The organism is Paenibacillus sp. FSL K6-2441 (genome assembly GCF_037964765.1).
GTDB classification, from domain to species: Bacteria; Bacillota; Bacilli; order Paenibacillales; family Paenibacillaceae; genus Fontibacillus; species Fontibacillus phoenicis.
In genome coordinates this window covers 1427416-1484432 of sequence record NZ_CP150174.1, presented here as the reverse complement: position 1 = coordinate 1484432, position 57017 = coordinate 1427416, and the positions used below count along the sequence as shown (strand labels likewise).

57 protein-coding genes and 2 tRNA genes (1 of these 59 running past the window's edge) are annotated in these 57017 nt (G+C 52.3%); 14 read left to right on the top strand and 45 right to left on the bottom strand.

The features are described from left to right. Nucleotides 1-282 precede the first annotated feature (282 nt). Complete coding sequence (locus tag NSQ80_RS06455; RefSeq protein ID WP_323076116.1) at nucleotides 283-1293, bottom strand: HRDC domain-containing protein; 1011 nt, start codon at nucleotides 1291-1293, stop codon at nucleotides 283-285. A 240-nt stretch (nucleotides 1294-1533) separates the two neighbouring features. Between NSQ80_RS06455 and NSQ80_RS06450 the strand changes: the two genes are divergently transcribed. Then, complete coding sequence (locus tag NSQ80_RS06450) at nucleotides 1534-1836, top strand: DUF3055 domain-containing protein (RefSeq protein ID WP_009226683.1); 303 nt, start codon at nucleotides 1534-1536, stop codon at nucleotides 1834-1836. Between the two features lie 116 nt (nucleotides 1837-1952). Here NSQ80_RS06450 and NSQ80_RS06445 read toward each other — a convergent pair whose 3' ends face one another. The 13 genes from NSQ80_RS06445 to NSQ80_RS06385 form a co-directional block, all read right to left on the bottom strand. Beyond that, entirely contained in the window at nucleotides 1953-2834 is an 882-nt protein-coding gene (locus tag NSQ80_RS06445) for a 5'-3' exonuclease H3TH domain-containing protein (RefSeq protein WP_260071066.1), read from the bottom strand. Nucleotides 2835-2871: 37 nt separating this feature from the next. Then, nucleotides 2872-3234, bottom strand: a complete 363-nt coding sequence (locus NSQ80_RS06440; RefSeq protein ID WP_009226685.1) for an arsenate reductase family protein — start codon at nucleotides 3232-3234, stop codon at nucleotides 2872-2874. Nucleotides 3235-3260: 26 nt separating this feature from the next. Beyond that, nucleotides 3261-4226: an RluA family pseudouridine synthase gene (locus tag NSQ80_RS06435; protein ID WP_339301837.1), complete on the bottom strand. Its 966-nt coding sequence runs from the start codon at nucleotides 4224-4226 to the stop codon at nucleotides 3261-3263. Beyond that, nucleotides 4223-4789, bottom strand: a complete 567-nt coding sequence (locus NSQ80_RS06430) for a cob(I)yrinic acid a,c-diamide adenosyltransferase (protein WP_009226687.1) — start codon at nucleotides 4787-4789, stop codon at nucleotides 4223-4225. The genes NSQ80_RS06435 and NSQ80_RS06430 overlap by 4 nt, the downstream gene beginning before the upstream one ends. Before the next feature lie 134 nt (nucleotides 4790-4923). Beyond that, nucleotides 4924-5142, bottom strand: coding sequence for an aspartyl-phosphate phosphatase Spo0E family protein (locus tag NSQ80_RS06425; RefSeq protein WP_260071065.1), 219 nt, complete (start codon nucleotides 5140-5142; stop codon nucleotides 4924-4926). 205 nt (nucleotides 5143-5347) lie between these two features. Beyond that, nucleotides 5348-6556, bottom strand: coding sequence for an aminotransferase class I/II-fold pyridoxal phosphate-dependent enzyme (locus NSQ80_RS06420; RefSeq protein ID WP_339301834.1), 1209 nt, complete (start codon nucleotides 6554-6556; stop codon nucleotides 5348-5350). A 13-nt stretch (nucleotides 6557-6569) separates the two neighbouring features. Further along, the gene (locus NSQ80_RS06415; RefSeq protein WP_009226690.1) at nucleotides 6570-7070 is read right to left on the bottom strand and encodes an Lrp/AsnC family transcriptional regulator; all 501 of its coding nucleotides are present in this window, start codon (nucleotides 7068-7070) and stop codon (nucleotides 6570-6572) included. Between the two features lie 143 nt (nucleotides 7071-7213). Further along, a complete protein-coding gene (locus NSQ80_RS06410; protein ID WP_009226691.1) occupies nucleotides 7214-7600 on the bottom strand; it encodes a spore coat protein in 387 nt (128 codons plus the stop codon). A gap of 26 nt (nucleotides 7601-7626) precedes the next feature. Next, nucleotides 7627-7863 (bottom strand): hypothetical protein, encoded by a 237-nt coding sequence (locus tag NSQ80_RS06405; RefSeq protein WP_339301832.1) that lies wholly within the window; start codon nucleotides 7861-7863, stop codon nucleotides 7627-7629. 256 nt (nucleotides 7864-8119) lie between these two features. Further along, nucleotides 8120-9325 (bottom strand): MFS transporter, encoded by a 1206-nt coding sequence (locus NSQ80_RS06400; protein ID WP_036646433.1) that lies wholly within the window; start codon nucleotides 9323-9325, stop codon nucleotides 8120-8122. Nucleotides 9326-9474: 149 nt separating this feature from the next. Then, on the bottom strand, nucleotides 9475-10056 hold the full coding sequence (locus tag NSQ80_RS06395; RefSeq protein ID WP_339301830.1) for a hypothetical protein: 582 nt from the start codon (nucleotides 10054-10056) through the stop codon (nucleotides 9475-9477). A gap of 136 nt (nucleotides 10057-10192) precedes the next feature. Continuing rightward, on the bottom strand, nucleotides 10193-10609 hold the full coding sequence (locus NSQ80_RS06390; RefSeq protein WP_009226695.1) for a DUF350 domain-containing protein: 417 nt from the start codon (nucleotides 10607-10609) through the stop codon (nucleotides 10193-10195). A 37-nt stretch (nucleotides 10610-10646) separates the two neighbouring features. After that, on the bottom strand, nucleotides 10647-13013 hold the full coding sequence (locus NSQ80_RS06385) for an endonuclease MutS2 (RefSeq protein ID WP_339301828.1): 2367 nt from the start codon (nucleotides 13011-13013) through the stop codon (nucleotides 10647-10649). Between the two features lie 154 nt (nucleotides 13014-13167). Between NSQ80_RS06385 and NSQ80_RS06380 the strand changes: the two genes are divergently transcribed. Both NSQ80_RS06380 and NSQ80_RS06375 read left to right on the top strand, forming a co-directional pair. Beyond that, nucleotides 13168-13530, top strand: coding sequence for a phage holin family protein (locus tag NSQ80_RS06380; protein WP_009226697.1), 363 nt, complete (start codon nucleotides 13168-13170; stop codon nucleotides 13528-13530). Between the two features lie 186 nt (nucleotides 13531-13716). Beyond that, complete coding sequence (locus NSQ80_RS06375; protein ID WP_009226698.1) at nucleotides 13717-14094, top strand: cytochrome c oxidase subunit II; 378 nt, start codon at nucleotides 13717-13719, stop codon at nucleotides 14092-14094. Between the two features lie 79 nt (nucleotides 14095-14173). On the opposite strand, the gene NSQ80_RS06370 is transcribed toward NSQ80_RS06375, so the two are convergent. From NSQ80_RS06370 to NSQ80_RS06355, 4 genes are all read right to left on the bottom strand, one after another. Then, the gene (locus tag NSQ80_RS06370) at nucleotides 14174-15709 is read right to left on the bottom strand and encodes a hypothetical protein (RefSeq protein WP_009226699.1); all 1536 of its coding nucleotides are present in this window, start codon (nucleotides 15707-15709) and stop codon (nucleotides 14174-14176) included. A 115-nt stretch (nucleotides 15710-15824) separates the two neighbouring features. Then, nucleotides 15825-18266: a phenylalanine--tRNA ligase subunit beta gene (pheT, locus tag NSQ80_RS06365; protein WP_339301826.1), complete on the bottom strand. Its 2442-nt coding sequence runs from the start codon at nucleotides 18264-18266 to the stop codon at nucleotides 15825-15827. Between the two features lie 29 nt (nucleotides 18267-18295). Next, nucleotides 18296-19330, bottom strand: a complete 1035-nt coding sequence (gene pheS / locus NSQ80_RS06360) for a phenylalanine--tRNA ligase subunit alpha (RefSeq protein WP_339301824.1) — start codon at nucleotides 19328-19330, stop codon at nucleotides 18296-18298. 374 nt (nucleotides 19331-19704) lie between these two features. Then, nucleotides 19705-19941: a hypothetical protein gene (locus tag NSQ80_RS06355; RefSeq protein ID WP_009226702.1), complete on the bottom strand. Its 237-nt coding sequence runs from the start codon at nucleotides 19939-19941 to the stop codon at nucleotides 19705-19707. 134 nt (nucleotides 19942-20075) lie between these two features. Between NSQ80_RS06355 and NSQ80_RS06350 the strand changes: the two genes are divergently transcribed. Further along, on the top strand, nucleotides 20076-20282 hold the full coding sequence (locus NSQ80_RS06350; RefSeq protein ID WP_260071048.1) for a YwbE family protein: 207 nt from the start codon (nucleotides 20076-20078) through the stop codon (nucleotides 20280-20282). A gap of 9 nt (nucleotides 20283-20291) precedes the next feature. Here the strand turns inward: NSQ80_RS06350 and NSQ80_RS06345 are convergent, their stop codons facing one another. From NSQ80_RS06345 to NSQ80_RS06300, 10 genes are all read right to left on the bottom strand, one after another. After that, the gene (locus NSQ80_RS06345) at nucleotides 20292-20531 is read right to left on the bottom strand and encodes a hypothetical protein (protein WP_339302162.1); all 240 of its coding nucleotides are present in this window, start codon (nucleotides 20529-20531) and stop codon (nucleotides 20292-20294) included. A gap of 227 nt (nucleotides 20532-20758) precedes the next feature. Further along, a complete protein-coding gene (locus NSQ80_RS06340) occupies nucleotides 20759-21298 on the bottom strand; it encodes a DoxX family protein (protein ID WP_009227132.1) in 540 nt (179 codons plus the stop codon). Between the two features lie 199 nt (nucleotides 21299-21497). Beyond that, a tRNA-Gly gene (locus tag NSQ80_RS06335) sits at nucleotides 21498-21571 on the bottom strand. Between the two features lie 10 nt (nucleotides 21572-21581). Beyond that, a tRNA-Pro gene (locus NSQ80_RS06330) sits at nucleotides 21582-21655 on the bottom strand. A 117-nt stretch (nucleotides 21656-21772) separates the two neighbouring features. Continuing rightward, nucleotides 21773-23122, bottom strand: a complete 1350-nt coding sequence (locus tag NSQ80_RS06325) for a hypothetical protein (protein WP_323076106.1) — start codon at nucleotides 23120-23122, stop codon at nucleotides 21773-21775. A gap of 47 nt (nucleotides 23123-23169) precedes the next feature. Continuing rightward, a complete protein-coding gene (locus tag NSQ80_RS06320) occupies nucleotides 23170-24243 on the bottom strand; it encodes an Atu2307/SP_0267 family LLM class monooxygenase (RefSeq protein WP_339301821.1) in 1074 nt (357 codons plus the stop codon). Between the two features lie 25 nt (nucleotides 24244-24268). Beyond that, entirely contained in the window at nucleotides 24269-25225 is a 957-nt protein-coding gene (locus NSQ80_RS06315; protein WP_009226708.1) for an aldo/keto reductase, read from the bottom strand. A 192-nt stretch (nucleotides 25226-25417) separates the two neighbouring features. Further along, a complete protein-coding gene (locus NSQ80_RS06310; protein ID WP_260071990.1) occupies nucleotides 25418-26029 on the bottom strand; it encodes a TetR/AcrR family transcriptional regulator in 612 nt (203 codons plus the stop codon). Nucleotides 26030-26625: 596 nt separating this feature from the next. Next, nucleotides 26626-28728, bottom strand: coding sequence for an EAL domain-containing protein (locus tag NSQ80_RS06305; RefSeq protein ID WP_260071739.1), 2103 nt, complete (start codon nucleotides 28726-28728; stop codon nucleotides 26626-26628). A 138-nt stretch (nucleotides 28729-28866) separates the two neighbouring features. Then, nucleotides 28867-29835 carry an aldolase catalytic domain-containing protein gene (locus NSQ80_RS06300; protein WP_009226711.1) on the bottom strand — a complete coding sequence of 323 codons (969 nt, stop codon included), beginning with the start codon at nucleotides 29833-29835 and terminating at the stop codon, nucleotides 28867-28869. Nucleotides 29836-30255: 420 nt separating this feature from the next. Here NSQ80_RS06300 and NSQ80_RS06295 point away from each other — a divergent pair, with 420 nt between their 5' ends. The 3 genes from NSQ80_RS06295 to NSQ80_RS06285 are packed head-to-tail and all read left to right on the top strand — an operon-like array spanning nucleotide 30256 to nucleotide 32741. Continuing rightward, nucleotides 30256-30498 (top strand): FeoA family protein, encoded by a 243-nt coding sequence (locus NSQ80_RS06295; RefSeq protein WP_157273532.1) that lies wholly within the window; start codon nucleotides 30256-30258, stop codon nucleotides 30496-30498. Beyond that, nucleotides 30495-32525, top strand: coding sequence for a ferrous iron transport protein B (gene feoB, locus NSQ80_RS06290; RefSeq protein WP_260071738.1), 2031 nt, complete (start codon nucleotides 30495-30497; stop codon nucleotides 32523-32525). The genes NSQ80_RS06295 and feoB overlap by 4 nt, the downstream gene beginning before the upstream one ends. A 33-nt stretch (nucleotides 32526-32558) precedes the next feature. Beyond that, nucleotides 32559-32741 (top strand): FeoB-associated Cys-rich membrane protein, encoded by a 183-nt coding sequence (locus tag NSQ80_RS06285; RefSeq protein ID WP_050769823.1) that lies wholly within the window; start codon nucleotides 32559-32561, stop codon nucleotides 32739-32741. A 1-nt stretch (nucleotide 32742) separates the two neighbouring features. Here NSQ80_RS06285 and NSQ80_RS06280 read toward each other — a convergent pair whose 3' ends face one another. From NSQ80_RS06280 to ilvB, 7 genes are all read right to left on the bottom strand, one after another. Continuing rightward, nucleotides 32743-33849, bottom strand: coding sequence for an ATP-binding protein (locus NSQ80_RS06280; protein WP_260071737.1), 1107 nt, complete (start codon nucleotides 33847-33849; stop codon nucleotides 32743-32745). A gap of 322 nt (nucleotides 33850-34171) precedes the next feature. Beyond that, on the bottom strand, nucleotides 34172-34582 hold the full coding sequence (locus tag NSQ80_RS06275; protein WP_009226715.1) for a hypothetical protein: 411 nt from the start codon (nucleotides 34580-34582) through the stop codon (nucleotides 34172-34174). Nucleotides 34583-34857: 275 nt separating this feature from the next. After that, nucleotides 34858-35937, bottom strand: a complete 1080-nt coding sequence (gene leuB, locus NSQ80_RS06270) for a 3-isopropylmalate dehydrogenase (protein ID WP_009226716.1) — start codon at nucleotides 35935-35937, stop codon at nucleotides 34858-34860. Nucleotides 35938-36106: 169 nt separating this feature from the next. Continuing rightward, on the bottom strand, nucleotides 36107-37639 hold the full coding sequence (locus tag NSQ80_RS06265; protein ID WP_016312982.1) for a 2-isopropylmalate synthase: 1533 nt from the start codon (nucleotides 37637-37639) through the stop codon (nucleotides 36107-36109). Nucleotides 37640-37749: 110 nt separating this feature from the next. After that, nucleotides 37750-38742, bottom strand: a complete 993-nt coding sequence (gene ilvC, locus NSQ80_RS06260; protein WP_323076097.1) for a ketol-acid reductoisomerase — start codon at nucleotides 38740-38742, stop codon at nucleotides 37750-37752. Between the two features lie 245 nt (nucleotides 38743-38987). Beyond that, on the bottom strand, nucleotides 38988-39476 hold the full coding sequence (gene ilvN, locus NSQ80_RS06255; protein ID WP_339301812.1) for an acetolactate synthase small subunit: 489 nt from the start codon (nucleotides 39474-39476) through the stop codon (nucleotides 38988-38990). Beyond that, entirely contained in the window at nucleotides 39473-41218 is a 1746-nt protein-coding gene (gene ilvB / locus NSQ80_RS06250; RefSeq protein WP_009226720.1) for a biosynthetic-type acetolactate synthase large subunit, read from the bottom strand. Before ilvB ends, ilvN begins: the two co-directional genes overlap by 4 nt. Before the next feature lie 555 nt (nucleotides 41219-41773). Here ilvB and NSQ80_RS06245 point away from each other — a divergent pair. Continuing rightward, complete coding sequence (locus tag NSQ80_RS06245) at nucleotides 41774-42229, top strand: GNAT family N-acetyltransferase (RefSeq protein ID WP_323076096.1); 456 nt, start codon at nucleotides 41774-41776, stop codon at nucleotides 42227-42229. A gap of 6 nt (nucleotides 42230-42235) precedes the next feature. Here the strand turns inward: NSQ80_RS06245 and NSQ80_RS06240 are convergent, their stop codons facing one another. From NSQ80_RS06240 to NSQ80_RS06200, 9 genes are all read right to left on the bottom strand, one after another. Next, nucleotides 42236-42532, bottom strand: a complete 297-nt coding sequence (locus tag NSQ80_RS06240) for a hypothetical protein (RefSeq protein ID WP_009226722.1) — start codon at nucleotides 42530-42532, stop codon at nucleotides 42236-42238. A 210-nt stretch (nucleotides 42533-42742) separates the two neighbouring features. Next, entirely contained in the window at nucleotides 42743-43702 is a 960-nt protein-coding gene (locus NSQ80_RS06235; RefSeq protein WP_339301809.1) for an ABC transporter permease, read from the bottom strand. 1 nt (nucleotide 43703) lies between these two features. After that, the gene (locus tag NSQ80_RS06230) at nucleotides 43704-44777 is read right to left on the bottom strand and encodes an ABC transporter permease (RefSeq protein ID WP_127576613.1); all 1074 of its coding nucleotides are present in this window, start codon (nucleotides 44775-44777) and stop codon (nucleotides 43704-43706) included. Next, nucleotides 44770-46308 (bottom strand): ABC transporter ATP-binding protein, encoded by a 1539-nt coding sequence (locus NSQ80_RS06225; protein WP_127576614.1) that lies wholly within the window; start codon nucleotides 46306-46308, stop codon nucleotides 44770-44772. The genes NSQ80_RS06230 and NSQ80_RS06225 overlap by 8 nt, the downstream gene beginning before the upstream one ends. A gap of 127 nt (nucleotides 46309-46435) precedes the next feature. Continuing rightward, nucleotides 46436-47521 (bottom strand): BMP family ABC transporter substrate-binding protein, encoded by a 1086-nt coding sequence (locus tag NSQ80_RS06220; protein ID WP_127576615.1) that lies wholly within the window; start codon nucleotides 47519-47521, stop codon nucleotides 46436-46438. A 543-nt stretch (nucleotides 47522-48064) separates the two neighbouring features. Next, nucleotides 48065-48424, bottom strand: a complete 360-nt coding sequence (gene rplT / locus NSQ80_RS06215; RefSeq protein ID WP_009226727.1) for a 50S ribosomal protein L20 — start codon at nucleotides 48422-48424, stop codon at nucleotides 48065-48067. A gap of 44 nt (nucleotides 48425-48468) precedes the next feature. Beyond that, the gene (gene rpmI, locus NSQ80_RS06210) at nucleotides 48469-48669 is read right to left on the bottom strand and encodes a 50S ribosomal protein L35 (RefSeq protein ID WP_127576616.1); all 201 of its coding nucleotides are present in this window, start codon (nucleotides 48667-48669) and stop codon (nucleotides 48469-48471) included. Nucleotides 48670-48755: 86 nt separating this feature from the next. Further along, nucleotides 48756-49250, bottom strand: a complete 495-nt coding sequence (gene infC, locus NSQ80_RS06205) for a translation initiation factor IF-3 (RefSeq protein ID WP_009226729.1) — start codon at nucleotides 49248-49250, stop codon at nucleotides 48756-48758. Between the two features lie 710 nt (nucleotides 49251-49960). Beyond that, nucleotides 49961-51202, bottom strand: a complete 1242-nt coding sequence (locus tag NSQ80_RS06200) for a glycosyltransferase family 2 protein (protein ID WP_323076090.1) — start codon at nucleotides 51200-51202, stop codon at nucleotides 49961-49963. Between the two features lie 621 nt (nucleotides 51203-51823). Between NSQ80_RS06200 and NSQ80_RS06195 the strand changes: the two genes are divergently transcribed. Then, on the top strand, nucleotides 51824-52351 hold the full coding sequence (locus tag NSQ80_RS06195; protein WP_036645980.1) for a phosphatase PAP2 family protein: 528 nt from the start codon (nucleotides 51824-51826) through the stop codon (nucleotides 52349-52351). Between the two features lie 50 nt (nucleotides 52352-52401). Further along, nucleotides 52402-53541: a glycosyltransferase gene (locus NSQ80_RS06190; protein WP_260069810.1), complete on the top strand. Its 1140-nt coding sequence runs from the start codon at nucleotides 52402-52404 to the stop codon at nucleotides 53539-53541. A 67-nt stretch (nucleotides 53542-53608) separates the two neighbouring features. Here the strand turns inward: NSQ80_RS06190 and trmB are convergent, their stop codons facing one another. Beyond that, complete coding sequence (gene trmB / locus NSQ80_RS06185) at nucleotides 53609-54319, bottom strand: tRNA (guanosine(46)-N7)-methyltransferase TrmB (protein WP_009226115.1); 711 nt, start codon at nucleotides 54317-54319, stop codon at nucleotides 53609-53611. A gap of 334 nt (nucleotides 54320-54653) precedes the next feature. Between trmB and NSQ80_RS06180 the strand changes: the two genes are divergently transcribed. The 4 genes in view from NSQ80_RS06180 to NSQ80_RS06165 are tightly spaced (at most 36 nt apart) and all read left to right on the top strand, a layout consistent with a single transcriptional unit that may run on beyond the window. Further along, nucleotides 54654-55607 (top strand): TIGR01212 family radical SAM protein, encoded by a 954-nt coding sequence (locus tag NSQ80_RS06180; protein WP_339301800.1) that lies wholly within the window; start codon nucleotides 54654-54656, stop codon nucleotides 55605-55607. Nucleotides 55608-55613: 6 nt separating this feature from the next. Next, entirely contained in the window at nucleotides 55614-56210 is a 597-nt protein-coding gene (locus NSQ80_RS06175) for a class I SAM-dependent methyltransferase (RefSeq protein WP_323076088.1), read from the top strand. Nucleotides 56211-56226: 16 nt separating this feature from the next. After that, nucleotides 56227-56625 (top strand): VOC family protein, encoded by a 399-nt coding sequence (locus tag NSQ80_RS06170; RefSeq protein WP_260069813.1) that lies wholly within the window; start codon nucleotides 56227-56229, stop codon nucleotides 56623-56625. Between the two features lie 36 nt (nucleotides 56626-56661). After that, nucleotides 56662-57017, top strand: partial view of an alpha/beta hydrolase gene (locus NSQ80_RS06165; protein WP_260069814.1) — the 5' portion only. It continues 595 nt past the right edge of the window; 356 of the gene's 951 nt are visible here — the first part of the coding sequence; its start codon is at nucleotides 56662-56664; its stop codon lies beyond the right edge, outside the window.

The window sequence follows — 57017 nt, the reverse complement described above, 5'->3', positions numbered from 1 at the left end:
TCCCGAAATGAACTGTACTTTTACAGTTAAAATGCATTTTGGCGGCATTTTCGGCCGGATCAACTGCACTTTTACAGTTCATCCGGCCGTCGGCGGTCAAACACTTCGAAATTCCCTCATTACCTGCTGCATTTGCGACTCTTGCGAGTAGCAACACGTACCACTCTTACGGCACCAACAGTCACTACCGCACTACTGCACTTACCACTCATCCCCCAACTTACTACCCTTACCGCACTACCACACTTACCGCCTTACTGCCCAAAAGCATCCCTTGCCGCCTCAACCCGCGTGCCGGGCGTTCTCGCGCTGGCGGCGGTACCGGATGCGGATCAGGCGCAGTCGCTCGTACAGCGTATCGAGGTTGCCGCTGCCGCCTTCACTGGCTTCGGGCCCGTACACCTTTTGCAGAACCGGTTTCAGGAGCGTGTCCCCCAGCTCTTCGTAAGCTTTCCATACGGCCTGCTGCTCCGCTTCGGGCATGGCCTCAAGTTCGGCACTCACCAAATCCTCGGTGTTGTAGCCCTCCTTCTCCAAGCTTTCCAGCAGCTCCACCGCATCCCGCCGCTCGATGCCCGTACGGGCGCAAATATCCTCTACCTTAAGCCCTGCGGCCAAGGCTTCGAGCACCGCTCGACGGACGTTGAACTTTTCCATTTCCGCCCGGTATTTCACTTCCTTCTGCTTATACAGCCAAGTACGGAAAACCTCGTCGTCGATTTCCTGCTCGACCCAATCCAGCGGGAACCCGCGTTTCCGCTCGGCCGCCCGAGTGATCTCCAGCAGCTCGGCGCCATATTCGCCGGCCTTGTTCTCACCAACGCCCGGCAGCTGCAACAGCTCATCCACGGTCTGCGGCAGAAATACGCTGATCATCCGCAGCAACCGATTGCTGGCAATTAAGTAAGGCGCTTTGCGCTCAGACGAAGCTTTTCTCCGACGCCAGGCCGTCAACTCGTTGTATACCGGTTCATTGCTGTTTAATTCGCTATAGCAAAACAGCTTCTGCGCCGCCATCCCCCGTCCGGTTAACGCTTCCTTCTCGTCCCAGATTCCCTCCATTATGGGGCGAAACCCCTCGCCTAGCTTGGCGGCCAATCGATGGCGGTAAATATGAAGCATCTCCGACCATGAAGCCCCTTCGTACCAAAGGTCCTCCTGCTCACTGTCTGCTGTCACCTCATTCCAGCCCATCCGCCAAACGCCGTCCTCCTCTCCAATCCACACCTGGGCCCCCCGAATCATGGCCCCGCCGTCCTTCTTCTCCAGACTGTTCAAAAATACAACCCGCATCAACCTGTCCCTCCTTGAAAAATTTTCAGTTACGAAGGAGTCATTTCATCTTTTTGCGCAAAACAAAAAGCACCTCTTCTGCGAAATTCGCAAAAGAGGTGCTTCCTCCAAACGTAACCTGTTATCCCTAATAATACCATAATCAACCAAGCTGTCAATGCATAGGAATCATTTTCCCATTGTCTTCCGTTTTCCGGTATAATAACTAGAGACATTCCGAAATAAGGGAGGCATTACAGGATGAGCGACCCGCATCAAGAGCTTGATTTCCTGTCCGACAGTACCGAAAACACTTCGACCCGGTTCGTCACGTTCATCGGCGGATCGCTGAAGCGTTATGACCTGGCGGTCACCACAACCAATCGTTTCTATGGGAAGAAGCTGGTCACCGACCTGCACAACGGCCGTACGGCCATTCTTGGCACCGACGACCTGGAGGAGGAAGGGTACCTCGAACATATTTATAACCTGAACGAGGAGGAAGGCACCGAACTGCGCACCTTTCTGTACCAGGTATTAGGTGAACCGTACTTCACGGATTAAAGTTGTACGCAAAACCGCAAAAACAGCAACCTGCGTAATGGACCGTATTGCTCTTATTCACCTATTTCCCGGCAATTTCTCGGTGCAACGGACTCCATTGACCTTAATGGCCACTTTTAAACGACACCCATCCAGGCGCTGATGCTGGCCATCTCCAGTTCCTCGAACTTGGAGATTACCTGCGCCGGATTCAGCTCAAACCGGCAGGTCTCTACATCGCATTCCAGCTCAATGTCACAGCGGATCTTGGCCAGCTGCCGCGAGAGATGCAGCATGTCGAGATCCGCTTCGATTTTGGCCCGGACCGATTTGGACAACTGGTCCAGATTGGCCAGGATGCCTTCCACCGAGCCGTGCTCCTGCACGAGCTTCAAGGCGGTTTTCTCGCCGATGCCGCGCACGCCCGGATAGTTGTCGCTCGTATCCCCCATCAAACCCTTCAGGTCCACGATCTGTTCAGGCCTTAATTGCTTCTCCTCCATCAAGGCCTCCGGCGTATACACCATGTAGTTGCCGTGGCCTTTTTTCATGATGATTACGCTTGTCCGCTCGCTGACCAGCTGCAGCATATCGTGATCGCCCGTCAGCACCAGCACGTCCATCTCCTGACCAAAGCGAGCTGCCAGCGTTCCGATGCAATCGTCCGCCTCATAACCCGGTGAGCTGATGTTCGGAATCCCCAAGCTGTCCATCACCTCGCGAATCATGGAGAACTGCGGAATCAGACCCTCTGGCGCGTCCGCACGATTTCCTTTGTAATCGGCAAACTGCTCCGTCCGGAACGTCTTGCTGCCCAAATCCCAACAGCAGGCGATATGCGTCGGCCCAAACTTCTGCACCGCGTCCCAAAAATAACGCATAAACCCGTACACCGCATTGGTCGGAACGCCCGCTTTCGTCCGCCGGATATACCCGGTTGCGGCCGAAGCGTAATAGGCGCGGAACATTAACGCCATTCCGTCCACTAGCAGAATCGTATTTTTACTGCTTTGCGCCAAATCCACGATTCACCCAAGCCACCCTTCTCGTTCAAATTTATTGGCCCCAAGCCTGTACATAGGCTTCTTCCTTGTAACCGACAGTTACGGTCTTTCCGTCCGTCACGATCGGGCGCTTGATCAGCATGCCGTTCGAGGACAGCAACTGAAGCTGCTCCTCCCGCGACATCCCCGCCAGCTTGTCCTTTAAGCCCATTGTCTTGTATACCTCACCGCTCGTATTAAAAAACTTCTTCAATTCCAACCCGCTGAGTTCCACCAGCTTATCCAGTTCGGCAGCACTCGGCGGCGTTTCCTTGATATGATGCAGCTCCAGTTCATGCCCTTTGGCCTGCAGCGATTTAATTGCACTTCTACATGTCCCGCATTGCGGATAATGATAAACCTTCAGTTTGCTCACGTTCCTTATTCCTCCTTACCACTTTCCTAAAAACTCGCCCAACGCAGCATCGCTTCCAGCTTGAGCATATCCTCTGGCAGCTCTGACTTAAAGGTCAGCGCCTCACCGGTAAGCGGATGGCGGAAGCCAAGCTCTGAGGCGTGGAGCGCCTGTCGCCCGATCGCCGCATCTAAGCGGGCGATTCGTTCGCGTGCAGGTGCCGGCAGCTCCGCGAGCCCCGGCATTCCGTAGAACTTGTCGCCGATCAGCGGGTGGCCGATCGACGTCATATGCACGCGGATCTGATGCGTCCGTCCTGTACCGAGACGCAGCTCAACCCGAGCCCCGTCGCCGTAGGCTTCCGCGACCTTATAATAGGTCAACGCGGGATAGCCCGACGGGGTGACAATCCGGCGGTGAGGTTCGGCAGGATCGCGGTCGATCGGGCCGTCGATCGTTCCTTCCGGCACCGCCAGACAACCGTGCACCAGCGCCGTATATTTCTTGGTGACCTCACCGGCGATCAACTGCTCGGAAATATGCTGGTGCACGTAGGCATTTTTGGCGATGGCGATCAAGCCGCTCGTCTCCTGGTCCAGCCGGTGCACGGGGCGGAAGCGGAATTTCTCGCCTTTCTCCTGCCAATAATACACGACGCCGTTGGCCAGCGTCCCCGTGTAGTGACCATGCGTCGGATGCACGATCAATCCCGCCGCTTTATTGACGATCAGCAGCGCTTCATCCTCGTAGACGATATCAAACGGTATCGGCTCCGGCAGGATGTCGGTTGACGTTTCCTTTTCCAGCGAGACGCTCACCGTATCCCCGGCTTTCACCGGGACGCTGATGTATACCCGCTCCCCGTTCAGCATCACCCCGCGCTCGGTCAGCTTAATCCGCGACAGCAGCTTGCGGGAGATCCCCATCCGGCGTTGGAGCACGCTTTTGACCGTCCAACCGTCCTCCGCTGCAGGGACTTGATATTCAATCGGATCATAATATTCGGAACTCACTTCTTGCCAAACACCTTCCCGCTCCGCACGTATTCGATATCTGCCACCTGCTGGCGATGATTAGCCATGCGAGCCGCTGCAAAGAAATAGTCCGACAACCGGTTCAGATAGATCAGCACCTCGGCATTAATCTCCTTGACCCGGCTCAGCGTAACGACGCGGCGTTCGGCGCGCCGGCATACGGTCCGGCAAACGTGCAGGGCCGAAGCCAGCGGCGTTCCCCCAGGCAAAATAAACTTCTCAAGCGGCGGATTGTCCGCTTCGTAACGATCAATCCATGCTTCAAGCCGCTGTGCGAGCTCCGGCGTCACCTTGTAGCGGCTTTCCGACAGCTTGACGTAGGCGAGATCGGAGCCGCAATCAAACAACTCCTGCTGGATCTCCAGCAGCTGTTCACGAAGATCGCCAAACGTCACCTCGTCCGATAAACTGACTGCTTGTCCCACGAAACTATTCAGCTCATCGATCGAACCGTAGGCTTCAACCTGCGCATCATCTTTTGTTACTCGACCGCCGATGACCGTGGTTAGCCCTTGGTCGCCGGAACGCGTATAGATCGACATTCGTTTTTCCTCCCCGTGACATACTCTCGTACCATCTTACCATAAATCACAGCCCGGCTGGTCATGCAACTGCTGGAACCGCAAAAAGGAGACCCGCAAGGCGGATCTCCTTCAACTTCAAGGATCAAACAAGGTTAACGTCGAATGGATTTTGGAGTGGTTTTCATAGTTTTCATGAATTCATTAATTTTCAGGTCCAATAAGCTGCTGATTTCAATCACGATGTCCGATGTAAAGGATTTTTCTTGCAGAAATAGCCGTTCCATCTTGCTGCGAAGCAAGTGAATTTCATCCTCCAGCGTTACGGCTTGCGGTGAATGCGGCCGTTCCTCTTGATCCATGCACGGGCTCATGACGCGGCCATCAGTAAATAAAGCGTTATTGTAAGGCACGTTGTACTCACCGCACAAAAGAAATCCCTCCCTGAGAAACTAAAACCTTCTTCCAAAATCAAATTATACCATGTCCATTAAAATTAAAGCAATTAGAAAATGAAAGAATTGTTAATTAACCCCATTAACTCCATCTTCTCAGGTAGGTCTTAAGTAATTTGCAAAATCAGCCTTGCTTCAATTTAAGGACGAACTGCTCCATTCGATTTAACGCCTCGTTGAGCTGATTCACTCCTGTCGCATAGGAGCAACGTAAGAACCCTTCCCCGCCGGCGCCAAAGACATTCCCCGGAACCGCCGCCACCTTCGCCTCCAGCAGAAGGCGTTGGGCGAATTCCTCCGAGCTGAGTCCGGTAGACGCGATGCTAGGAAACGCATAGAACGCCCCTTGTGGCTCGTGACATTCCAGGCCGATGTCGCGCAAGCCCTGAACGATCAAGCGGCGACGCTGATTGTAGGATTCAACCATCTGGTCTTTCTCCTCCAGCCCGTTCTTCAGCGCCTCGAGCGCAGCCACTTGCCCCATAACCGGAGCGCACATCACCGTATATTGGTGAATTTTCAGCATGGCATAGATCAAGTCCGGGTGTCCGCATGCATAACCCATCCGCCAGCCGGTCATCGCAAACGCTTTGGAAAACCCATTAACCAGAATTGTCCGATCCTTCATTCCCGGAATCGAAGCAAAGCTAACGTGCTTCTGCCCATAGGTGAGCTCCGCATAAATCTCGTCGGAAATGACGATGAGATCGTTCTCCTCGACGATTTTGGCGATCGGTAGCCAATCTTCGTATGTCATGATGCCGCCCGTCGGATTGCTGGGATAATTTAAAATGAGAACCTTGGATTTGGGCGTAATCTTCGCTTTCAGGTCTTCGGCCTGGAGCTTGAAATCGTGCTTGGCGTAAGTCTCGATTTCGACGGGCACCCCTCCCCCGATCATGGCAATCGGCGAGTAGGAGATATAGCAAGGCACCGGGACGAGAATCTCATCGCCCGGTTCGATTAACGCCCGCAGCGCCAGATCAATCGCCTCACTGCCGCCCACAGTGACGAGGATTTCGTCTTTCGGGTCGTATTTCACCTGATAACTCGTGTACAAATATTCAGCGATCGCTTCCCGAAGCTCAGGCGTTCCCGCGTTGGACGTATAGCTCGTATACCCGCGTTCCAGGGAGTAAACGCATGCTTCCCGGACATGCCATGGGGTGATAAAATCCGGTTCGCCCACGCCTAACGTGATAATATCCTTGCTTCCGCTAGCCAAATCGAAGAAGCGGCGGATGCCGGAGGGTTGAATCTCGCGGACCCGCGGAGCCAAATACGATGTCATCGTTTTACTCGATTGCTCAGCACGCTGTGATTGAATACTCATAACATTACTTCCTTTACGGAGATATCAACAAACGGCGGTCTTCTTCGGGATCTTCGAAGATGATGCCGTCTTGCTTGTATTTTTTTAGAATAAAATGGGTCTTCGTCGACAACACCGACTCCAGGGTGGACAATTTGTCGGAGACAAAGCTCGCCACTTCCTTCAAGTTGCGGCCTTCGACTTCCACCAGCAGGTCATATGCGCCGGACATCAAAAATACCGATTTGACTTGGGGAAACAGGTATACCCGCTCCGCGATCGTATCGAAGCCGCGTCCCCGTTCGGGTGTAATTTGCACTTCGATTAACGCCGTCACCTTCTCGTCTTCCAGTGCACTTGAATTCACCACGGTCGCGTATTTGACGATCACGTGATCTTCCTCCAATTCACGGATCGCTTGCGCCACTTCCTCCGCCGTTGAGCCGACGAGCGTCGCCAGTAAGTTCGCATCCCGGCGGGCGTCCTCTTTGAGGAGGTCCAGCAGTTTGAGCTTTAATTCGCTTAGTTGTTTCATCCCTCATCCTCCAGCGATGCCCCGCAGCCCTTCATTTGAGCGGTCTGCAGAACAAATTTAATACTTATATTACATGAATTTTGGGCGTCTGCATAGAAAAACCGTCCACTCCAAGTAAGCTCTTGGATAGGACGGTTAGGCATTTAGATCGAATACGGCGGAAGTACATTAGGTTGATGCTCCTCCACGTTAGCCTGATGGGCATGGGGCGTCCAGCGGGAAGTTCGCCGTTCGGTAAACTGACGCAGCTCCTGCTGGGTTTTCTCTGCGTCTTGCAGCTTCTTGTCCAACAATTGGCGCGGTGCCGGTGCCGGCGCTGAGTAAATGCCTTGGTGCTTCATCAGTTCATACAGCGTTCCCTGCAATCGCAAGGTGCTGTTCGTCAACTCGGTAAACATCTGCCGTATGGCCGGACAGGACGACTCCGTCGTAGCGGTCGTATATTCTCGAACAGTACGGCGTAAATCGGCCAAAATCGATTTTAACAAATCGTTCTGGGGTAAGAGCTCGTGGATGTCCGTCTGATTCATCGGGATATTCCTCCTCGAAAGCAAAATTAATTTGGGGTTGAAGCCGGAGCCGCCATTTGATGCTGACGCAGCGCATCCGTTAACAGGTGCAGATGATGCTCATGGGCACGGATGTGCTCCAGCATCGCCTGTTCGATTTCAAAGTTTTGCGAGACGGCGGCTGCCGCTGCGTAAAGCTTCGTGAGCATCTCCTCGTTGGAGATGGAGTCGGCGATATAATCCAGTTCTTTCATCGACAATGGCTGCATTTGTGAGTACAACATCAACATTCCCTCCTGGTGGATGATCCTTCTGATCCATCTGATCCTTCTTACGATAGTATGCCCCGCTCCAGGAACGATATGTTCGCCCTGTTGGAAGAAATCCACAAACGGTTTCCGGAACAGGAGCACCTGTCCATCAGTTACGCCTGGGGGGGGCCGTATTTGGAGAATCCCGGGACGGCCTTCCCTTTATCGGGCCGCATCCCAACTTGACGCGAACCTCGAAGCCCGTGCCAACTCCGCCGAGTTAGACGCATCAGGCGGCTTTGGCCGCCTCCCGCTTCAACAGCCGGCGCAGGGCCAGCCAGCTCAGCACCGGCGTTGCCCCCAAGGCGAACATCAGCCAGGTGATCGTTGACATGCGCGGAATGAGGGAATAGACCACGATAAACAACAGCGTTCCGCCCAAGCGCCCCACCGTAATGCTAAGCTCGCGAAGCACGATCAGCTCCACCCGCTGCTCCACGCTTTCCGGACTATTGCCAATCAGGTCGAACACTGAAGAGATGACGGGAATCAGGTAAAGCGGCAAAAACAAGGACGTCCCTACCCCCATCATCATCAGGGTGACGTAATTGACCTTCCAGAGCAACGGGATGATCACCGCAGTGATGAGCAAAGCCCCGACCAACATCCCGTAGTAGCGCGCGCGGATTTTCAGCCACTTCCCTACCGCCCAGAAGCTGACTAGGGAGACAAGGGACGTGATCAGTGAAAACTGCCCAATCCGCCACTCCGCAGAAGTGCTGATAAAGATCAGCAAATTGATCAGGAACGAAAATACGCCTTCGCGCAGACCATGGGCGGCCGAAGCGGGCGCAGCCTGGCGCCACGGGCTGCCCTTTTTCAGCATTTGCACGGGAGCCAGCCAGTGATAAGGCCCGCCCGTTTTTCTTTTTTTCAGCCAGAAGCTGAGTAAGATCCCTACCCCATACACGATTAACGAGATGGTAAAAATCAGCCGGTATCCGGCCTCGCCGTGTTTCATGGAGATCAGCCAGCCGGAGATCCACGGGCCAAAGATCCCGATCACCGAACCGAGAATCCCCACCCAGCCGTTAAATCGGTCCCGCGTCTCGACATCCGTCACCTCGAAATACACGACGTTAAAGGCCAGCCAGAACAATCCCGAACCGGTTCCGAACAACAAACCAAGCGGCCATATGTAGTCCACCGTATGTTTGCCCGTCCACAGCACCAGCAAATAGAAGATGCCCGAGACGATAATGCCGAGCCGCAAAAAGATCATTTTGTCGCGTTCCTTCACCCATTTCCCGGCAATCCAAAAGACAAGTCCCAAGGCCAGCTGCTGGCTGAACGTAAACCAGGCAATCAGGTTAAAATCCGCTTTCACTTTCCAGATGTAGACGTTCAGGAACGTGCCCGACAAGGCGCCGGCAAGCACGAACAGACCGTTCACCGCCAGCAGCAGGATGGATTGGCTGTTCAGCTGTTTTTTCATAGATTCGCTCCTCCCGGCCAAACTTCGAGTTCCCCCTGTAAGATACCCAAAAATGACCGAAGCATGAGGCCTTAGCAAGCATACCCGCAGGCCCCCAAACGCGAAAAAGCCCTGTCCATCAAGGACAGGGCCAGTGGCTGCCAAATTTTTTACTTGTTGTCTTCTTCACCGGCAATCGTACGAATCATGGCAATCCGGGCGTCTTCACCCAAAAACCGGCTGACATGGAAGCACGCGGTGCAGACGTATACGTTCAGCTCCGCATCGCCCGACAGAAGCGGACGGTCCCCATCGGCAGGAACAAATTCGCCGTTTTCCGGAACCAGCTTCTGCTTCCCGGCATACACCATATATTCCCGGCAATGCGGGCATTCGGGTACCTCGTCTTGCCCGTCAAGCAGCTTCTCCACGCCGGTCTCGTACTTCAGCAAATCGCCGCCCGATGCCGTAAACGCCTCGACCCGGCGGACGCCTCCGAGATGCGAGTCCCCTTCCTCATCCCAGTAGAGATCGTCATCCGCATCCTCGTCATCATCACCATGGGAATGCTTCCGATCATGGAAGGGATGGTCATTCTCCTCGTCCTCGAACTCCTCCTCCGAACCCAGCGTAATGTTGATCGTTCGGTAGCCCTTTAATTCATTTTGGCAGTGCGGACATACCTCCTCAGGCCCCAGCTCTTCATCCCAAACGATCTCCGTTTGGCACCATGGGCAAATCGTTGTATCCATTCCCAACTTCGTCCTTTCGTTACCAAATTAAGCATTCCACAAATAAATAATGCCCGCGGCCAAAAACAGAATAGAGGCGATAAATAGCACCCTGACCAGGTTTTTCACGTCGTTTCTACTCCTTCAACTGAGATCCCTAACCTATACAAGCGCCGATCAAAAAAGACACTGACACCGATACGGCCATCGCGATAAAACCTACGCTGGTGTTCCCCGCTGCAATCTCATCGTCGATGCGAAACACCGGCGTTAAAAATTCAAACAGCAAATATGCAGCGAACAGCAGCAAGGCTCCGACCGATGACCATATCATGAAGTCGTAAATCGAGGGATGTGCCGCCGCATAACGGATAATGTTCGCCAGTCCGAAGATTTTTCCGCCGGTAGCCAGGGACGCGGCCATATTGCCGCGCTTGATCTCCTGCCAGCAGCGATATCTTGCAAACAGTTCGAAGCAAGAAAGAAACACAATCAATTCTAACACCGCCACGGAAAAATACCCGATCATCAGCCCCAGCGGTTGCTCCAAGATCGGATCAATGCTTTCCTTCATAGCGCCCTCTCCCTTTATACCTTGAGGCGATTCGTTCTTACTTCAGCTCAGCGACCGTCACGCCGGTTCCGCCTTCCCCGTAGTTCCCGAGGCGGAAGCTCTTGATATGCTTATGCTTGCGAAGATACTCCGAGATCCCGGACCGCAAAATCCCGGTCCCTTTCCCGTGAATAATGTAGATCTGGCCTAAATTGCTTAAGTAGGCTTCGTCGATGAAACGGTCAACCTCGATTAAGGCCTCTTCCAAATTCGCTCCGCGCAAATCCAGCTCGGTGCGGACGTTCTCATCGCGCGTCCGCTTAACGTTGGGAGCCGTCCGTTGAACCGGCTTGCTAGCCGGAGGCGCAGCGATCAGCTCCATGTCGTCCAGGCTCACCTTCATCTTCATGATGCCGAGCTGTACGATCGCTTCCTTGTTGCCGGAGAGCTCAACGACGTGCCCCTTCTGGTTCAAGCTGTATACCATCACTTCGTCGCCCGGTTCGATCTGCCGCGGCGGTTTGGCCGCCTTGCGGGCCGCTGCACTCTTCTTGCGGCGCTGCGGCTCGGCTTCATCCAGCTGCTTGCGAGCTGCAATCAGCTTGTGCTCCTTCACGGCCGCGCCTTCCTCCATCGCGAGGCGGCGCAGGTCGCTGATAATCCGCTCAGCCTCCTGCCTTGCCTTGGCAATGATCGCTGCCGCTTCTTCCTCCGCCTTCTCCAGGCGTTTATCCCGCTGCTGCTCCAGCTTCTCCAGCTCGGCGGCATGGCGTCTGCGCAGCTCTTCCATCTCGCGCCGCAGCTTCTCGGCCGTTTCCCGCTCCTGCTCCGCCCCAAGGCGGTTCTGCTCCAGCGAAGCGATCATGTTCTCGACGCGCATGTCCTCTTCAGTCACTTCGCCGCGGGCATACTCCAGAATTCGCTCCGGCAACCCCAGCCGTTCGGCGATAGCAAACGCGTTGCTTCGGCCCGGAATGCCCACCAGCAGGCGGTAAGTCGGGCTTAACGTCGCTACGTCGAACTCCATGCTGGCGTTAATTACGCCTTTGCGTTCGTAGGCGTAGGCTTTCAGCTCGCTGAAGTGAGTGGTCGCCACCATCCGGCAGCCCAGCGAATGAATATGTTCCAAAATCGCAATGGCCAGCGCCGAGCCTTCCGCCGGGTCGGTTCCCGCACCCAGCTCATCCAGCAATACCAGGCTCTTCGGCGTCATCTGGCGCAAAATCGAGATAATGTTCGTCATATGGCTGGAGAAGGTACTTAAGCTCTGCTCGATGCTCTGTTCGTCCCCGATATCGGCGTAGATGGCATCAAATACGCAAAGCTGGCTGCCGTCTTCCGCCGGCACGAACAACCCGGACATCGCCATCAAGCTAAGCAGACCAATCGTCTTCAGCGTGACGGTTTTCCCCCCGGTGTTCGGACCGGTGACAATGATCGTCGTGTACTGGTTCCCCAGCTCCACATCGATCGGCACGACCTGGTCAGCCGGAATCAACGGATGGCGCCCCTTCTTCAGCTTGATGAACCCGCGGTCGTTCATCCGCGGCAGCGTCCCCTTTAATTCGCGAGCCAACCGGGCTTTGGCGAAGATGAAATCCAGCTGGCCGAGCACATCCCCGTCGTACAGCAACAGCTCGGCTTGCTCGCCAACCAGGGCGGTCAGCTTCTGCAAAATGACCTCGATTTCCCGTTCCTCACGCAGCCGCGTCTCGCGCAGCTTGTTGTTCATCGCCACAATCGATTCCGGCTCAATGAACAGCGTAGCTCCCGATCCGGACTGATCGTGTACGATCCCGCCAAAATGCGCGCGGTATTCCGCTTTGACCGGGATGACGAAGCGGTCGCCGCGGATCGTGATCAGCTGATCCTGCAGCATCTTCGACACCGAAGCGGAGCGGATCATCGCATCCAGCTTCTCCCGGATCCGCACCTCCCCGCTCCGCAGCTCGCGGCGGATGGTGGCCAGCTCCGGACTAGCCGAATCGAGCACCTCCGCGCTTTCGTCGATGCAGCGTTTGATCGCATCCTCCAACGGCTTCTGATCGCTTAAGGTATCGCTTAAGTGATACAGCAGCGGAACTTCATGTTCTTCGTGCATCGTGGCAATATACCGTTTAATCCGGCGCGAGCCTTCCAGCGTGGTTGCAATGCCCAGCAGCTCGTGCGGATTCAGCGTCCCGCCGATCCGGGCCCGCTTGACCGCCGGAGTGATATCCACGATTCCGCCGAATCCGGGCGCCCCCTTAAGACGGTCCACCTTAAACGCTTCATCGGTGGCTTGAAGCAGCCGCTTGACGTCCTCCAGATCGGTGACGGGCCGCAGCGCTTCGGCTGTTCTTTTTCCAAGTGCCGTTTGGGAAAAAGAGGACAGCTGATCTATAATTTTTTGATATTCCATGGTTTTCAAAATTTTCTCGTCCAAGTACGTTCACAACTCCCCTCGGGCTATGATCCCATTATAACGAAACCGTTCATTTTTCGCCATTTGCCCCCTTGGACACATAAGAATGCGATTTGCGGAACATGATAATTGCGTATAGCCAAACGTACTTACTCTCAAAAGGAGGCTATGTAACATGCATTTTCTGGGACACGTCGTGCGATTCATCGTCTCCGCCTTAGTTATGCTGGTTGTGGGATGGCTTGTACCGCAATTCAGCATCGGTGGATTCGGCAGCGCCTTACTTCTCGCCTTGGTCATCGCCCTGTTGGGTTGGGCCATTGAAGGCATTTTCGGAACGAAGGTTACCCCGTTCGGGCGAGGAATCGTCGGTTTTCTTACGAGTGCACTCGTGATCTGGCTTGCCCAGTTCATCATTTCCGGCGTTTCCGTCTCTGTGATCGGTGCATTACTTGCTGCATTGGTCATCGGGATTATTGACCTGTTCATCCCTGTCGCAACTCCCTTTAACGCTGCCAAAGACAAAAACAATCGTTAATGGCTGTGTTCAGGGCTAAGAGGCCTTCCTCCGCAAGTGATCCATTCACTGCGGAAGGAACGGCCTCTTGACTTATAACTGAAGGAAGTTCAACAATTCTTCAAACCTTAAACCACCCACCCTCTGCAAAATACGGTATGATATTCTTAAAATTGCCACAAATATACTGTATCGCGAGGGATTATTGTGAAGAAAAGCATAGCCATCGTTGCAACTTCCGTACTCTTGTTACTTGTTACCGCTTGCAGCGGCAGCAAAGCGGCTGAGAACAGCAGTGCCGCCGGGAATAATATCCAACCGGAAGCGGAACTGGTCATTGAAGCCAGCAACTATCAATTCGATCAAGCCGAATACCATTTGAAGAAAGATGTTCCGGTCAAAATCGTTTTCAAGAACGCCTCCGGTAATCACGGCATTCTCGTGCCCGGTTTAAAGCTGCAGCTGGACCGCAAGAACGACTCCGCCGTGATCGTGCCAACCGAAGCCGGTGAGTTCGAAGTGGCCTGCTCGGTGATGTGCGGTTCCGGCCACAGCGCCATGATCTCCAAAATTATCGTTGAATAAACGCATGTAGCAAGAGCCCGCAGCGCACAGCCGCGGGCTCTTGCTCTCATTGAATCGCATCAAAGCGATCCTCTCGCCATTAACTTTGATCCTGCTCCAGCAATTCAATCCATTCGTTAAATTCCGATTGAAGCTTGGCATAGTCGTCCTTCAGCCGCTGGTACTCTTCTTCCCGTTCGGCCTGCCGCTCCTGCTCCTTCTCCCGCTCCAGCTGCAACAGCCTGAATTGATGGGAAATAACCTCGTAACTATCCGTAACCTCCTGCAGCTGCTCCGCAAGCTTGCGTTTCTCTTCCTCCAACGCCTCGAAGTCGCTCGCCATGGTGATGACGCGTTCGCTGCCGGCTGCGCTTTCCTGCTGCCATTCCTCCAGCTTCCGCTGCAACTCGGCTTCCTTCTCGCGCCAAGAGCTCAGCTCACGTTCCGCCGAGGCCCACTGCTTACGCCACTCCTGCTCCCGCTGCTCCGCAGCCTCGCGGTAGCTCGCCAGCTCGGCGGCCAGCTGCGCCGCCAATTTGCGGCTGTCCTCAAGCTCCTGCAACCGCAGATTCAGCTCGTCCCGCTCTTGCTCCAGCTGCCGTTTCTCTTCTCCGGCTGCCTGCGCCTCAAGAAGCGCTTGTTCCCGCTCCTTGGCAGCCCGCTCCAACCGGGAGCGCAGCGAATCCAACTCGGCGGCCAGCGCCGACGCCTTGTCCCGCTCGGCCTGCAGCTCGCCGTTTGCTTGCTCCAACCGGCTCACTTCGGCGGCCAACTGCTCGCTCTTATCGGAAGCCTCGAGCAAGCTGATCTCCAGGCGGCTGATTTCCTCGCTGCGCTTCTCGGCCAGCTTCTGCCACGACTTCTCACTTTGCTGCGCTGCTGAAACTTCGGCTCGGAGCTTGTCCTCCCGCTGCTTGCCTTCCTGCAGCCGCTGTTCCAGCTGCTTTGCCTCCGCTTGCGCGGCTTGAAGCGTGCTCTGGAGCTGCTTCGTCTGCTCCTGCAGCTTCACGCTTTGCTGCTGCGCCCGTTGCTCGGCCGCTTTGGCTTCTTGCTCCCGCCGCTGCAGCTCGCTCACCTGCTTCTGCAGCTTCGCGGCCTCCTCTTTCTCCCGCGCCGTCTGCTGTTCGGCTTGGCGCAGCTTGGATTGCAGCTGCGAGTTGCTGCCGCGCTGCTCAGCCAGCTGCCGCTCCAGCTCTTGTACCCGGCTGCGAAGCTTGCGCGCCTCCTCCTCCTGCCCCAGCAGGGAGGCTTCCAGCTTCTCCGCTTGCCCGGCAAGCTGACGCTTCTCGTTCTTCAGCTGCTGCTGTTCCTCCTGCAGCGCCTTATACATGCTCTCCTGCTTGGCATGTAAATCCTGCAGCACTGAGTTCTCCTGAAGCAGGACCGTTTTCTCCTGCTTGGCATTCTGCAGTTCGTTCTGCAGCTGATCTACCCGGATCGCTTCCTCCGCCATGCGCACGGCTGCCAACACAGCCAGCCGCGGCGTGTCCAGATGGGGATAGGCCTGGGCGATGCTGCGCATATGCTCATCCACCCGGCGCGCGACTTGCTTCATATATTCCGCGCTGCTTCCAACGATTTTATAAGAAGTTCCGTAAATTTCTACGTTTACGCTAATTCGGCCTTGGTTACTCAACGTTATGTGCCTCCTTCGGTCCTGTAAGTCGTCTCTTAGATGCGGATAATTGCACGAAAGTCACATCGAATCGGTCGTTCTACAAATGATTCGATGTGACTTCGTCCAATTCCTGCTATTTTCTAAGCTCCGCCGCAAAAGTTTGCGACAGCCCTTCGACCACCCGGTCGTGTACTGCGGCAACTTCCTCGTCCGTCAGAGTCCGTTCCATATGGCGATATACCAGCGATAAAGCTACGCTCTTCTTGCCTTCGCCTAGCTTGGCACCCGTAAATACGTCGAATACCTCCACCGATTCCAGCAGCTCGCCGGCCTTTTCACGGATCACGCCGATTAACGCGCCCGCTTCCACATCGGAGTTCACGACAACAGCGATATCGCGCTGCATCGCCGGATAACGCGGCAGCTCTTGGTAAACGTAAGCTTCGCCCGCATAGCGGTACAGCGGTTCAAGCAGCAGCTCGGCAACATACGTATCATCCAGATCCAGCTCCCGCTGCAGCTCCGGATGAAGCTGACCCAGCGTACCGATCCGTTCCTTGCCGGACGTGCCGTTCAGGAAGATGGAAGCCGAACGTCCAGGATGGAAGCCTTGCGGCCCATCCGCTTCATACGTCATCCGTTCAGCAACCCCCAAGTATTCGAACAGGCTCTCCAACGCACCTTTGAGATCAAAGAAATCCACCTTCTCCGCCGGAGCGTTCCAGCGTTTTTCTGCCCGTTCGCCGGCCAGCAGCAAGGACAGCACCGGCAGCTCGCTTGGCTGCTTGGTCAGCTTCTCCTCCTTGGTGCGGAAGACGCTGCCGATTTCAAACAATGCCAGATTGTCCTGCTTGCGATTGCGGTTGTAAACGGCGATGTCGATCATTCCCGGCAGCAGGCTGCCGCGCAGCACGCTGCGGTCCTCGCTCATCGGCATGGCCAGGCGGATCTCCCGATCCCCTTCCCCCAGCTGCGGGAACTTCGCGCTTGCCCCTTCCCGGATGAAGGAGTAACCCATCACTTCCTGCCAGCCGCCATGAGTGAGCAGTTGGCGGATCGTGCGGCGCAGCGCCTGCGGTTTCGTATAGCCGCCGACTGTCGTTACCCCTTCGATCATCGTTGCCTCGATGTTGTCGTAATCGTAGAGCCGCGCCACCTCTTCGATCAAATCCACGTCGCGCGTAATGTCGCCGCGGCGCGTCGGCACGCGAACTTCGATGACCTCCTCCGAGCCGGCACATTCGAAGCGGAGACGTCCCAGAATCGTTTTCGCCTCCAGCGAGGAAATGTTCGTGCCCAGGTAATCGTTCAGCTTCTGAAGCGACAGGGCGATCACTTTCTCTTCCGGCTCTTGATGAACGATCTCCACGATCCCTTCAGCCACTTGGCCGCCAGCATAGGCTGCCATCAGCGAGGCCGCGCGATTCAGCGCCGGGATGACGGAAGCCGGATCCACCTCTTTCTCGAACCGCTGCGAAGCCTCCGAGCGAAGCCCCAGCGTCCGCGACGTGCGACGGACGCTGGCGCCGGCAAATTTCGCCGACTCCAGCACAATGTTAACCGTTTGATCGGTCACTTCTGTATCGAGTCCGCCCATGACGCCCGCCAAAGCCACCGGACGATCTTCACCGTCCACGATCAATAGTGCGCCGGCTTCCAGCTCACGCTCCTGACCGTCCAGTGTCACCAGCTTCTCGCCAGCTTTGGCTTGGCGCACGCCCAGCATGCCGCCGGCGATCTTGTCAGCATCAAACGCATGCAACGGCTGCCCGTACTCCAGCATCACGTAGTTGGTGATGTCGACGATATTGCTGATCGGGCGAATCCCCGCTGCCATCAGCCGGTTTTGCATCCACAACGGCGATGGGCCGACCTTGACATCGGCGATGTAACGTACCGCATACCGGCTGCACAGCTCAGGTGCGTCGATCTTAACCTGAATCCGTTCCTTGGCCAGTACGCCAGAGGAGGCAAGCTCAGGCTGCGGCAGCTTTACTTCGCGGTTCAAAATCGCGCCTACCTCATAAGCAGCCCCGATCATGCTCAGGCAATCCGACCGGTTAGGCGTCAGGTCGAAGTCCAGCACCTTGTCGTCCAGCCCCAGCAGTTGGGTAATCGGTGTGCCGATCTCCACTTCTTCAGGCAATACGAGAATGCCTTCCTGCTGTTCCTTCGGCAGCAGCTTGTCGTTGAGGCCAAGCTCTTTGGCCGAACAGATCATCCCTTGCGACAAGACGCCGCGCAGCTTGGCTTTCTTGATCTCCAGCCCGCCCGGCAGCTTGGCGCCTACGAGCGCAACCGGTACCTTCTGGCCGGCCGCCACGTTTTTCGCGCCGCATACGATTTGCAGATCCTCTCCCTGCCCCGCGTCAACGACGCAAATGTTCAGCTTGTCAGCGTCAGGATGCTTTTCTTTGCTTTTGACAAAACCAACCACAACGTTCGAAACGCCTTGATTGCGGTTTTCGATCGAATCGATTTCAATCCCGGACCGGGTGATTTGCTCCGCCAGCTCTTCAACATTTACCCCATCCAGCGAAATATAGTCAGACAACCATTCGGTTGATACTTTCATTGTCAGTTCCCTTCCCTCTTTACGTGAAATTAAACTCTGGCAAACTGCTGCAGGAAACGCAGATCGTTGTTGAAGAAGTAGCGGATATCATCAACGCCGTACTTCAGCATCGCGATCCGTTCTACACCCATCCCAAATGCGAAGCCGCTGTATTGCTCCGGATCGTAGCCGCTCATCTCCAGCACGCGCGGATGCACCATCCCGCTGCCCAGAATTTCCAGCCAGCCGGACTGTTTGCACACCCGGCAGCCATGGCCGCCGCACTTCATACACGTTACGTCAACCTCAACGCTTGGCTCCGTGAACGGGAAGAAGCTGGGGCGCAGGCGAATTTGCGTGTTAGGTCCGAACATTTTGCGCGTGAACTCAAGCAAAGTGCCTTTCAGGTCGCTCATCCGGATGCGTTTGCCTACAACCAGCCCTTCAATTTGATGGAACTGGAACGAGTGGGTTGCATCGTCGTCATCCCGGCGGAATACGCGTCCCGGGCAGATAATTTTGACCGGCACTTCCCCTTGCATCGCTTCCATCGTCCGCACCTGTACCGGGGACGTTTGTGTCCGCATGAGCAAATCTTCCGTCAGGTAGAAGGAATCCTGCATATCACGGGCCGGATGGTCCTTCGGCAGATTCAGCGCCTCGAAGTTGTGGTAGTCCGTTTCAACCTCAGGGCCTTCCGCAATCCGGTACCCCATGCCGATGAAAATCTCTTCGATTTCCTGAATCACCTGGTTCAGCGGATGGATGCTCCCCTGCTTCAGCGGGCGGCCCGGCAGCGTGACGTCCACTTTCTCAGCGGCCAGCCGCGCTTCGGTTTCTTGGCGTTGGAACATCGCTTGCTTCTCTTCAATCACCGCTTCGATGGCGGCTCTGACCTCGTTGCCGATCTGACCGATCACCGGACGCTCCTCGGCGCTTAAGGCCCCCATCCCGCGCAAAATTTCAGTTAATGCGCCCTTTTTGCCCAAATATTTGACCCGAAGGTCGTTCAAATGCCCGGCATCGACGGTTTCCGCCAGCTCTTTGAGCGCCTCCGCTTTTAGTGCTTCAAGACGTTCTTTCATGAATAGCTCCTCCTAAAAATGTTATGAGCGCTGCTTCTCGATTCGGTTTCTTACAAAACCGTTCCGAGTCACAAGCGTCAGTTCAAAAAGTCAGGTTTTCAGCACCGAGAAGGTTGGATGAAGCTAGGGACTGAAAAGCGGAGCATACGTTTGGGGTACGTGAGCACCTGAAATGTTTCCGTAGGAAACATGCATCGTAAGCATACGCTTAGCCCGGCTGAATTCAAGATTCGACGTCGAATCCGCTTCATGTCCTGCTTCGTGATCAAAAGATGACTTATTGAATAACCTCTTAAGGCAAAATAAAAAGGCCTTCTCTCCCGTAAGGGACGAAAAGACCGTGGTACCACCCTTGTTAGAGCACCGCGTAAACCTCAGCCAGCCACATGGCTCGCAAGGTGCGCATTGCTCTCGCTCCAACGAAATAACGGCTCGTAACCGGTATCCCCTAATGTGCCGGGCTGCAACCATACGCCTTGCGGCGTAACGATTCGCAGCGGCAGTTCAAGGAACTGCTCCGGAGCGAACTTCGGCAGCTCCGTTTCCCTAGCGGCGCTCTCAATCTCCGGCGCCCCTTCCCTGTTGGTCGGTTCCTGCTTACTCTTCTCCATCCACGCATTTCATGTCATAATTACCTGCTATTATATGCTAAACGGACAGCCGTTGGCAAGTCAGTGGTGAATTATGGTATCTTAAAGTGGTTATACCAAACGCTACTCCATCACGTCAAGGAGGGACCCGCCCAATGAACGGCAACGAACGCAAGAACATCAGGCCTGGCCTCACCGTGGACATCGTATTAAAAAAAGATCAGCCCACCGGCAAACTAACCCGCGGCATAGTCAAGGACATTCTGACGAACTCCGCGACCCATCCGCACGGCATTAAGGTCCGGCTACAGGACGGTCAGGTAGGCCGAGTGAAAGTGATTCATCCCGGCAAATCCGACTGATCCAAAGACTTAGATCCGCCTTACCGGATGCCGCAGCACGGTTTTCATCTTCTCCGGCGCGGTTATGCGCGGGTCCGACAGATAGATTTCATGATGCTTGCGAAGGTCATCGAAATTCTCGGTTAATCCATTCGCTTCCAGGAACGCCCTCATCCGGGCAACCGATTCCGGTTCCCGCTGCGCCAACTCGGCGGCAGTGATCGTTTTACGCTCCAGCAGCAGATAGGCGATTTCAAACAGACGGTTCATTTGCACGCGTACCCTCTCCTTTTGATGACAAGGATACCCTACAAATAAGACATCGCAATGTCATATTAAGAAAAACGTCTATCGACGTACATTCAAAGTAGACAGACCGCGTTTAGCGGAAGTTTTTCTTGCGATATCAGGATGCTAATGCCCCGAAGTTTATACTTTCTGATATCTTAAAAAAAGAAGGGCTCTCTAGGAGAGCCCTTCTGCTTTATGGTTGTTTGTTACGCCGTGTGTTTAACGTTCAGCGGTTGCTTAGGCGTCGGGGCTTGCGTTCCGGCATCGCCTTTTTTGTGGAACAACTTGCGGAGGTAAGGCATCACGTAGTAGTCGAGGCCGATTTTACCAGCGTTAGCTGCAGCGACGAGAATCAGTACTTCAAGGATCAACATTTGCGCGTTGGTGCTTACCGTACCCGAGAAGAGGAACGCGGCGTTCATCACGAAGCCCATCAGTGCAGCGAAGGTGGTGAAGGTACCGAGGATCAGCCCCAGGCCAACCAGGAATTCGCCGTAAGGCACCAGGAAGTTAAAGAGTCCGACATTCGGCAAGGCAAAGTGTTCCAGGAAGGCTGCCCACCAGCCTTGTACGGCCGGATGGTCGCCAGTGCTGTTCGCGATCGCTCCGGTCAGGAAGCCTGCGGCATCGAAGCCGCCGGTGATTTTATGATAGCCGGCTTCGATCCATTGGTAGCCCAGGTAGACGCGGATAACGGTCAGGAGCCACATCGCCACTTTGTTTGTTCTCAGGAAATTGTTAAACATAAGAACCACTCCTCTTATTTATCGTTGGTTTTTTGTTTTTCGGATGATCATCTTTGATGTCTTTATTATATGTGATTTATTTCACTATATATGTGATTTAAATCACAAATATCAAAAATTGAGAAAATAAATTTTAAACTACTTCCGCCGCAACAACAAAAAAATCCTTACCGAAGTAAGGATTTAAGCTTCTTCATTATGGAGCGGGTGATGGGAATCGAACCCACGCTACCAGCTTGGAAGGCTGGAGTTCTACCATTGAACTACACCCGCAATGTACAGATCGGGACGACACGATTCGAACATGCGACCCCCTGGTCCCAAACCAGGTGCTCTACCAAGCTGAGCTACGTCCCGAAGTAATGCAGGCCTTTTTGAGAAGGCAGAAATTAATATATCACGTTTCGCATGCGAGCGCAAGCGAAACCTGCCAGCAGCTCTTGCTGCCGGCAGGTGGGCTCGCCATCCCCGCGCTCACGAAACGGAGTTATCGTTAATGGTATAAACTCCGCCTTGACCTTCTTCCACGATATAAACATCAAAATTATTGGATCCCCACAGGACAAATTTAAATTCCTTTCCTTTAGGGGCTCTCAAATGTGATGTTTTAAAACGACCGGCTGTAGGATTGATTTGGCCAAGTAGAGAGACTGACCGGTCTTCAGTTGGTAATATCAAACCTTTATCCAAATGTTCTGTATCGTTATAGAACTGAAGTGTATGATGGGTGTCCGTCGTATCGGCTGGAGCCGCTCTGACGGCTACACCACCATCTGCCGTGTTGGCGATGGTAAATCTCTTACCATCTTTCAGTTCCAAGTCATGTTCATGCTCGGAAACATATTTATCTACACGGCCGGTTTCGAGGTTGTAAAATAACTCGGCTGATAATGTATTTGGCCACATCCCATTCACCTCGGAACCATCCGCTAAAGTCGCCTTGATGAAATATAAAATCGTGGTTTCGCTCGGCATTCTACTTGCAGGTAATAGCTTGGCGGTAACCTCGCTAATCCAGTTTTTGATTACGCTATCGCTTACTTCCAAGTCCTTTGAGCCCCATCCTAAACGAAGCAAAGCGATCTGAGCTTGGGATAGAGCATAGTACATTCCAAGCCGAGGAATAATACGTTCAAACGTCGTTATCGTTTTGCCAATATCTGCAACCGCCTCGGAGGCGCCTACCGCTGAAATTCCGTACGTAGAAATAACTTCTGTTTTAAAATGAGAGTCAAGGAACGTATGTTCACCCTCATTCTTATTTAACGTTATCTTCAGTGTAGGGTTTGCAGTGCCTTCATGATGAATCTCTATAGCTCTGTTCAAGCCAGAAGATTCTCTATACTTGCCTGTGTCGGAAATTTTACCGAATCGTCTCACCAATAAATGATTTAAATTCTCTAGCAAAAGATTTCGATTCGCCTCATTGCTTATTGAAGCAGCATCAAGACCTAATAATCGGGCAATCCCTTCGGGTTGGAAAGGGTCCACTGGATGGTTAACCGTATGAGCAAAGTGTTCCTTAAGCCGTTCAGATAATAAAATCAATTCTGACTCCAGCAACAAATCGCAAAGATGTGACACATCCTCGTTCAAATACATATATACGAAACTTTCATTTGCAATAATCGTTTTCAGAATGTTCGCAAGATACATGTCGCCTATCAGAAAATCAGAACCGACTTGCAAAGCAAGACGTCCATCATCTGAAAATCCGGCTCTCACCGGTGGAAGAGCAAGTTCAACATGATGATCTAACTTCAAGGCGACCCCAGGTTCCTTGGATATACCGTCATTGTCGTCAATTGCTGACTTTTGTGTCATACGCATCAAAACTCCCTTATATATGACTCCCCGCAGGGAAGGATATTTTAAACGGTTGTCTGCTTGTTTTCTTTTGCAATCTCTTTTCGAACAATCGGTGCAACGCGGGTGCCAAACATCTCGATGGCACGCAGGACTTCACGATGTGGCAACGTGCCGATATTCAGATGCAAGAAGAAACGGTTTGTTCCTAGCTTTTTGCGGACGAGAAGAATCTTCTCTGCAACATATTCAGGATCACCTACATAGAGGGCACCATTCATCTTGCGAGCATCATCGTAGGATGCAGCGCTGTATGGCGGCCATCCCAACACTCTGCCGAGTTCGTTCATTTGAACGACCGTGTAAGGTCGGTGTAACTCGACAGCCAGTTCTGTGGTTTCTCCGACGAAGCCGTGCGAGTGTGTCGCAATTTTAAGCTTACTTACATCGTGACCTGCACTCGCAGCTGCTTGTTTATACAATTCGACTAACGGAGCAAATCTTTCCGGGTTTCCGCCGATGATCGCAAAGACGATGGGCAATCCCAACATTCCTGCTCGTATGGCCGATTCTGGTCGTCCGCCGGAGCCAATCCACACCGGAAGCGGGTCTTGGACAGTTCGCGGATAGACGCCGAGATTATGAATCGCCGGGCGATGCCCCCCTCGCCAGGTGACTTTTTCCGAAGCTCTAATCTTTAGAAGCAACTCAAGGTGTTCTTCAAACAATTCGTCGTAGTCATTCAAGCTGTAGCCAAACAACGGGAACGAATCAACAAAGGATCCTCGCCCCACCATAATTTCGGCCCGCCCATTACTGATGCTGTCCAGCGTTGAAAATGATTGGTAGACGCGAACCGGATCATCCGAGGAAAGGACGGTAACGGCACTCGTGAGCCGAATTCGCTTGGTTAAAGCTGCCGCTGCAGCAAGGATGACGGCTGGAGCTTCGGAGGCAAAATCAAACCGTTGATGCTCTCCGATTCCAAACACATCAAGGCCAACTTGATCGGCAACAACGATCTCTTCGATCCCGTTACGAATCCGCTCGGAATGGCTGATTCTCTTGCCCGTTACAGGATCTGGTGAGGTCTCTAGAAAAGTATTGATGCCTAGTTCAAAATCTATGGATTCAGTCATGGTGATCCTCCTTCATTTTCTGTAATTAACGATGTCCTGCAGCAACGTTTTTGGGCGCGATTTGATTGAGACGTTGAAGGTCCGAATCCGTAAGTTCAACCTGCAAGGCTGCAATATTTTCTTCTAAATACTTTCTTCTTTTCGTTCCTGGAATCGGCACGATATCGTTACCTTGCATCAAAATCCATTTCAACGCCAGTTGAGGGGCGGTGCATCCCTTTTCAGCCGCCATTTCTTGAATCCGAGCAACAAATTGAAGGTTTTTCTGTAAGTTCTGTCCTTGAAATCTTGGGAAATTTCGTCTTACATCGTCGTAATCCAAATCCTCGTAGCGCTGAATTGTCCCGGTTAGGAACCCGCGTCCAAGCGGGCTGTAGGCGACAAATCCGATGCCAAGCTCTCTGAGAGTAGGAAGAACTTCGTCTTCAATGTCTCGGGACCATAAGGAGTATTCCGTTTGCACTGCTGTGATTGGATGAACTGCATGTGCACTGCGGATCAGATGTGCCGGGGCTTCCGAAAGGCCGATATAACGGACCTTCCCTTCTTTAACCAACTCAGCCATCGCCCCTACCGTCTCCTCAATGGGGGTGAAGGGATCGATCCGGTGCAGATAATACAGGTCAATGTGGTCAACGCCTAATCTGCGCAAGCTTGCTTCAGCGGCTGCCTTAACATATTCCGGTCTTCCGTTATAGCTCCAAGGGCCTCCCCATCTGTCGCGTACGACCCCGAACTTGGTAGCCAAAACGACCTCGTCACGCCGATCTTGAATCGCTTTTCCCACCAGTTTCTCATTTTCTCCGATACCGTACAGATCTGAGGTATCCAAGAAGTCTACACCAAGGTCCAATGCTCGATGAATCGTCCGTATCGATTCCTGTTCATCCCGGTCGCTGCCGTAAAAATCAGACATGGTCATGCAGCCTAATCCCATAGCAGAGACTTTCAGCCCGCTTGACCCAAGAGCTCTTTTTTCCATAAAAAAATCTCTCCTTTGTCATTTTGTTTCGTATGTTAAGAAATCAACATTTCGGAATGATTTGTATTGCCGAGTTCTACTTTAGTGCTTATAAGCCTCACCCCCTTTTTTTAATCGAGTTCGTTCAAAATGCTATAAAATTCATTCTTTTTATCGAACGTTCGATCGATAAAGGTTAAAAAAATGGGCCGTTCATGCTTTAATCGCATCCCAGCTCATTTGAATCATTTTGTCGATGTTGGCAGGGCTGAATTCATACTCACCATTGATATACTCTTTGCCCATTTGGACAAATGGCAAGCAGGAGTAAGTAACGAGAAGATTCGTTTCCGAATCCTTAAACAGTCCTTCCTTAATCCCCCTTTCGAATAAAGGATACATCGGCTTGAACACGCCACCGTTTTGATCTTTACAGTGTTTTTGTATAAACGGCGAATCAAGAAACTGTTCCATCAACAGAAAATTTGCTTGATTATTCACGATATAACTGGAATAATTACGCAAGATCTTCTCAAAGGCAGCCTTGACTGACATATCGGCCGTTACGCCAAGAAACATCTTCTCATGCATTTGTTCCTTGAGCTTAAAGTATAGTTTAATCAGCAAGTCTTCTTTACTTTCAAAATAAAAGTAAATGGTCGACGAAGAGATATTCGCCCTCTTCGCAATTTTGGACATGGATATTTCGGATAGTCCAATTTCATTGAGAAGTTCAATCGTTGTCTGATAGATCAGCTCTGTTTTGTTATCGGATTTATTTTTCATGGCCACATTATAATCGAACGTTCGATCAAAAGTCAACACTTACACCCAACTCATCCTTTCTTAAATCATAAGAAAAACGTCTATCGACGTACATTCAAAGTAGACAGACCGCGTTTAGCGGAAGTTTTTCTTGCGATATCAGGATGCCAATGCCCCGAAGTTTATACTTTCTGATATCTTAAGAAAAACGTCTATCGACGTACATTCAAAGTAGACAGACCGCGTTTAGCGGAAGTTTTTCTTGCGATATCAGGATGCCAATGCCCCGAAGTTTATACTTTCTGATATCTTAAGAAAAACGTCTATCGACGTACATTCAAAGTAGACAGACCGCGTTTAGCGGAAGTTTTTCTTGCGATATCAGGATGCCAATGCCCCGAAGTTTATACTTTCTGATATCTTAAGAAAAACGTCTATCGACGTACATTCAAAGTAGACAGACCGCGTTTAGCGGAAGTTTTTCTTGCGATATCAGGATGCCAATGCCCCGAAGTTTATACTTTCTGATATCTTAAGAAAAACGTCTATCGACGTACATTCAAAGTAGACAGACCGCGTTTAGCGGAAGTTTTTCTTGCGATATCAGGATGCCAATGCCCCGAAGTTTATACTTTCTGATATCTTAAAAAAATTCCTTAGCCGGCTAACCGGCTAAGGAACTCGCTTTCCAGCACACCGGCAGACACCGGTTTGCTAAACAGATATCCTTGTCCTTCGTGGCAACGTTGGCGCTTCAGAAACTCCAACTGCTCCTCGTTCTCTACGCCTTCGGCCGTCACCTTCAGCTTTAAGTGATGTGCCATAGTGGTGATGGTGGAGACGATCGCCGCGTCGTTCCCGTCGTACATGACCTCTTTGACGAAGGCGCGGTCAATTTTCAACCGATCGATCGGCAGGCTTTTCAAATAATAAAGCGAGCTGTAGCCTGTGCCGAAATCATCGATGCTGATATGTATCCCTAAACGCTTCAAGCGATGAAGCTGATCTAGCGCGGTTTCAATATCGTATGTCATGCTTTCCGTCACTTCCAGCTCCAGGTATTGCGGATCTAACCCTACCTCACGCAGGATCGCGTTCACGTGCTCTGCTAAATTATATTGCCGGAACTGGCGCATCGATAAATTGACGGATACGCAAACCGGTTCAAAACCGTCCATCTGCCATTTCTTATTATACTGGCAAGCCGTCTTCAGCACCCACTCGCCGAGAGGAACGATCAGCCCGCTCTCTTCGGCCAGCGGAATGAATTCACTTGGCGGTATCAGTCCCCGCTTCGGGTGGTTCCAACGGACAAGCGCTTCCATCCCAACCATTTTCCCCGTATCCAAACGAATCTGCGGCTGGAACTCCAGGAAAAATTCCTCCCGCTCCAGCGCCTTGCGCATATCGTTCTCCAGCTCCACCTTCGCTTGGGTACGCTGTTTCATCGCTGCATGATAACGCAGAAACTCCACGCCTTGTTCCTTAGCATGGTGCACCGCCATATCGGCAAATTGGATCAACTCGTTCACTGAGTCGGCGTCATTCGGAAATACGGACAAACCCATGCTCAAGGAAATATGGTATTCGGTGTCGTCGATGAGTACCCCCGGATCTACAGAGGCTAACAGCTGTTTAGCCCGGTCCTCGGCGGCCGCAGCATCCGGCAGCTCGGAGAAGACCACGGCGAATTCGTCCTCGCCCATCCGGTACACCCACTGCTGAGGGCCTTCAAGCACCGCTAACCGACTTCCCAGCTCGGTCAACACCTTGTCCCCCGCGCTGTAACCCAACGAGTCGTTAATCGCCTTAAACCGGTCGATATTGATAACCGCCACGCCGATACAAGCCCGCGTAAATCCCAAGAGCTCGTCCAACTGCTCTTTCATTTGCCGCAAATTCGGCAGTCCGGTTAAATCATCATGGTAAGCCATATGCTTCATCTGGGCTTCCACGAGCAGTTTGCCGCGCAACGGTTCTTCAATCGTCAGCCGGTAAACCCCTTTTAATACGATGTAATACGAAATGCCCATATACCATTGCCCCGCCGCCTGGGTTAACCCCTCAACATGCCCCGGCGGACAGGTCAGCAAGACATGCCCCATCGCCATGAAGAGCAGTGACCGGGTTACCGTCATCATCGCCGGCGGGCGCTCTGCCCGATGCCGATAAAGGACAGCCGTAGCCACGAGGAGGTAGAGCAGAGGAATCCCCGCTTGCAAAACCAGTTGTAGAAGCTCCGTTTCAAATAATGTCGGCAAGCGGTCTTGGTACCGGTTTAACACAAACAGACCTGCCAGTGTCACCAAGACGGCACTGACAAACATGGTCACTTTCTGCTGTCCGGACACCTGCTGGTCCGTTGCAGCAAAGATCCGCAGCATCCCAAAGGCCCCTAGCAAATGTGAGATCACCAGAAACCAGGTCGCCAAATTTTCGCTCGGTTCGAAGCCAAGCAGCGAGATGTCACCGTATAAAACGGTATACAGGATATCCAATATCCCGATCATCGAAAATAAAACGGCCGTGTAAAGCCGCTGCTTGGAAAGTTTGTCGGTAAACAGAATCCATCCCTGCGCAAATATGGCGAATGATACGGCCAGGCACATGAGGCCTGCCAAAAGATGCAGCGTCTGAACAACCGCGTCCGTCCCCGGCGGATATCCGTTCCATGCCGACAACTGGACAACCCCGATCATCGCCGCCAATCCGATTACCCCTTGGATGATTGTCGTTCGTTCCTCTGCCCTAATCCTCAATGCGTATCAACCTCCGGAGGTAAGTACTTATCGATCCGTCATGAGTCTACTATTCAACATATTCCGCTTATTTCCTGCCTTCTTCTCAAATTTGTCGAGGAAAAATAGAAGCCCGGACACAAGGCCCGGGCTTAATTTTTATGATTTTTTGGGACGATGAACCGTTGTCTCCGGCGTCGTCAGCTTATCGTAAAAATCGACGACTTTGTCTTTGTCGTCCGAAGCCCGCAGCGCCATCGCGGAACGCGGATGCTCGTCAAGCGTCCCCGTGATCATGTAAGGGATCAGGTACCCCCACTCTTCCTTCTCGCGAAGCGGGATCAAGAGCTCCTCCAGAACTTCTAGTACAGGGCGCAGCTTGTAATTCGTACCCTTCAGATGGGTCACAAGCAGCTCGGTTGGACAGTTGCCGGCCGCGCGTCCCATGCCATACACAGAGGCATCCAGCAGTTCAACCCCATTTTCAGCGGCCACCAGCGTATTGGAAAAAGCCAGCTGCATGTTGTTGTGGGTGTGAACACCTAGCCGTTTACCTGGCAAATGGGTTTTGAACTTGTTGACCAAATGCTCCATGTCTTTATAATCGAGACTTCCGTAGGAATCAACGATGTAGACAACGTCAACGACGCTATCTTTGATCATCTCAAAGGCTTCCAGCAGCTCATGCTCCATCACGTTGGACAACGCCATAATATTCAACGTCGTCTCGTAGCCGCGATCATGGAACAATTGCACCAGCTGCAGGGCTTTGTCCACATCTTTAATGTAGCAAGCAACTCGAATTAAATCGAGCAGGCTTTCGCTGCGCGGTAAAATATCGTTTTCGTCTACCCGGCCGATATCGACCAGTGCGGATAGCTTCGTCGTTCCTTTTTGAGGAATTACCTTGCGCAGGAAATCGTCGTCCAGAAACCGCCAAGGACCGGCTTCATCGGCGCCTTTCAGCAGCTTCGGCGAGTTTTTGTAGCCGATTTCCATATAATCCACACCCGCCTCATTCAGGCCCGCGTACAATTTTTGGACAAATTCTACGCTGAAGTCCCAGTTGTTCACCAGTCCTCCATCACGGATGGTGCAGTCGACGATTTTGCATTTATTGGCTTTCATCTGGCATATTCCTCTCCATCGTTTCGTTTTACTATCCATCTTACTAAAGGTTGTTCGAAAAGTCATCTTTGGATCACGAAGTATATCAAGAAGTTTCTATCGACGTCGAAACTTGAATTCAGCCGGGCCTTCCGGTGCTCACGTACCCAAAACGTACGCTCCGCTCCTCAGTCCCAGCTTCATCCAACCTTCTCGGTGCTTCAAACCTGACTTTTCGAACTTTTATTTTAGCAGTTGTTCGAAAAGTCATCTTTGGATCACGAAGTTTCCATTCTTCGTTATGAAGTAAATCACAGTATGGGCCAGCGGTGCGTGCTATATTACTTGTGAATTTAATTGAGATTGATTCTCAATAGCGTTTAATCAACTAGATTTTTCAGCCGTTTTCGGCTTACTTACATGACGAAGGAGGAAGTTTTCATGAAACCTTGCCGATGCTGCCTGCTAGGTTTGAAACCCGGGACCACTTGTGCCATCACGCAAATTGGCAATATGGACCCGATCCTGAAACGGCGCCTCGCGGATCTCGGGATCCGGGAAGGATCCCGCGTGGTCGTGAAACGGTACTGCTTATGGGGCGGTCCGGTCACGCTGGAATGCGCCGGGCAACTGCTGGGCATCCGCCAGAAGGAAGCGGCCCATATCGAGGTGGCAGTCTCATGAACAACGCCGCACTCATTGGGAACCCGAACACAGGGAAAACCTCACTGTTTAATGCCTTAACCCGCTCTTACGAATATGTCGGGAACTGGGCCGGCGTAACGGTGGAGAAAAAAGTCGGGCACCTGCGAAGCACAACCGGACTGCTCACCGACCTGCCCGGGATCTATACCCTGCATCCTTTGTCCCGAGATGAGGGGATTGCAGCCGAGTACCTGGCCTCCGAGCCCCCTTCCGTGCTCGTGAATATCGTCGATGCCTCTAACTTGGAGCGTAACCTATATCTGACGCTGCAGCTACTGGAATACGGCAAACCGGTAATCATCGGGTTAAATATGATAGACGTTGCCGAGGCCCGCGGGTTGAAGGTGGATCCAGAGAAGCTGGCGGCCCTGCTGGGCGTTCCCGTTCTCCCGCTGATTGCACGTACCGGCAAAGGCAGTAAAGAAGTGCTGCGGGCAATCGAACAACAGTCTTCTGAATCGGCGCAAAAGCCGGAATTTACGATCGATTATGGCGAAGTGATCGAGCAAGCCATTCACGACATCACGCGTGAGCTTGCAGCAGACTGGGAGGAACAACGTCCGGCCTTACGCTGGATCGCCTTGCAGGTACTGGAGGACAACCCGGCGGTCATCTCCGCGCTTCCGCCGCAGACCAACTTGCACATGCTGCAGAAGATCCGGGCCGAAGTAGAAGCGAAGCTGGCTGCGAACGATTTGGCTTCCTCCGCGGAAGCGTATATCCGCTCCGTCCGGAACCAGCGGATTCAGAACATTTGCAGTGAAGCCGTGGATGCCTCACAGAAGAAACCGCACTCGATGACCGAACGCATCGACCGTATTGTCACCCATCCGTTTCTCGGCCTCCCGCTGTTTATGGTTTTCATGTACCTCACTTTCCAGCTGACGTTTGATTGGCTCGGCAACCCGCTCTCTGATCTGCTGGACGGGTTCATCAGCGGTCCGCTGATCAGCGGTGTGGAGGGTCTGCTGACCGGCATAGGGGCTTCAAGCTTCACGCAGGCGTTGATCACGGGCGGCATCATCGGCGGCGTTGGCGGCGTACTGGTGTTTATTCCGCAGATTTTCATCATGTTCCTGATCATTTCCTTCATTGAAGACTCCGGTTACATGGCCCGGATTACCGTCATGATGGATAAATTGATGGAAATCGTCGGTCTAAACGGCAAAGCGTTAATTCCATTTATCCTAGGCTTTGGCTGCAATGTGCCGGCGATTATGGCTTCCCGCAGCATCGAGCAGCCGAAGGAACGGATGCTGACCATGCTGCTCATTCCGCTGATGTCCTGCTCCGCGCGGTTACCGGTTTACGCTTTATTTGCCGGCATCTTTTTCGCTGAGTCGCAAGGTCTGATCGTCTTTTCTCTGTATATGCTTGGCATCGTGCTGGCGCTTGGGTTGGCCAAAGTGTTCTCGCTGTTCCTGTTCAAAAACGAACGTTCCTTCTTTATCGTTGAGCTGCCGCCATATCGGATGCCGCAAAGCGTCACCCTGTTCCGCAGCACCTGGGAGAAGGGCAAAGGCTTCCTGCGCAAAGCCGGCACCTTCATTCTCGGCGGTTCCGTGCTGATCTGGCTGCTCACGTACCTTGGTCCGGGTGGCGTCGCGGACAACATGGATGACAGCTTCCTCGCAGCCATCGGCGGCTTGTTCGCGTCCGTCATGCAGCCGCTAGGCTTCGGCACTTGGCAATCCGGGGCAGCGCTGATTACCGGGTTTATGGCCAAGGAGGTCGTGGTATCAACGATGAACATCATTTACCATGTTCCGGATATGGCCGGACTGCAAGGCCAAATTGCCGCATCCTTCACCGGGCTGCAGGCCTACAGCTTTATGGCCTTCGTTCTGCTGTACACCCCGTGCCTTGCAACGGTTGGCGTTCTTCGCAAAGAAACAGCTTCCTGGAAGTGGACGTTATTTGCTATCGGCTATTCGCTGACGCTGGCTTACCTCGTGGCTTTCTTGATCTATCAGATCGGATGGCGGCTAGGATTCGGACTGGCTTAAGCAAAATTCGATAAACGAAAGGAGCTGCCTGTTATGGCCGACATCATCATCCTTACCGCTATTTTTGGATATGCTGCCTTCGCGTTATACCGCGGCTTCAAGAAAAGCAAAAAAGGCGCCTGCGCCTCCTGCTCGCAGCAGAAGTCCTGTTCTGCAGCTTGCGGGAAGTACGCGGCGTCCTCTACGCCATCTGCGGCCAAAGGCCCTAAAGATTAATTTATAATGCCAGCGGGAGCGAAACGGTAAAGATCGTTCCCGCTCCTTTTAAGCTGTCCACGGAAATGTTCCCCCGATGGTTCCGGATGATCCGGTAACTCACCGACAATCCCAATCCCGTTCCCTTCTCCTTCGTCGTAAAAAACGGATCAAACAAGCGGCTTAGCATCCCCTTGTCCATTCCGCCGCCGTTATCTTGTATCGAGATACAAACCGATTTGCCTTCCTTCTCCGCCCGGATATCGATCACCCCTTGGTGGTCGCCGCCTACTTCGGCGATGGCGTCCATCGCATTTTTGATAATGTTCAGCAGCACCTGCTTGATCTGCTTAACATCGATGGAGACGAGCAGCTCCTCGTTTGGCTCGTGAAGGATCATTTGGCATCCCTTCATCAACGCCTCGCTCTCCGTAAGCAGAACAACCTCCTTCAACAAGGAAGAAACGTTGACCGTCGATTTCTGCGGAGCCGAAGGCTTCGAAGAATTTAGAAACTCATGGATAATATCGTTCGCCCGGTCGATTTCCGTTAAGATAATCCGGGCATACTCATCCTTGCCCAGCTGCAGCAAATGAGGCCGCAGCAACTGAATAAATCCGCGGATCGCTGTAAGCGGATTCCTAATTTCATGCGCAATCGCCGCGGAAATTTTTCCAAGCATCGCCAGCTTGTCGTTCTGATAAGCCGTTTGTTCGATCCGTTTAAAATCAGAAACATCCTTGACGCTAAGCAGAAAATCCCCATCCATCTGATCCCCGTATGTAACCGTAATCAGCCAATGTCTGCCGTATTCGTCAATTAACTCATGGTACTTTTTGCGGTGAAAGATAGTCTCCCGGTAAATACGCAAGATCTTACGCTTCTTAAATTGGTTGAGATGCGGATGCCGCAGCAGCTGCAATAAATTACAGCCGATCAGGGATTGGCGCGGCATTTCAAGCAGCTTGGCCATCTGTACATTGATAAAGGTTAGAACCCCATCACAGTCAAACAGCATGATTCCGCTGTCCAGGTGTTGGAGTACGTTCTCATACTTGTTTTTTACGAGTTGGGGCGATTGGTATGCTTTGACGGACTGGAGCAATGTCTCTTGAAATTCACTCAACAAGCTTGGTTCCCCCTTTATTCAAATGATGTACTTTGCCTTGCAAGACAACATACCATCACTACCTAGATGACCTTTACCCTGACGCGGTGCACTCACCTCAACCTTGTTATGCGATCTATGTCATATTTCGCACCAGGCGATGCCATACTTGTCCATGGTTCAATTCCCGATAAGTCAAAAGCCACCTGTTTCAATCATAATCAAGTTTTCCAAATACCGTCAATCAGAGAAACTGTCGAAAAAAGTGGGATCAACGCAAAACGACTACCATAGTCCTAAAAAAATGCAAATAGTCTCCCTTCCGGAAGACTATTTCTAGGATTTAACGATTGTTGTGTAGCAGCCGGGCCCGGCGACGGCTCATGACCGCCAGCCTTTTCTTTAGCTCCTCCGTCCATTTCTCGTCGCCGATTTGTTTGGCAACAGACATGAGGTCCAGCGAAATATCGATTTGGCTCTGCACAATGGCCAAGGGATCTTCATCTTCCCGATTTACGCAATTTCCGAAAATGGAGTCATCGTCCTCCATCACAAAATCCTGAAAATCAATCTCCGCCACTCCGTCACCATGCGCGTATTCGGCCAGAATTTCGTATTCGTTCTCCACTTTATAATGAACCTCAACCCGGTGGCACACCGGGCAAAATAACAGGGGCACATTATGTACCTGCGTGCGATAATGCTTTAAGGTGCCCTTTGTCCCCAGCATGCTGGCTCCGCAGCAAAAGCTCATTCCCCTTCACCCCTTCCCGCGTTTGGTTCATTTCCTCTTCCTGGCTCTCCCTGAAGCCGGGATTTTCATATAATTTATTCGTGAAGCTTGCTTCAAATTCCTGCGTATGGATTGTAAATCCTGGGAGTTTGGCCAATCCTTCGCCAGAGAAAGCTTCTGGGCAAAAAACCCCCGATTTGAGCCAGGCTCAAACAGGGGGTCCTTCTTCTTATTTCTTCCCACATGGTAACATCGGCCATTTCCAAAGTCAATCAAACGGCCCCATGCAGATTGATTTATTTCTTCATCGCAGCTACGATCAGATCGCCCATTTCCTTTGTACCAATCGCTTTGCTCTTGTCAACGGCAATGTCGCCGGTACGATGTCCGGCATTCAGCACGTCGGTTACAGCGGCTTCGATCGCGTCGGCTGCATCAGCATAGCCAAAGGTTAAGCGGAACATCAGCGCAACGGACAAGATCGTCGCAATCGGGTTCGCCAGGTTCTGGCCTGCGATGTCCGGTGCCGAACCGTGTACAGGCTCATACAGCCCAAAGCTGCCTTCGCCCAAGGAAGCGGAGGACAACATGCCAATCGAGCCGGTCAACATGGCCGCTTCATCGCTCAAAATGTCGCCGAACATATTTTCCGTTACGATTACGTCGAAGCTGGCAGGACGGCGCAGCAGCTGCATCGCGCAGTTATCCACCAGAACATGCTCCAGCTCAACGTCCGGATATTCCGGTGCGATCCGGTTCACGACTTCACGCCACAACCGCGACGTTTCCAGCACGTTGGCCTTATCTACCGAAGCCAGCTTCTTCCGGCGCTTCTGGGCAATCTCAAACGCTTGGCGAACGATCCGCTCAACTTCTTTTACGTTATATGCACAGGTATCCACGGCTTCTTGACCTTGCTCTGTATCGCGGCGGTATTTCTCACCGAAGTAGATGCCGCCGGTCAACTCACGCACAACGATAAGGTCCGTCCCTTCAAGCACTTCCGGTTTCAGCGTCGAAGCGTCCTTCAGGCAATCGAATACCACCGCCGGACGCAGGTTCGAGAACAAGCCGAGCGCTTTACGAATACCGAGCAGGCCGGTTTCTGGGCGCAGCTCCTTCGGATTGTTGTCCCATTTTGGACCGCCTACAGCCCCGAGCAGAACAGCATCAGCCTTTTGACAAATCTCCAGCGTCTCTTGCGGCAGCGGCGTTCCTTTCTCATCGATGGCGATCCCGCCGAACAACGCATGCTCCGTTTCAAACTGGTATCCGAACAGTTCCTCTGTCCGTTTCAACACTTTCTCCGCTTCAGCCACCACTTCCGGCCCGATGCCGTCACCCGCGATGACTGCGATTTTCTTGACTTCTGCCATTGCTTCCAGCTCCCTTTCGTGAACATCCTCTTCTTCAGTTGTAACACACCGGGTAAGGATAGACAAAGATATAGAATCTATTAAGGTCATAGGTTTTAACTATAAGTCATCAAAAAAACAGCGAAGCTGCATGAATCAACTCCGCTGTATCCGCACATCCGCGTATTAGTTAAGCCCGAATCGTAGAGTGGCTTTTTCGCTTCTCAATCAACCGATTAATGGCATCGACATAGGCGCGAGCGCTCGCTTCCAAAATGTCGGTGCTAATGCCGCGGCCTTGTACTGAAATGCCGTTTTGCGTCAGCACGACATGCACTTCGCCTTGGGCATCCTTGCCTTGGCTAACGGACTTGATTGAATAGTCCGCCAGTTTGACTTCCTCGCCGGAAGCCAGATCGATGGCGTTATAAATCGCATCAACCGAACCGTTGCCTTCGGCTTCCTTCTCGATAATGTCGCCGCCAAGAGTAACGAGCCGCACCTTCGCTGCAGGTGTAGCCTCGTTGCCGTAAGAGACAAAGATCGTCTCGAGGCGGAATTCCTCCGGCGTATCGACCAGTTTCTCCTCAACGATCGCCAGCAGGTCTTCGTCGGTGATCTCCTTCTTCTTATCGGCGAGCGCCTTGAATTTGGCGAAGGCTTCATTTAACCGCTCGTCGTCCAAAGTATACCCCATATCAACCAGCTTCTCGCGGAATGCGTGGCGGCCAGAATGCTTGCCCAACACCAACTTGCTTTCCTTGAGCCCAATCGTTTCCGGGGACATGATTTCGTAAGTCGTTTTCTCCTTCAGCATACCGTCTTGGTGGATGCCGGATTCATGGGCAAACGCATTTGCGCCCACAATCGCCTTGTTGCCCGGCACGACCATCCCGGTCAAACGGCTGACAAGTCGGCTCGTACGGGCGATTTCCGACAGTTCCAGCGTGGTCTTGGCACCGAAGAAATCAAACCGGGTTTCCAGCGCCAGCGCTACTTCTTCCAGCGCGGTATTGCCGGCCCGTTCCCCGATCCCGTTGATCGTTCCTTCGATTTGGTCGGCTCCGCCGAGGATCGCCGCCAGCGAGTTCGCCGTTGCCAAGCCTAAATCATCATGACAATGGGCGCTCAGTTGGATTTTCTCAATCCCAGGCACCTTCTCCTTGAGCGTACGGAAGATATTGCCGTATTCCTCTGGATACAAATATCCAACGGTATCGGGGATATTGACCACCGATGCACCTTCGCGGATCGCCATCGCCGTCATCTCGCAGAGAAAATCCAGTTCGGTCCGACCTGCATCCTCGCAGGAGAATTCGATCTTCGAAAAGTACTTGCTCGCATAACGAAGTGCCGCTTGCGCGGTTTCCAGGACTTGTTCCTTGCTCATCTTCAGCTTATATTGCCGGTGGATCGGGCTGGTGGCCAGAAACAAGTGAATACAAGGGTCTTCCGCTCCTTGCAGCGCTTCGCGAACCGCATCGATATCCTGGGTGCGCGAACGCGACAAGCCGATTACCGTCGACTTTTTAACTGCACGCGCCACGGCGTTCACGGCTGCCAAATCCCCGGGCGAAGCTGCAGGGAAGCCCGCTTCAATCCGGTCGACTCCCAGCTTCTCCAGCTGATAGGCGATCTCCAGCTTTTCGCGAGTATTCAGGTTGACTCCGGGAGACTGCTCCCCATCCCGAAGCGTCGTATCAAAAATGTAGATTTTGCGCATGCCATGCACCTCCTCCGAAAAGCTCCAATGCGGCTCACGCATTGGCACGGCCGCATTGGATATTCAGGTTAATACTTATCTTACGTTTTACAATAGGAGCGGTATACCGCTTATTTCTTGATCCAGTGCATCAAACCGCGCAGCTCTTTGCCGACCACTTCGATCGGATGGTTCGCTTCGTTGCGGCGAGTTGCCGTAAGAAACGCACGGTTGGATTGGTTTTCCAGGATAAAGTCACGGGCGAATTTCCCTTGTTGGATATCGGAAAGCACTTCTTTCATCGCTTTCTTCGTTTCTTCCGTTACGATGCGCGGGCCAGTAACATAGTCGCCGTATTCCGCCGTGTTGGAGATGGAATCGCGCATGGTCGCCAAGCCGCCTTCATAAATCAGGTCGACGATCAGCTTCATTTCGTGCAAGCACTCGAAGTATGCCATTTCTGGAGCATAACCTGCTTCAACCAGCGTCTCGAAGCCGGCTTTGATCAAGGCAGATACACCGCCGCACAATACAGCTTGTTCACCGAACAGGTCGGTTTCGGTTTCTTCACGGAACGAAGTTTCGATAACCCCTGCACGCGTACAGCCGATCCCTTTCGCATAAGCGAGTCCGATTTCTTTCGCTTTGCCGGTAGCGTCTTGGTGGATCGCGATCAGACCAGGAACGCCAAAGCCTTCAACATAAGTACGGCGAACCATATGACCTGGGGATTTTGGCGCAACGAGCAACACGTCATTGTCCGGGGAAGGTACGATTTGACCGAAATGTACGTTAAAGCCGTGAGCGAACAATAATGCGGCGCCTTTTTTCAGGTTAGGAGCGATTTCGCTGTTATAAACCGCAGCTTGCGTTTCATCCGGCATCAGGATTTGCACAACGTCTGCACGTTTGGTTGCTTCCGCAACGGACAATACCTCAAAACCGTCTTCCTTCGCTTTGTTGAAGGATTTACCTTCGCGCAGGCCAACGATGACATTCAGTCCGCTTTCGCGCAGGTTTTGCGCATGGGCATGTCCTTGGCTGCCGTAACCGATAATAGCAATGGTTTTTCCTTTCAATACGCTGAGATCTGCATCTTGTTCATAGTACAAAGTAACTGCCATTTCTTATGCCCTCCTAAGATTTGCGGGACAGTCAAGCTGTGCCCTTGATAATTAGTATAATATGGTTTCCTCCGCCTGTAACGAGCGGGTATTTCAACGGACCGACGCCTTGAAGCGGTAAAGTGAACTCTTGGCTTGATCGATCCCCTCAAACACCCGCTCGGCAGCGAGCGGAGAGGTGAAGCCGCGCGCGGCGGCAATTCTACTGTAGTGTCAATGAGCTTTGGTGAAGCCTTGTTTACGTTTTACGCGTTCCCCCGGATCATGGCGGTCACGCCGGTGCGCGACAGCTCCCGGATCCCGTATGGACGGAGCAATTCAATCATTGCATCGATTTTCTCGGTATCGCCCACTACTTGGACGATCATGCTGTGCGTCCCGATATCGACGACGGCGGCGCGGAACGTTTCGACAACGCCCATAATTTCCGGGCGCTCCGCCGGCTCCGCTTTAACCTTGATCAAAGCGAGCTCGCGCGCCACCATCGGTCTGGAGCTGAGATTCACAACTTTGATCACGTCGATCAGTTTGTAGAGCTGCTTCTCAATTTGCTCCAGCGTTTTGTCGTCCCCTTGCGTGACGATGATCATCCGGGACAAGTCTGCTTCCTCGGATTGCCCTACGGTAATGCTCTCGATATTAAAACCGCGCCGTCCGAAAAGGCCGGCAACACGCTGCAGAACACCTGGCTGGTCGTTCACTAAAACAGAGATCGCATGGCTTTTCATCATCATTCACTGTCCCCCATCAACATTTGATCAATGGTGGAGCCTTGGGTAACCATCGGATATACATTTTCCTCTTTGCTGACCACGAATTCCACCAGTACCGGTCCCGGCGTGTCGAGCGCTTCCTGCCATACGCGTCTGGCTTCTTCTTTGTTGGTTGCCCGCAGGCCCTTGACGCCGTAAGCTTCCGCCAGTTTGACGAAATCCGGACTTCCCTCGAGATTGATATGGCTGTAGCGGTTGTTATAAATTAATTCCTGCCATTGGCGAACCATGCCGAGTACCTGGTTATTGATAACCACGACTTTGACCGGAATGTTGTTGATCGCGCAGATCGCCAGCTCCTGAGCACACATCTGCATGCCGCCGTCACCGTTGATCGAGATCACCAGCCGATCGGGATGTCCCATTTGTGCACCAATAGCGGCAGGGAAGCCAAAGCCCATAGTTCCGAGGCCGCCCGAAGTGATCCAGGAGCGAGGCTGATTAAATTTGTAGTACTGGGCCGTCCACATTTGATGCTGACCTACGTCGGTCGTGATGATCGCATCGCCGCCTGTCGTTTCGTTCAGCATCTCGATGACCCACTGCGGCTTCAGCACCGTATCCGAGTCCTTATACTTCAGCGGCTTCTCGATTTTCATGCGTTGGATTTGTGCTCTCCAAGCATCCGCTTTGTCCGCCCGGGATACGAGTGGATTCAGCATTTCCAGCACCGTTTTGACGTCTCCCACGATCGGAATGTCCGCATAAACGTTCTTGCCGATTTCCGCTGGGTCGATGTCGATATGCACCACTTTGGCATGCGGAGCAAATCCGTCCAGCTTACCGGTCACCCGATCGTCAAACCGCGCCCCGATGTTGATCAGCAAATCGGATTGTTGAATCGACTGGTTGGCCGTATACGTGCCGTGCATTCCCGGCATTCCCATCCACAGCTCGTGGCCGCTCGGGAAAGCACCTAAGCCAAGCAAAGTCGTTGTAATCGGAATTTGCGTCTTATTAACGAATTCGAACAGCTGTTCATGTCCGCCGGAGTAAACGACGCCGCCCCCGGCAATAATCACCGGACGTTCAGCCTCCTGGATCGCCGCAGCCAATTTATCCAGCTGCAAGCGGTTTGGCACCACCGTCGGGTTGTAACCGCGCAGGTTGATGGTTTGGACGGGCTCGAACAACGTTTTGTTTGCGGATACGTCCTTCGGAATGTCGATCAGAACCGGTCCTTTGCGTCCCGTGTTCGCGATATGGAATGCTTCGTGAATAATTCGCGGCAAATCCTCTACGCGCCGAACCAGATAGCTGTGTTTCGTAATCGGCATCGTAATGCCGGTAATATCTGCTTCTTGGAACGCATCCGTACCGATCAGGCTGGAAACGACGTTCCCCGTAATCACAACCAGCGGAACTGAATCCATAAACGCAGTGGCGATCCCCGTCACCGTGTTGGTTGCTCCCGGACCGGAGGTGGCGATACATACGCCGACTTTGCCGGTAGCCCGAGCGTACCCGTCTGCCGCATGGATGGCGCCCTGCTCATGTCGCGTTAGCAGGTGATGGAAGTCTTTAAATCCGTACAGCGCATCGTAAATATACAACACCGCTCCGCCCGGATAACCAAAGACGCATTCGACACCTTCCAAAAGCAAGCTGCGAAGCAGGATTTCGGAACCCGAAATGACTTCCGGTTTCATCCATTTCTCTCGTAATTGTTCTGTAGACCGCACTTCTGGAATTTGCGCGCTCATCAGTCATCCTCCTTTTCATAGGTTGTTTTTTAAAAGTCAATTTTTGAAACTCTTATTAAACTAAAAAAACCTTCCGTCCGCCGGAACAGTTTCCTGCTCCGAGGGACGAAAGGTTTAATCCTCCGTGGTACCACCCATTTTTACCCAGCACCTCGCAGTGCCAAGCCTTGACGAGTAAAAGCCTAAGCTGCCTTACTCGTGGTCCATAACGCGGACCAGACGATTCCCCCTACTAAGCCTTTGTCGCAAGCGCCACCGCGGATGGCTTGCAGCTTTTCAGGGAAACAGCTCCGAGGTGAGCTCGCAGTTAAGGGATTTTGGTGGTGGTCTCAGCAAATCCATCCACTCTCTGAGCAAAGAGCCCTTAAAGCTTCGTCCTCATCATTGCCGTTTGCAAGATATGCTTCAAATGTTTAGGAACATTATATGATTAGATGACACCGCACGTCAATACCCTAAACAATTAAAGTTTCCAACAGGAACCCTTTCCCTCCTCTCCCTCATATGATAAAAGATAGCGCCCAATCTTATGCACGGTTAGGAGGAGATTCGCGTATGATTCGTTACAGAAGGCCGAAACAGGACGATCCCGTCATCTACGATCTCATCCGCAGGGAGCTTGTCCCCTTCACCCATATGCCTCCTCAGGACATTGAAGCGGTCTTTAAGGATCTCCCAGTGCGGCTGTCACGCGGCGTATCGCTGATTGCGTCACCAACCTACGAAGCGGATCCCGTCGCTTTCATCCATTTTCTTATTTACGGCGACCTGTTATATATCGATATGATGGCGGTGGCAACGGAACACCAACGGCAGCGTCATGGCAAAACGTTAATGGCCCATGCGGAAAACTTCGCGGTCTCCCGGGGATGTCAACGGGCAAAAGTAATGGTGGACCGGGATAACACCCGAGCCCACCTCTTTTACCGCAAATTGGGATATCGGACTCAGCGTTACATCCCGTTGTCCCAATGTTATGAGCTGGAAAAAAGACTGCCCAGCCGCAATTAAGCCAGCTTACCAGAAATACGGGGAAGGATAACCGCCGTACGGTACGCCTCCGCCATACGGATACCCCCCGTACGAATAACCGCCAAAGGCGTATGGAGCGGTGCCGATCGCTAAGAGATCAAACAATACAAGCGGGATTAACGCTTTGGTTTTGACTTTTTTGCCGGGAGCTTGGCGGAGGATCAAGCGATTGCCGCTAATTTTCACCAGCTTCCCTGTAACCACCGTGCCGTCTTTTTTATAAGCCGCGATCTGCTTGCCCAGCCATTTCTCGGCTTCTTTTCTCGTAACCGTTCTGCCCATCCGAATTCCTCCTGTCAGGTTAGATCCTATAGCCGTGAAAACCGCTCTGGCCGAACCGTTTGACTCGGCTATTTTGTGTACACCCTTAGCATATGCGCCTGTCTCCACCCTGGCATACACCATCGCCTTGACCGCTGACAAACGGGCTTCTAACTCCAGAAGGGCAAAAAAAGGATGCTGACCAATGGTAGCATCCTTTCAACTTGAAGCTTAACGTTTCCCCGGATCGTATGGCGTACCAAGCGCCGCCGGCGCCGAGGATCGACCCACCGCACCAACGAGGACGATAATCGTCAGCACGTAAGGGATCATAAAGATAAATTCCTGCGGAATACTTCTCGACCAATCGAACAACTGCACGTAGTTGCGGATCGCCTGCGAGAAGCCAAAGAACATCGCCGCACCAAAGGCGCCCAGCGGGTTCCATTTACCGAAGATCATGGCCGCAATCGCAATAAAGCCTTGGCCGGAGATCGTATTATGGGCAAACGTACTGGTTGTCGTCAGCGTAATCGTAGCGCCGCCGATCCCTCCGAGGACACCGCTGAGCAGCACCCCGATATAACGCATTTTGGTCACGTTAACGCCCAGCGTGTCCGCCGCACTTGGATGTTCGCCGACAGAACGCAGGCGCAGTCCAAACGGCGTTTTAAACAGCACGAAGTAAATGACCACGACGAGGATTAACACCAGATACGTCGTTGGGTACGAGTTAAAGAAGCCTTCCCCGATGATCGGGATATCGCGCAGAATCGGGATTGGAACCTTATGGAACACGGTAACCAGCGGAGTTTCAGCGGCTCCGTCGAAAATCAATTTGACGATGTACACGGTCAAGCCCGCTGCCAGGAAGTTGATTACGATCCCGCTGATCGTCTGATCCGCTTTAAACGTAATCGTAGCAATGGCATGAATCAGCGCGCCGAGCGCTCCCGCTACCATCGCCGCAATCACGCCAACCCACGGCGAGAAGCTGCCCATCCCTGCTTCTTGGGCATAGTAGGTCCCTACGCCAGCCGCAAACGCACCGAATATCATCAAACCCTCCAAGCCGATGTTAACGACGCCGGAACGCTCGGAAAAGATACCGCCAAGCGCCGTAAATATCAACGCCGTGGAAAAGACAAGGGTGGAGTTCAGCAATTGACCAAGCAGTGTAAGTACGTCCATCTTACGACACCTTCTCTTTCTTGCGCTTCAGGTAAAACGGCTTCAGCACGATTCTTACAATGCCTTGAGCGGCAATAAAGAATATGATCGAACCGATTACGATCTTGATCAGTTCCGGCGGTACACCGGCGCTAAAGCTCATCCCGGCCGAGCCGTACGTCAATACGCCGTACAGGATCGAACCAAGCACCACGCCAAACGGATGGTTCATGCCCAGCAACGCCACGGCGATACCGTCAAACCCGTATCCCGGAGACGCGGCGAACACCGATTGATAATGAAACACGCCAAGCACCTCAAACGTGCCGGCCAGACCCGCAAACACACCGCTGATGAACATCGCTTTCACGATGTTGCGGCCGACGTTCATCCCGGCGTATTCCGCCGCATTTGGGTTCAGACCCACGGAGCGCATTTCATAGCCTTGCTTCGTTTTCCAGAGGTACACAAAGAAGAATACGGCTGTCAGCAAAGCAATTACCGTTCCCCAATGGACCCGTGCGTTATTAAACACATCGTTTAAGAACGTCATCGAAGCGGACGCATCGATGTTCTCCGAACGGTTTTGGCCCTTAAGCAGGTAAAAATTACGAATGATGTAGTTGGAAAGATACAGCGCCGTCCAGTTCAACATGATCGTGGTGATAACTTCATTGATGCCCCGTTTGGCCTTCAGGTATCCCGCAATGGCAGCCCAAAGTCCGCCGCCAATTCCCCCGGCAATAACTGCTAAAGGCACCAGGATGGCCGATGGCAATCCCTTGAAGGACAGCGATACCGCTGTCGCCACCGTCATGCCGATCAAGACTTGTCCATCCGCACCGATGTTAAACATCCCGGAGCGGAAGGCGAAAGCGACCGCTAACCCCGTGAACATCAACGGCGTGATTTGACGGATGGTTTCGCCGAAATCGTACGGATTCCCTACGACCCGCTGCACCAAGGCACCATAAGCTACTAACGGATTGTATCCGCCGACCAGCATAACCACCGCGCCGACCAATAAGCCAAGCACAATGGCTACAATCGGAAGAATAATGCTATCTAGCGTAAATATTTTTCGCAACTTATCCAACGCTTTGACCTCCCCGTTCCAGGCTTCCCGCCATCATGAGACCCAGCTCCTGATCGTTGGTTTCGTGCGGAAGCACTTCCCCGACGATCCGGCCTTCATAGATGACGGCAATCCGATCGGACACGTTCATGATTTCATCCAGCTCGAAGGAGATCAGCAACACCGCTTTGCCTTGATCCCGCTGCTCAATCAGCTGTTTATGAACAAATTCGATCGCTCCGACATCCAGTCCCCGTGTCGGTTGAGCAGCAATCAGCAGATCTGGATTCTTGTCTATTTCCCGCGCAATAATCGCCTTCTGCTGGTTCCCCCCGGACAGGGAGCGCGCTTTCGTCTCTATGCTTGGCGTACGCACGTCAAACGCTTCAACCAATTGCTTGGCATGCTCGTCGATCGCCCGCCGATTTAGGATACCGCCCTTGCTGTAAGGTGCTTTGTAATAGGTCTCAAGGATCATGTTTTCGCTGATGGAAAAGTCCAGCACCAAGCCGTGCTTATGACGATCCTCTGGGATATGGGACAACCCGCTTTCGATAATCTTGCGCGCCGGAAGGTTGGCAATTTCCTTGCCCGACAGCTTGATGGAGCCGGAATCAATTTTACGCAATCCAGTGATCGCCTCAATCAATTCGCTCTGTCCGTTGCCGTCAACCCCGGCAATGCCGACGATTTCCCCGGCACGCACATCCAGGTTCAGCCCGTTCAGGATCTGAATCCCCTGCTTGTCCTTCGCTTTCAAATCTCTCAGCTGCAGGACAGGCTCGCCAATCTGCGGTTCTTTTTTATCAACCTTAAAGGTCACGCCGCGGCCCACCATCTTCTCGGCCAGTTCTTGTGGATTCGTCTTTGCTGTTTCGACGGTATCGATCACTTTGCCCCGTCTAATAATCGTAACTCGGTTGGAAATCTCCATGATTTCCTTCAGTTTGTGCGTGATCAAGATGATGGACTTGCCTTCTGCCACCAGCCGTCTCATAATCGCCATCAGTTCTTCGATTTCCTGAGGAGTCAGAACAGCGGTAGGTTCGTCAAATATAAGAATATCTGCGCCGCGGAACAGAATTTTCAAGATCTCGACCCGTTGCTGCATCCCTACGGAAATATCGTGGATTTTCGCGTTGGGATCAACTTGCAGGCCGTACTGCTCCGACAGTTTCGCCACTTGGGCGGTCGCCGATTTATAGTCGATATTAAGTCCCTTTTTCGGTTCCATGCCAAGAATGATGTTCTCGGTCACCGTAAAAGGATGAACTAGTTTAAAATGCTGGTGCACCATCCCAATGCCTAGTTTAATCGCCTTGTTGGGATTGTCGATTGTCACCGGCTGGCCATTCATTTCGATTGTGCCTTCATCCGGCTGATACAGACCAAATAAAATGTTCATCAACGTTGATTTACCCGCGCCGTTCTCGCCTAGCAAGGCGTGAATCTCGCCCTTGCGTAAGGTTAGGCTGATGGAATCGTTCGCGACGATACCGGGAAACCGTTTTGTGATTTGCTTCAACTCGACTACGGGAGCTTCAGCGCTCATGAAACCACCCTCACCATTATGGGATTAACGCAAGCAACAAGGCCAGTAGATCCACTGGCCTTGCTCGCTTGAATGACTTAATTATATTCCACTGTCCATACGGACGTAAATGTCTTGCGCTTGCTGATTACTCAGCAGGAACCGTAATTTCGCCATTGACGATTTTTTGTTTGAATTCTTCGACTTTGTCCAAGATTTCTTGACTCAGGTTCGGATTCTCTTCCGGCAAACCTACGCCGTCTTCTTTCAGCGTCAAGTTCGTGACTTGACCGCCTTTGAAGCTACCGTCGATGACTTGTTGAGTTACGTTCTTAACAGCAACGTCAACGCGTTTCATCATGGAAGTCAGGGTTACTTCGTCACCGAATTCCAGCGATTGGTCTTTGTCTACGCCGATAACCCACAATTTGTTAGCACCGCCGGCTTGGTTACGAGCAGCTGCTTCGTTAAATACGCCGTTCCCCGTTTGACCTGCAGCCGGGAAGATGATGTCTGCGCCATCGTTAAACAATTGGCTTGCCAAGGATTTACCTACGTCCGGTTTGTCATATGCACCTGCATAAGTAACCGTTACTTTTGCATCTGGGTTAACCGCAGCTACACCCGCTTGGAAACCAACTTCGAAGCGTTTGATAACCGGGCTTTCCATCCCGCCGATAAAGCCGATTTTGTTTGTTTTCGTGGTCAGACCAGCAACAACGCCAACCAAGAAGGAACCTTCGTTTTCGGCAAATGTTACGGACTCTACGTTAGGAGCATCAACCACGTTGTCGATGATTGCCATTTTTGCGTTTGGATTCGCTTGAGCAACTTGTAATGTCGCATCGCCAAGGTCAAAGCCGATCGACCAAGTCAAGTCATAGCCGCCTTGTACGAATTGGTTCAAGTTTGGAACATAATCGGAGCTTTGAGCACTTTGCAGATATTTGTTTTGAATGCCTAGCTCCTCATGCAGCGCTTCGAGCGCTTCCCATGCCGATTGGTTGAAGGATTTGTCGTTTACGCCGCCTACGTCAGTAACGAGACCGATTTTAAACTTCGATGCATCGGTTGCCGTTCCGCCGTTGCCTGCTTGCGTGTTGTCTGCTGTATTTCCAGCATTCCCCGTATTGGTTGTTCCGCCGTTGTTTGCTGCATTGTTGTTACCGCATCCCGCCAAAATCAGAGTAAATGCGAGCACCAAGAGTAAAGAAAGTTTGAAGGCTTTGTTCATTGCGGTTAATCCCCCTTAAAATTTTGTGAGTCTAATCTAAGTTGACCACACAGACAGATTATACCTGTAAAATATACTAAAATCCATACTTTTAATAACCTTGGGTTAAATAATTTTCGCCTTTACCTTTGATAAAACGCTTACTTTCGACAAATTTATCATCCAATGTTCGCATCATGTGAGATTATCCGGCTAACCACGCTATTTCCGAACATTCAGACCTAATTCACGCGCAAACATTGGTGTTTTCCCAGGTTTGTAAGGATCGACGGACGTGTCGTGCGGTTCTTATACAGCATTCCATATTTTCAACAATTCCATACCATGCACTTAAGATCTTCTGTTCCAAACGCATAAGCTCATCCGGGGGGTCGTTCCATGAATTTCCAGCAAAAAGCACATTCAAATTCAGCTTTGCGACCATACCCATGCGGTCATTCACGCTTCTGCTCCTGCCTATGTAATCGTCCTCGGACCGCTCTATTCCCCAAAAAAAGCGCCGTCCCGGAAGGATCCGGAAACAGCGCCTTAATCGTTTGAATTTTAAGCGTTGATTTTTTCTTTAGCGACAGCTGCCAAAGAATTGAAGGCATTCAGGTCGTTAACTGCGAGATCAGCCAGCATTTTGCGGTTGATGTTCACGTCAGCGAGCTTCAAGCCATGCATCAATTTGCTGTAGGACAAACCGTTCATGCGAGCTGCGGCATTAATACGGACGATCCACAGTTTGCGGAAGTCGCGTTTTTTCGCGCGGCGGTCACGGTAAGCGTACAGCAAGGATTTCATCACTTGCTCGTTCGCAGTTTTGAAAATGCGGTGTTTCGAACCAAAATAACCTTTAGCCAGTTTCAATACTTTTTTATGACGACGACGAACGACGAATCCGCCTTTTACTCTTGCCATTTAAAAAACCTCCCAATAAGTTGTGTAAATTGTTCCTTCGAAAATTACTTCAAGTTCGCCAGTTGCTGCTTCATGCGGCGAACGTCACCTGCGTATGCAACAGGGCTGTTGGCCAAAACACGTTTTGCACGTTTGGACTTATGGGACAGCAAGTGATTGCGGTTCGCTTTGTAACGTCTAACTTTACCGGATCCGGTAATTTTGAAGCGGTCTTTCAGACTGCTGTGGGTTTTCATTTTAGGCATTGTACTTCCCCCTCAAAGTTTGTGACGCCCGTTTTCTCTTTCAGGTCATTCCGCTGTTGGAACGATCATATATAGAAAACAAACGATTAGTTTTTCGGTGCCAGGATCATGATCATACTGCGTCCTTCCAGCTTCGGAACTCGTTCAACGTTCGAGATTTCCGCAACCTCATCTTTGACGCGGTCGAGAATTTTCTTCCCGATGTCGGCATGGGTAATTTCCCGTCCGCGGAAGCGAACCGAGCATTTTACCTTGTCGCCATCTTTCAAAAATTTGATCACATTGCGAAGTTTCGTTTGGAAATCGTGTTCCTCGATGTTCGCGCGGAACCACACTTCCTTGATGTCCACAATTTTCTGATTCTTGCGGGCTTCCTTCTCTTTCTTCTGCTGCTCGTAACGGAACTTGCCATAGTCCATAATCCGGCATACCGGCGGCTTGGCAGTCGGCGCAACGTTCACCAGATCCAGATTCAGGTCCATCGCCATCTGCAGCGCTTCGCGCAGCGGCTTAATGCCGATTTGTTCGCCTTCAGCGCCTACGAGACGGACTTCTTTCGCACGAATCTCTTCATTGATCAAATGTTCCTTACTGATAATCCTCCACCTCCAAGTAGTCTTAGTAATGACTTGGACCCTGTACTCACACACATAAAAAGGATGCAGGCCCAATACCCGCATCCCTTATTGATCGTCAATTCTTCATGAACATTGCATTCATAAATGAACGGATCAAAACCAGCCAACACGTGCGTCGGTCAGGTGAGAAGCCGGGGCCTCTGCTTGCAATCCAAAAATATCTTGCAACCTCAAATACTATACCATGTGTATTTTACCAAGTCAAGGGGAGTTGGCAAAAAAACGAATGTCTGATGAGACCGGATTAAACATGGGCGGATTCATGGGCGGGTTGGCGATGTTTTCGGAGTAATAGAGGACATTTTTACCCTTATTTCGCTGTAGGCGCTCTAATGGGTCAAATTAAGACCATTTTATGGCCTTATTTCCACAAACTCGCAGCAAAATCCCTTGTTTTCGCGCCTTCCGGCAAAAATAAGGGAAATAAATTCCGCTATTTTACCGCAAACTCCAATTTCGCAGCAAATAAGGCTATTTTTTGCCGCTATTCTCCCAGCAGGCGCGAAAAGCCAACTTGGGCAAACAAAGGGCCCGGCTGAATTCAAGATTCGACGCCGAGCCCGCTTCGTAAACTTTGTAACATTTAATCAAAAGTTAAAAAATCGACTTTTCAGCACCGAGAAGGTTGGATGAAGCTGGGAGCGAATCGATTTTTAACTCACCTTGTTGCTTTGGACTTCTTCCAGGCGAACCACCCGCGTATGCTGCGTATGGCTCCATTGCTTGTTGTTCTGGGTGAAGAACGCGTAGAACGTGATTGGCCACCAGGAGATCAGGTAAATCGGGAACAGGACCAAGTAAGCGTAGACCTTCTTGGATTTGACCTTCTCCAGGAACATCGCCATCAAGAAAATAAACACGTTTGCGACAACCGCCACATACGACACCCACATCGGCAGGTAGCCGTACAACGTTTGAACATGCGGCCCTTCCAGCAACGATTGGTCGACCCAGATAAACGCCGTCAGCAGGAACGTCAATAACACGATGTACACGTTGGCTCCATAAAGCGCCATGTCCAGCTTCACCATGTTCCGCTCCTTGATGCTCTTCCACAGCAGCGGGAAGAAATAACGGCGAGCGACGGTGAAGTGCCCTTGCATCCAACGCAGACGTTGGCGCGCCGACGCTTTAAACGTCAATGGCTTCTCATCGAACAGCTTCGCGTCATAGTTAAACACCGGATATACCCCGCGTTCAACGCAACGCATCGTAAATTCAAGGTCTTCTACCAAGCTTGTAGCGCCCCAGCCGATTTCTTTCAATAGCTCGGTTTCAAAGCACATTCCTGTGCCGCCAAGGAAGTTCGCCATCTTCAGGTTCGTCCGGGACAGCTGCCACAGGCGGTTACAATACCAGTACGAAATCCCGTAGGAAGCGGTAATCCAGGAATCCTCCGGATTCTTCGTATCGATGTAGCCTTGGATGACCCGCGCGCCGGCGCAAAGATCGTTATTCATTTCCCGCAGGAAGTCCGGATGCACCAAATTGTCGGCATCGAACATCACAACGGCGTCGTATTGACGCGGCATCTTCCATAGTTGCTTCAGCATCCATTCGATGGCATAGCCTTTCCCCCGCAAGTTCGGGTTGGTCCGCACGCAAGCGTTCATCCCGTGGCTGCGAACGATATTTGCGGTATTATCGCTGCAGTTATCGCAAATGACAAACACGTCGTACAATTCTTTCGGGTAGTTCATTTGTTTCAAATTTTCCATCAACGCCCCGACCACTTTTTCCTCGTTATGTGCTGCAACCAGCACAGCAAAGGATTTGCTCGGTTCGTATTGCACCTTGTTCTTCTTTCTGTACATGCCAAATAAAGCCAAACCAAATTGATACACCCCAACCACTGCCAGAATGACCTGCAGTGAAATCAAGATGACATCCAACATGATTTCTTGCCCCCTTTTTACCCCGATTGTTTTTTTCTTTATCTCTCGGAGTTTTAGATTGTGAATGACCCTTTCTTTCTTATCTTGCTCTTTCTTTCTAGATCTTTCTTTGGACTCGTTGCCGGCTCTTTTTTCAAACCAAATACGATTTTCCACAACTTGACGTTGTTTGTCAAAGCAACTATGGCCCTTACGTTGCGCAAAAAACTGGAAGACCGGTGAATTTTGGCATACGGGGGCCCCGCAACCTGCTTTCAGGTACGGTTACATCCTATTTTCATCACTTTTGGCAATTTTTATTTCTTTTTTTAATTTTTTATTGCTCGGCTGGACACCTTGTTGGCGTTACAATTACATAGACGAACTCACTTGGCAAAAAGTTAACAAATCTGCACCATTTTTTTAAACAGATCTGCTATGATTTGAATCATTGTACAAGGGCGAAGAACGAAAAGTCAAAAAGAGCACGGCCTGCAGCGCAAAAAAACGTCCTTGAAAAGGCCATAGAATAAAAATATGATTAGTCTAACTTGAAAATGCCATGCTATTTGAAAAGAGCAGCCACGGGACAGGCAGTTTCCGGGGACTAGAACGCGGCCAACCATCGTGCGGAGGGATATTATGACTCGTTTATTCCATAAGCTTCAACAACTCGACCGACAGCTCTTTGTAGGAATCAACGGCCGCCTGCACCGCAGTTTTCTGAATTTCTGGCTGTATCATTTAACTCATTTAGGGGGAGCTTGGTTCACCATCCTTTCGTCCTTGCTCATCTGGCTTGCGGCTCCGCAGCCATGGAGCAAAATCGGCTTGCAATCCTGCGTCGCGCTCGCGATCAGTCATCTTCCAGTAGCACTCGTCAAAAAAACCTACCCGCGTCTTCGGCCCTACTTAACGCTGCCGGGCACCAATACGTTCCGGAACCCGCTGACGGACCACTCGTTTCCGTCCGGGCATACGACGGCCATTTTTTCTATAACGGTACCGTTTATGGCCGCGGTCCCAAGCTTGATTCTGGTGCTGTTGCCGATCGCTCTGATCGTGGCAGTTTCGCGTATTTATTTAGGCCTACATTACCCTTCAGACACCTTGGCAGGAGCGGTCATCGGCTCCTCTGTAGCGCTTGGAACGGTTGCATTATGGGCTTAAAGGGGATATTGTAGACAGTAGGAAAACCTTGCAGGAATAAGGTGAAACCAGTGCAAAAACAGAGAGTCTTACTTTTATCCGAGGGGTTTGGAGCCGGTCATACGCAAGCGGCCTACGCGCTCTCCAGCAGTTTACGAAAGATTGCGCCAAACATACAGACGAAAGTCCTAGAGCTGGGCAGTTTTTTGAACCCTAGGGTGGCGCCGATCATCATCACCGCTTACAAGAAAACGGTGTCCTCGCAGCCTCGGCTTGTCCGTATGATGTATCGCAGCAACTACAAAAAATCTTTAAACCGATTGACGACGATGGCTCTTCATCGGATTTTTTATACGCGTACAATTCAAATTATCCGTCAGCTTCATCCCGACGTGATCGTCTGCACCCATCCGATCCCCAGCGCGGTTATTTCCCGCCTGAAACGGCTAGGTATGCTGGACGTCCCGCTCTGTACCGTCATTACCGATTATGATGTGCACGGTGCTTGGGTGAGCCGGGAAGTGAATTGTTATCTCGTTTCCACCGACCAGGTGCAGAAGAAATTGATGGAACGGGGCGTAGACAATAATAAAATCCTGATTACCGGCATCCCGATCCATCCGAATTTCTGGGAGCGCCATCGGAAGGAAGATATCCGCCTGCAATTCCATCTGAAGGATATGCCTACCGTTCTGGTCATGGGCGGGGGCTGGGGCTTCATGAAGGACGAAGCGGTCAATGCACTGCTCGCCTCTTACCGGGAGCAAATCCAAGTCATTTTCTGCCTGGGCAGCAACGAGAAGTCGCTGGAGAAAATGAAAAAGGACCCCCGTTTCATTCATCCCAACATCCATCTGCTTGGGTTCACGAAGGAAATCGACAAGCTGATGGAAGTGTCCGATTTGCTGATTACCAAGCCGGGCGGCATGACCTGCTCGGAAGGGTTGGCCAAAGGCATCCCGATGCTGTTCCACCAGCCGCTTCCCGGCCAGGAAGAGGAAAATTCACATTATTTTGCTCAGCAAGGTTGGGGAACGCCCATGAAATCACTGGACGATATCACCGATTGGATCAAACGTTTGACTGAGCAATACGATGAAGTCGTTCGCAAACGGGAAGAGGTCTTGAACCATATCGCCCGGTTCCGGCCGATGCAAAGTGCTCAAGCTATCATTGATTTACTTGGAAATACGAATTTCATCCGAAAATAACCAGCCTGATCAGGAAGGCGATTTACAAAAAAGCGGAGCCAGGATTTATCCTGCTCCGATTTTTTTGCTATTTAAACATCTCCATCTTCCGCTCATGGTAACGTTGTAAGGCCGCTTCGCCAACCATTACTTCGCAGCGGTAGATCGGCATGCCTTGTCCTACGAATTTGCTTTCGTATTCCGTCATGACATGGGCCTCATTAATCCCGCCTTCATGCAGGCTAAGCGAAATGTCGCTCATCTGCAATCCAACCGCGGCAAAGGCATTCAGCGAAAATTCAAACAGCACGCGGGAGTCAGTCTTGAAGTGAATTTCGCCGTTTTCGTTCAGGAGATGACGGTATTTCTCCAAAAACCGCGGGTGCGTCAAGCGCCGGCGCCAATGCTTCTTCTTCGGCCATGGATCACTGAAGTTCAAATAAATGCGCTCCACTTCCCCTGGCGCAAAAAACTCCTCGATCATTTCAATATTCCCCAGCGCCAGACGAACGGTTTGCGGCTTCAGCCCGCCCTGCTCGTCCCATTTCGCGCGCACCTTCTCGCTCGCCCGGCGAATCAACTCATCATACATGTCCATGCCGATGAAGTTCACGTCTGGATATTTTACACTCATGCCGCTGATAAACTGACCTTTGCCCATGCCAAGCTCGATGTGGATCGGACGGCCGTTGCCGAACACCTCCGCCCAGCGTCCTTTATATTCCCGGGGATTCAGGACAACCAGATCCTGCTGCTCCTCCAAATGCTCCCGTATTCCTTTTCTGCCGCGTAAACGCATGTTATTCCTCCGCTTTCTTGGTATCCATTCCTTGCAATATTGTGCCGAAGTTTGCTGCAAATGTAAAGCGCACAATGAAAAAGGAACCAACCGTTCGCCGGGGAGACGAGACGAGTGATTCCTTTTTCGATATATTTTGGAATTGGGGTCCAACGAAATTGATATTCTCAAAATAACATATTTCCGTACCCTGCCGCAAGGAAACAGGCAAGCAGCATTCCCCTTTTCCAGTGAAATTTGATACAATAAATTCAGTGGAAGCGGCGTACGGACGGGGCTTTCGCCGTTGTATAAATATGCAAAAAATATTTTGTGACAAAATGAAGGAGCCGCAATGAGTACACTGATGACGGACACTCCTGCTTTGTGGGGAGACAAAAGATTTCATACCTGGAATTTCGAGATGCGCCAAGAGTTCGGAGACAAGGTATTTAAGGTGATGCTAGATGCCGGATTCACTTGTCCCAACCGCGATGGCTCGATCGCAAAGGGCGGTTGCACGTTCTGCAGCGCCCGGGGATCGGGCGATTTTGCCGGAAGCCGCCGGGACGATCTGGTAACGCAGTTTGCCACGATCCGCGACCGGCAGCATCTGAAGTGGCCGCATGCGAAATATATTGGATATTTTCAGGCTTATACGAATACTTATGCGCCGGTGGAGGTGCTTCGTGAATATTACGAAGCGATTCTGGAGCAGCCGGGTGTCGTCGGTTTATCCATCGCCACGAGACCGGATTGCCTGCCGGACGATGTCGTGGATTATTTAGCCGAGCTCAATGAGCGCACCTACCTCTGGGTCGAAATGGGCTTGCAAACGATCCATGAGTCGACGTCCATGCTGATCAACCGGGCGCACGATACGCAATGCTACCTCGATGCGGTGGAGAAACTGCGCGCACGCGGCATCCGGGTGTGCACGCATATCATTTACGGCCTGCCGCAGGAAACGCATGAAATGATGCTGGAGACCGGCCGCGCCGTGGCGAACATGGACGTGCAGGGCATTAAGATCCACCTGCTCCATCTGATGCGCAAGACGCCGATGGTGAAGCAGTACGAAGCAGGATTGCTGCGTTTCCTGGAACAGGACGAATACGTCAAGCTGATTGTGGACACGCTTGAGTTTCTGCCGCCAGAAATGATCGTGCATCGGCTGACCGGAGACGCGCCGCGCGACCTGCTGATCGGACCGATGTGGAGCCTCAAAAAATGGGAAGTGCTCAACGCCATCGACGCGGAGCTGAAGCGCCGCGATTCCTGGCAGGGCAAATACTGGAGAGGACGTTGAGCGCTTATGGGCTTCCTCTCCGTATTAAGCTTCGCGCATAAACTGGCCGGCGAACGGCTGAGGCTCGGCGACGCGGCCGTCGACGCCACGGCGGGAACCGGCGCGGACACGCTGTTCCTGGCCAAAGCCTGCGGTCCGAAGGGGCGAGTGTTCGCCTTCGATATCCAGCCGCAGGCGCTGGCCCTAACGAAGGCTCGGCTGGACAAGGAGCCGGCGGATTCCATCGCCGGCGTCACCTTGCTTCAGGCGAGCCACGCGGACATGGCGGCCGTGCTGCCCGCGGACGTGCACGGGCGGCTCGGCGCCGTGATGTTCAACCTCGGCTATTTGCCAGCCGAGGGCGCTGACCCGGCGCTGATCACGCAGCCGGACAGCACGCTGCCCGCCCTGGAGGCCGCTCTGGCCCTGCTGCGGCCGCGCGGGATCTTGACGGCCGTCCTCTACCCCGGCCATCCCGGCGGCGACGCCGAAGCGGCGGCGGTGGAAGCCTGGGCGGCTGCACTGCCCGCTTCCGCCGGGCAGGCGATCCTGTACCGGCAGCCGCAAAGGCCGGCTGCCCCGTATTTGATCGCGATTGAAAAGAAATCAACCAATTCGAATTGAACTGGGGGTCATCGGTATGGGTATTCGCAAAATCGAGCATATTGGAATTCGCGTCTCGGCTCTGGAGGATTCCATCGAGTTTTATGAACGGATTATCGGCATGAAGCTGTTATCCACGATCGGTGAGGTGGGAGACCCGCTGCGTCTGGCTTTCCTAACCTTTCCGGGCCAGGAATCCGTTGAGGTCGAGCTGATTAATCTCCCCGAAGGAGAAGAGTTGCCGAATGAGGGCAAGGTGCATCATATTGCCTTTACCGCTAGTGATATCGAAGAGGAATATGCCCGGATTTCCAAATTAGGCTTATCCGGTCTCGACCCGGAAATCCGCAGTCTGCCGAACGGCAGCCGATTCTTCTTCTTTAACGGACCGGACGGCGAACGGATCGAATTTTTCCAGCCTGCGTTTCTCGCTTGAGGTCTTCCCATAATTCCGTGGAAAGAAGGGCTACGCTTGAAAGAGCATACGTTTACGTTCGACAATGACACAAGTCATGGGGTCTTCGTGTATCGTTGGATCGCCGCTGATTCCGCCGACCCGCCGCGCGGTGTGCTGCAAATCGCCCACGGCATGGCGGAAACGGCCAAGCGCTATGAGCGCCTGGCCCGGTTGCTGACCGCCCACGGCTTTATCGTCTACGCGAACGATCACCGCGGGCACGGGCGCACGGCTGGAAGTCCAGAGGAATTAGGCTGGCCGGGCAAACAAGGCTTTACCGGCATGGCGAAGGATATGATTCAGCTTACGAAGATTATCCGTCAGGAGCATCCCGATCTCCCCTTGTTTCTGCTCGGCCATAGCATGGGCTC

What these genes read in the sequence shown, in the direction of transcription:
- NSQ80_RS06450 (WP_009226683.1), top strand. Translation starts at nt 1,534, where the DNA reads ATGAGCGACCCGCATCAAGAGCTTGATTTCCTGTCCGACAGTACCGAA.
- NSQ80_RS06240 (WP_009226722.1), bottom strand. Translation starts at nt 42,532, where the DNA reads ATGGGCAGAACGGTTACGAGAAAAGAAGCCGAGAAATGGCTGGGCAAG.
- NSQ80_RS06430 (WP_009226687.1), bottom strand. Translation starts at nt 4,789, where the DNA reads ATGTCGATCTATACGCGTTCCGGCGACCAAGGGCTAACCACGGTCATC.
- NSQ80_RS06170 (WP_260069813.1), top strand. Translation starts at nt 56,227, where the DNA reads ATGGGTATTCGCAAAATCGAGCATATTGGAATTCGCGTCTCGGCTCTG.
- NSQ80_RS06285 (WP_050769823.1), top strand. Translation starts at nt 32,559, where the DNA reads ATGGCCGACATCATCATCCTTACCGCTATTTTTGGATATGCTGCCTTC.
- NSQ80_RS06195 (WP_036645980.1), top strand. Translation starts at nt 51,824, where the DNA reads ATGACTCGTTTATTCCATAAGCTTCAACAACTCGACCGACAGCTCTTT.
- ilvN (WP_339301812.1), bottom strand. Translation starts at nt 39,476, where the DNA reads ATGATGATGAAAAGCCATGCGATCTCTGTTTTAGTGAACGACCAGCCA.
- pheT (WP_339301826.1), bottom strand. Translation starts at nt 18,266, where the DNA reads ATGAAAGTATCAACCGAATGGTTGTCTGACTATATTTCGCTGGATGGG.
- ilvB (WP_009226720.1), bottom strand. Translation starts at nt 41,218, where the DNA reads ATGAGCGCGCAAATTCCAGAAGTGCGGTCTACAGAACAATTACGAGAG.
- rplT (WP_009226727.1), bottom strand. Translation starts at nt 48,424, where the DNA reads ATGGCAAGAGTAAAAGGCGGATTCGTCGTTCGTCGTCGTCATAAAAAA.
- NSQ80_RS06425 (WP_260071065.1), bottom strand. Translation starts at nt 5,142, where the DNA reads ATGAGCCCGTGCATGGATCAAGAGGAACGGCCGCATTCACCGCAAGCC.
- NSQ80_RS06295 (WP_157273532.1), top strand. Translation starts at nt 30,256, where the DNA reads ATGAAACCTTGCCGATGCTGCCTGCTAGGTTTGAAACCCGGGACCACT.
- NSQ80_RS06340 (WP_009227132.1), bottom strand. Translation starts at nt 21,298, where the DNA reads ATGTTTAACAATTTCCTGAGAACAAACAAAGTGGCGATGTGGCTCCTG.
- NSQ80_RS06235 (WP_339301809.1), bottom strand. Translation starts at nt 43,702, where the DNA reads ATGGACGTACTTACACTGCTTGGTCAATTGCTGAACTCCACCCTTGTC.
- NSQ80_RS06355 (WP_009226702.1), bottom strand. Translation starts at nt 19,941, where the DNA reads ATGGAGAAGAGTAAGCAGGAACCGACCAACAGGGAAGGGGCGCCGGAG.
- NSQ80_RS06410 (WP_009226691.1), bottom strand. Translation starts at nt 7,600, where the DNA reads ATGAATCAGACGGACATCCACGAGCTCTTACCCCAGAACGATTTGTTA.
- NSQ80_RS06395 (WP_339301830.1), bottom strand. Translation starts at nt 10,056, where the DNA reads ATGGATACAACGATTTGCCCATGGTGCCAAACGGAGATCGTTTGGGAT.
- NSQ80_RS06220 (WP_127576615.1), bottom strand. Translation starts at nt 47,521, where the DNA reads ATGAACAAAGCCTTCAAACTTTCTTTACTCTTGGTGCTCGCATTTACT.
- trmB (WP_009226115.1), bottom strand. Translation starts at nt 54,319, where the DNA reads ATGCGTTTACGCGGCAGAAAAGGAATACGGGAGCATTTGGAGGAGCAG.
- NSQ80_RS06405 (WP_339301832.1), bottom strand. Translation starts at nt 7,863, where the DNA reads ATGTTGTACTCACAAATGCAGCCATTGTCGATGAAAGAACTGGATTAT.
- NSQ80_RS06300 (WP_009226711.1), bottom strand. Translation starts at nt 29,835, where the DNA reads ATGAAAGCCAATAAATGCAAAATCGTCGACTGCACCATCCGTGATGGA.
- NSQ80_RS06350 (WP_260071048.1), top strand. Translation starts at nt 20,076, where the DNA reads ATGAACGGCAACGAACGCAAGAACATCAGGCCTGGCCTCACCGTGGAC.
- NSQ80_RS06455 (WP_323076116.1), bottom strand. Translation starts at nt 1,293, where the DNA reads ATGCGGGTTGTATTTTTGAACAGTCTGGAGAAGAAGGACGGCGGGGCC.
- NSQ80_RS06320 (WP_339301821.1), bottom strand. Translation starts at nt 24,243, where the DNA reads ATGACTGAATCCATAGATTTTGAACTAGGCATCAATACTTTTCTAGAG.
- ilvC (WP_323076097.1), bottom strand. Translation starts at nt 38,742, where the DNA reads ATGGCAGTTACTTTGTACTATGAACAAGATGCAGATCTCAGCGTATTG.
- NSQ80_RS06175 (WP_323076088.1), top strand. Translation starts at nt 55,614, where the DNA reads ATGGGCTTCCTCTCCGTATTAAGCTTCGCGCATAAACTGGCCGGCGAA.
- rpmI (WP_127576616.1), bottom strand. Translation starts at nt 48,669, where the DNA reads ATGCCTAAAATGAAAACCCACAGCAGTCTGAAAGACCGCTTCAAAATT.
- NSQ80_RS06345 (WP_339302162.1), bottom strand. Translation starts at nt 20,531, where the DNA reads ATGAACCGTCTGTTTGAAATCGCCTATCTGCTGCTGGAGCGTAAAACG.
- NSQ80_RS06420 (WP_339301834.1), bottom strand. Translation starts at nt 6,556, where the DNA reads ATGAGTATTCAATCACAGCGTGCTGAGCAATCGAGTAAAACGATGACA.
- NSQ80_RS06400 (WP_036646433.1), bottom strand. Translation starts at nt 9,325, where the DNA reads ATGAAAAAACAGCTGAACAGCCAATCCATCCTGCTGCTGGCGGTGAAC.
- pheS (WP_339301824.1), bottom strand. Translation starts at nt 19,330, where the DNA reads ATGAAAGAACGTCTTGAAGCACTAAAAGCGGAGGCGCTCAAAGAGCTG.
- NSQ80_RS06225 (WP_127576614.1), bottom strand. Translation starts at nt 46,308, where the DNA reads ATGAGCGCTGAAGCTCCCGTAGTCGAGTTGAAGCAAATCACAAAACGG.
- NSQ80_RS06390 (WP_009226695.1), bottom strand. Translation starts at nt 10,609, where the DNA reads ATGAAGGAAAGCATTGATCCGATCTTGGAGCAACCGCTGGGGCTGATG.
- NSQ80_RS06180 (WP_339301800.1), top strand. Translation starts at nt 54,654, where the DNA reads ATGAGTACACTGATGACGGACACTCCTGCTTTGTGGGGAGACAAAAGA.
- NSQ80_RS06415 (WP_009226690.1), bottom strand. Translation starts at nt 7,070, where the DNA reads ATGAAACAACTAAGCGAATTAAAGCTCAAACTGCTGGACCTCCTCAAA.
- NSQ80_RS06275 (WP_009226715.1), bottom strand. Translation starts at nt 34,582, where the DNA reads ATGAGCTTTTGCTGCGGAGCCAGCATGCTGGGGACAAAGGGCACCTTA.
- NSQ80_RS06315 (WP_009226708.1), bottom strand. Translation starts at nt 25,225, where the DNA reads ATGGAAAAAAGAGCTCTTGGGTCAAGCGGGCTGAAAGTCTCTGCTATG.
- NSQ80_RS06200 (WP_323076090.1), bottom strand. Translation starts at nt 51,202, where the DNA reads ATGTTGGATGTCATCTTGATTTCACTGCAGGTCATTCTGGCAGTGGTT.
- NSQ80_RS06325 (WP_323076106.1), bottom strand. Translation starts at nt 23,122, where the DNA reads ATGACACAAAAGTCAGCAATTGACGACAATGACGGTATATCCAAGGAA.
- leuB (WP_009226716.1), bottom strand. Translation starts at nt 35,937, where the DNA reads ATGGCAGAAGTCAAGAAAATCGCAGTCATCGCGGGTGACGGCATCGGG.
- NSQ80_RS06245 (WP_323076096.1), top strand. Translation starts at nt 41,774, where the DNA reads ATGATTCGTTACAGAAGGCCGAAACAGGACGATCCCGTCATCTACGAT.
- NSQ80_RS06380 (WP_009226697.1), top strand. Translation starts at nt 13,168, where the DNA reads ATGCATTTTCTGGGACACGTCGTGCGATTCATCGTCTCCGCCTTAGTT.
- NSQ80_RS06265 (WP_016312982.1), bottom strand. Translation starts at nt 37,639, where the DNA reads ATGCGCAAAATCTACATTTTTGATACGACGCTTCGGGATGGGGAGCAG.
- feoB (WP_260071738.1), top strand. Translation starts at nt 30,495, where the DNA reads ATGAACAACGCCGCACTCATTGGGAACCCGAACACAGGGAAAACCTCA.